Annotated in this window: 54 protein-coding genes, 5 tRNA genes and 1 other RNA gene (2 of these 60 only partly in view); 46 read left to right on the top strand and 14 right to left on the bottom strand. The window is 58.2% G+C overall.

The genetic code is table 11. The features are described 5' to 3' along the window. The 3 genes from C4S72_RS18710 to gloA form a co-directional block, all read left to right on the top strand. On the top strand, nt 1-14 hold the 3' end of the coding sequence (locus C4S72_RS18710; RefSeq protein WP_235009192.1) for a tat (twin-arginine translocation) pathway signal sequence. The gene continues 577 nt to the left of window position 1, outside the view; 14 of the gene's 591 nt are visible here — the last part of the coding sequence; its start codon lies off the left edge, out of view; its stop codon occupies nt 12-14. Nucleotides 15-37: 23 nt separating this feature from the next. Then, on the top strand, nt 38-1,621 hold the full coding sequence (locus tag C4S72_RS18705) for a GMC family oxidoreductase (protein WP_104004693.1): 1,584 nt from the start codon (nt 38-40) through the stop codon (nt 1,619-1,621). 91 nt (nt 1,622-1,712) lie between these two features. Further along, on the top strand, nt 1,713-2,246 hold the full coding sequence (gloA, locus tag C4S72_RS18700) for a lactoylglutathione lyase (protein WP_104004692.1): 534 nt from the start codon (nt 1,713-1,715) through the stop codon (nt 2,244-2,246). A 66-nt stretch (nt 2,247-2,312) separates the two neighbouring features. Here the strand turns inward: gloA and C4S72_RS18695 are convergent, their stop codons facing one another. The 7 genes from C4S72_RS18695 to C4S72_RS18665 all read right to left on the bottom strand — a co-directional run bounded on the left by C4S72_RS18695 (nt 2,313) and on the right by C4S72_RS18665 (nt 9,390). Next, nucleotides 2,313-2,810, bottom strand: a complete 498-nt coding sequence (locus tag C4S72_RS18695; protein ID WP_235009191.1) for a TIGR00645 family protein — start codon at nt 2,808-2,810, stop codon at nt 2,313-2,315. A gap of 113 nt (nt 2,811-2,923) precedes the next feature. Next, nucleotides 2,924-4,201 (bottom strand): heme biosynthesis HemY N-terminal domain-containing protein, encoded by a 1,278-nt coding sequence (locus tag C4S72_RS18690; RefSeq protein ID WP_104004691.1) that lies wholly within the window; start codon nt 4,199-4,201, stop codon nt 2,924-2,926. After that, the gene (locus tag C4S72_RS18685; RefSeq protein ID WP_104004690.1) at nt 4,198-5,481 is read right to left on the bottom strand and encodes a uroporphyrinogen-III C-methyltransferase; all 1,284 of its coding nucleotides are present in this window, start codon (nt 5,479-5,481) and stop codon (nt 4,198-4,200) included. The genes C4S72_RS18690 and C4S72_RS18685 overlap by 4 nt, the downstream gene beginning before the upstream one ends. A gap of 14 nt (nt 5,482-5,495) precedes the next feature. Further along, a complete protein-coding gene (locus C4S72_RS18680; protein WP_104004689.1) occupies nt 5,496-6,281 on the bottom strand; it encodes a uroporphyrinogen-III synthase in 786 nt (261 codons plus the stop codon). After that, nucleotides 6,265-7,203, bottom strand: a complete 939-nt coding sequence (gene hemC / locus C4S72_RS18675) for a hydroxymethylbilane synthase (RefSeq protein ID WP_104004688.1) — start codon at nt 7,201-7,203, stop codon at nt 6,265-6,267. The genes C4S72_RS18680 and hemC overlap by 17 nt, the downstream gene beginning before the upstream one ends. A gap of 105 nt (nt 7,204-7,308) precedes the next feature. Further along, a complete protein-coding gene (locus tag C4S72_RS18670) occupies nt 7,309-8,085 on the bottom strand; it encodes an IclR family transcriptional regulator (protein WP_104004687.1) in 777 nt (258 codons plus the stop codon). A 138-nt stretch (nt 8,086-8,223) separates the two neighbouring features. Then, on the bottom strand, nt 8,224-9,390 hold the full coding sequence (locus C4S72_RS18665; protein ID WP_104004686.1) for an iron-containing alcohol dehydrogenase: 1,167 nt from the start codon (nt 9,388-9,390) through the stop codon (nt 8,224-8,226). Nucleotides 9,391-9,772: 382 nt separating this feature from the next. Here C4S72_RS18665 and argH point away from each other — a divergent pair, with 382 nt between their 5' ends. Further along, nucleotides 9,773-11,170 carry an argininosuccinate lyase gene (gene argH, locus C4S72_RS18660; RefSeq protein ID WP_104004685.1) on the top strand — a complete coding sequence of 466 codons (1,398 nt, stop codon included), beginning with the start codon at nt 9,773-9,775 and terminating at the stop codon, nt 11,168-11,170. Between the two features lie 65 nt (nt 11,171-11,235). Continuing rightward, on the top strand, nt 11,236-12,417 hold the full coding sequence (locus tag C4S72_RS18655; RefSeq protein ID WP_104004684.1) for a YbfB/YjiJ family MFS transporter: 1,182 nt from the start codon (nt 11,236-11,238) through the stop codon (nt 12,415-12,417). Nucleotides 12,418-12,452: 35 nt separating this feature from the next. On the opposite strand, the gene C4S72_RS18650 is transcribed toward C4S72_RS18655, so the two are convergent. After that, nucleotides 12,453-12,965, bottom strand: a complete 513-nt coding sequence (locus tag C4S72_RS18650; protein WP_104004683.1) for a glycine cleavage system protein R — start codon at nt 12,963-12,965, stop codon at nt 12,453-12,455. 161 nt (nt 12,966-13,126) lie between these two features. On the opposite strand from C4S72_RS18650, the gene C4S72_RS18645 reads away from it, so the two are divergent. Beyond that, entirely contained in the window at nt 13,127-14,038 is a 912-nt protein-coding gene (locus tag C4S72_RS18645) for an AEC family transporter (protein ID WP_104004682.1), read from the top strand. 251 nt (nt 14,039-14,289) lie between these two features. Then, complete coding sequence (locus C4S72_RS26135; RefSeq protein ID WP_268807720.1) at nt 14,290-14,415, top strand: hypothetical protein; 126 nt, start codon at nt 14,290-14,292, stop codon at nt 14,413-14,415. Here the strand turns inward: C4S72_RS26135 and C4S72_RS18640 are convergent. The 4 genes from C4S72_RS18640 to C4S72_RS18625 form a co-directional block, all read right to left on the bottom strand. Beyond that, a complete protein-coding gene (locus C4S72_RS18640) occupies nt 14,412-15,023 on the bottom strand; it encodes a 5-formyltetrahydrofolate cyclo-ligase (RefSeq protein WP_268807719.1) in 612 nt (203 codons plus the stop codon). The two genes, C4S72_RS26135 and C4S72_RS18640, sit on opposite strands and share 4 nt — an antisense overlap. Before the next feature lie 4 nt (nt 15,024-15,027). Next, nucleotides 15,028-15,207, bottom strand: a non-coding RNA gene (gene ssrS, locus C4S72_RS18635) — 6S RNA. Nucleotides 15,208-15,320: 113 nt separating this feature from the next. Then, nucleotides 15,321-15,647, bottom strand: a complete 327-nt coding sequence (locus tag C4S72_RS18630; protein WP_104004681.1) for a cell division protein ZapA — start codon at nt 15,645-15,647, stop codon at nt 15,321-15,323. After that, on the bottom strand, nt 15,644-15,853 hold the full coding sequence (locus tag C4S72_RS18625) for a TIGR02449 family protein (RefSeq protein ID WP_104004680.1): 210 nt from the start codon (nt 15,851-15,853) through the stop codon (nt 15,644-15,646). The genes C4S72_RS18630 and C4S72_RS18625 overlap by 4 nt, the downstream gene beginning before the upstream one ends. A gap of 189 nt (nt 15,854-16,042) precedes the next feature. Here C4S72_RS18625 and C4S72_RS18620 point away from each other — a divergent pair, with 189 nt between their 5' ends. The 10 genes from C4S72_RS18620 to C4S72_RS18575 all read left to right on the top strand — a co-directional run bounded on the left by C4S72_RS18620 (nt 16,043) and on the right by C4S72_RS18575 (nt 28,175). Then, the gene (locus C4S72_RS18620; protein ID WP_104004679.1) at nt 16,043-18,964 is read left to right on the top strand and encodes a transporter substrate-binding domain-containing diguanylate cyclase; all 2,922 of its coding nucleotides are present in this window, start codon (nt 16,043-16,045) and stop codon (nt 18,962-18,964) included. A 106-nt stretch (nt 18,965-19,070) separates the two neighbouring features. Beyond that, on the top strand, nt 19,071-19,673 hold the full coding sequence (locus C4S72_RS18615; RefSeq protein WP_104004678.1) for a UPF0149 family protein: 603 nt from the start codon (nt 19,071-19,073) through the stop codon (nt 19,671-19,673). Nucleotides 19,674-19,698: 25 nt separating this feature from the next. After that, the gene (pepP, locus tag C4S72_RS18610) at nt 19,699-21,015 is read left to right on the top strand and encodes a Xaa-Pro aminopeptidase (protein ID WP_104004677.1); all 1,317 of its coding nucleotides are present in this window, start codon (nt 19,699-19,701) and stop codon (nt 21,013-21,015) included. A gap of 8 nt (nt 21,016-21,023) precedes the next feature. Further along, entirely contained in the window at nt 21,024-22,289 is a 1,266-nt protein-coding gene (gene ubiH / locus C4S72_RS18605) for a 2-octaprenyl-6-methoxyphenyl hydroxylase (protein ID WP_235009190.1), read from the top strand. 75 nt (nt 22,290-22,364) lie between these two features. Beyond that, nucleotides 22,365-23,639, top strand: coding sequence for an FAD-dependent monooxygenase (locus C4S72_RS18600; RefSeq protein ID WP_235009189.1), 1,275 nt, complete (start codon nt 22,365-22,367; stop codon nt 23,637-23,639). Nucleotides 23,640-23,791: 152 nt separating this feature from the next. After that, nucleotides 23,792-24,904, top strand: a complete 1,113-nt coding sequence (gene gcvT / locus C4S72_RS18595; protein ID WP_104004676.1) for a glycine cleavage system aminomethyltransferase GcvT — start codon at nt 23,792-23,794, stop codon at nt 24,902-24,904. Nucleotides 24,905-24,928: 24 nt separating this feature from the next. Beyond that, on the top strand, nt 24,929-25,318 hold the full coding sequence (gene gcvH / locus C4S72_RS18590; RefSeq protein WP_104004675.1) for a glycine cleavage system protein GcvH: 390 nt from the start codon (nt 24,929-24,931) through the stop codon (nt 25,316-25,318). 81 nt (nt 25,319-25,399) lie between these two features. Beyond that, nucleotides 25,400-26,596 carry a class I SAM-dependent rRNA methyltransferase gene (locus tag C4S72_RS18585; RefSeq protein WP_200826834.1) on the top strand — a complete coding sequence of 399 codons (1,197 nt, stop codon included), beginning with the start codon at nt 25,400-25,402 and terminating at the stop codon, nt 26,594-26,596. A 38-nt stretch (nt 26,597-26,634) separates the two neighbouring features. Next, entirely contained in the window at nt 26,635-27,672 is a 1,038-nt protein-coding gene (locus tag C4S72_RS18580; protein WP_104004674.1) for an NADP(H)-dependent aldo-keto reductase, read from the top strand. 86 nt (nt 27,673-27,758) lie between these two features. Beyond that, entirely contained in the window at nt 27,759-28,175 is a 417-nt protein-coding gene (locus C4S72_RS18575) for a CBS domain-containing protein (RefSeq protein WP_104004673.1), read from the top strand. Between the two features lie 24 nt (nt 28,176-28,199). Here C4S72_RS18575 and C4S72_RS18570 read toward each other — a convergent pair whose 3' ends face one another. Next, nucleotides 28,200-28,856 carry a histidinol-phosphatase gene (locus C4S72_RS18570; protein WP_104004672.1) on the bottom strand — a complete coding sequence of 219 codons (657 nt, stop codon included), beginning with the start codon at nt 28,854-28,856 and terminating at the stop codon, nt 28,200-28,202. Nucleotides 28,857-29,136: 280 nt separating this feature from the next. Between C4S72_RS18570 and C4S72_RS18565 the strand changes: the two genes are divergently transcribed. After that, nucleotides 29,137-29,631, top strand: coding sequence for an RNA pyrophosphohydrolase (locus C4S72_RS18565; RefSeq protein ID WP_104004671.1), 495 nt, complete (start codon nt 29,137-29,139; stop codon nt 29,629-29,631). Between the two features lie 43 nt (nt 29,632-29,674). Next, nucleotides 29,675-31,972, top strand: a complete 2,298-nt coding sequence (gene ptsP, locus C4S72_RS18560) for a phosphoenolpyruvate--protein phosphotransferase (RefSeq protein ID WP_104004831.1) — start codon at nt 29,675-29,677, stop codon at nt 31,970-31,972. 13 nt (nt 31,973-31,985) lie between these two features. Here ptsP and C4S72_RS18555 read toward each other — a convergent pair whose 3' ends face one another. Continuing rightward, nucleotides 31,986-32,756 carry an NRDE family protein gene (locus C4S72_RS18555; RefSeq protein ID WP_104004670.1) on the bottom strand — a complete coding sequence of 257 codons (771 nt, stop codon included), beginning with the start codon at nt 32,754-32,756 and terminating at the stop codon, nt 31,986-31,988. A gap of 96 nt (nt 32,757-32,852) precedes the next feature. Here C4S72_RS18555 and C4S72_RS18550 point away from each other — a divergent pair, with 96 nt between their 5' ends. From C4S72_RS18550 to rplC, 27 genes are all read left to right on the top strand, one after another. Next, a complete protein-coding gene (locus tag C4S72_RS18550; protein ID WP_104004669.1) occupies nt 32,853-33,653 on the top strand; it encodes a sulfite exporter TauE/SafE family protein in 801 nt (266 codons plus the stop codon). Between the two features lie 10 nt (nt 33,654-33,663). Next, on the top strand, nt 33,664-34,464 hold the full coding sequence (gene lgt / locus C4S72_RS18545) for a prolipoprotein diacylglyceryl transferase (protein WP_104004668.1): 801 nt from the start codon (nt 33,664-33,666) through the stop codon (nt 34,462-34,464). A 44-nt stretch (nt 34,465-34,508) separates the two neighbouring features. Continuing rightward, nucleotides 34,509-35,351 carry a thymidylate synthase gene (locus C4S72_RS18540; RefSeq protein WP_104004667.1) on the top strand — a complete coding sequence of 281 codons (843 nt, stop codon included), beginning with the start codon at nt 34,509-34,511 and terminating at the stop codon, nt 35,349-35,351. 38 nt (nt 35,352-35,389) lie between these two features. Continuing rightward, the gene (locus tag C4S72_RS18535; protein ID WP_104004666.1) at nt 35,390-35,896 is read left to right on the top strand and encodes a dihydrofolate reductase; all 507 of its coding nucleotides are present in this window, start codon (nt 35,390-35,392) and stop codon (nt 35,894-35,896) included. Continuing rightward, on the top strand, nt 35,896-36,867 hold the full coding sequence (gene birA / locus C4S72_RS18530) for a bifunctional biotin--[acetyl-CoA-carboxylase] ligase/biotin operon repressor BirA (RefSeq protein ID WP_104004665.1): 972 nt from the start codon (nt 35,896-35,898) through the stop codon (nt 36,865-36,867). Before C4S72_RS18535 ends, birA begins: the two co-directional genes overlap by 1 nt. Then, entirely contained in the window at nt 36,864-37,598 is a 735-nt protein-coding gene (locus tag C4S72_RS18525; RefSeq protein WP_104004664.1) for a type III pantothenate kinase, read from the top strand. Before birA ends, C4S72_RS18525 begins: the two co-directional genes overlap by 4 nt. After that, complete coding sequence (locus tag C4S72_RS18520; protein ID WP_104004663.1) at nt 37,595-38,242, top strand: hypothetical protein; 648 nt, start codon at nt 37,595-37,597, stop codon at nt 38,240-38,242. The genes C4S72_RS18525 and C4S72_RS18520 overlap by 4 nt, the downstream gene beginning before the upstream one ends. Before the next feature lie 24 nt (nt 38,243-38,266). Then, nucleotides 38,267-38,342: transfer RNA gene (locus tag C4S72_RS18515), tRNA-Thr, on the top strand. 22 nt (nt 38,343-38,364) lie between these two features. Beyond that, nucleotides 38,365-38,448: transfer RNA gene (locus C4S72_RS18510), tRNA-Tyr, on the top strand. A gap of 54 nt (nt 38,449-38,502) precedes the next feature. Beyond that, nucleotides 38,503-38,577 (top strand) — tRNA-Gly (locus C4S72_RS18505). A gap of 11 nt (nt 38,578-38,588) precedes the next feature. Next, a tRNA-Thr gene (locus C4S72_RS18500) sits at nt 38,589-38,663 on the top strand. An 89-nt stretch (nt 38,664-38,752) separates the two neighbouring features. Next, nucleotides 38,753-39,946, top strand: coding sequence for an elongation factor Tu (gene tuf / locus C4S72_RS18495; RefSeq protein ID WP_104004662.1), 1,194 nt, complete (start codon nt 38,753-38,755; stop codon nt 39,944-39,946). A gap of 63 nt (nt 39,947-40,009) precedes the next feature. After that, a tRNA-Trp gene (locus C4S72_RS18490) sits at nt 40,010-40,085 on the top strand. A gap of 60 nt (nt 40,086-40,145) precedes the next feature. Beyond that, nucleotides 40,146-40,514, top strand: a complete 369-nt coding sequence (gene secE, locus C4S72_RS18485) for a preprotein translocase subunit SecE (RefSeq protein ID WP_104004661.1) — start codon at nt 40,146-40,148, stop codon at nt 40,512-40,514. 9 nt (nt 40,515-40,523) lie between these two features. Beyond that, nucleotides 40,524-41,066, top strand: a complete 543-nt coding sequence (gene nusG, locus C4S72_RS18480) for a transcription termination/antitermination protein NusG (RefSeq protein ID WP_104004660.1) — start codon at nt 40,524-40,526, stop codon at nt 41,064-41,066. A 105-nt stretch (nt 41,067-41,171) separates the two neighbouring features. Then, on the top strand, nt 41,172-41,606 hold the full coding sequence (rplK, locus tag C4S72_RS18475) for a 50S ribosomal protein L11 (RefSeq protein WP_104004659.1): 435 nt from the start codon (nt 41,172-41,174) through the stop codon (nt 41,604-41,606). Then, nucleotides 41,606-42,301 (top strand): 50S ribosomal protein L1, encoded by a 696-nt coding sequence (gene rplA / locus C4S72_RS18470; protein WP_104004658.1) that lies wholly within the window; start codon nt 41,606-41,608, stop codon nt 42,299-42,301. Before rplK ends, rplA begins: the two co-directional genes overlap by 1 nt. 245 nt (nt 42,302-42,546) lie before the next feature. After that, the gene (gene rplJ, locus C4S72_RS18465; protein ID WP_104004657.1) at nt 42,547-43,041 is read left to right on the top strand and encodes a 50S ribosomal protein L10; all 495 of its coding nucleotides are present in this window, start codon (nt 42,547-42,549) and stop codon (nt 43,039-43,041) included. A gap of 66 nt (nt 43,042-43,107) precedes the next feature. Further along, nucleotides 43,108-43,476, top strand: coding sequence for a 50S ribosomal protein L7/L12 (rplL, locus tag C4S72_RS18460; RefSeq protein ID WP_104004656.1), 369 nt, complete (start codon nt 43,108-43,110; stop codon nt 43,474-43,476). A 167-nt stretch (nt 43,477-43,643) separates the two neighbouring features. Next, nucleotides 43,644-47,747, top strand: a complete 4,104-nt coding sequence (gene rpoB, locus C4S72_RS18455; protein WP_104004655.1) for a DNA-directed RNA polymerase subunit beta — start codon at nt 43,644-43,646, stop codon at nt 47,745-47,747. A 79-nt stretch (nt 47,748-47,826) separates the two neighbouring features. Then, on the top strand, nt 47,827-52,053 hold the full coding sequence (rpoC, locus tag C4S72_RS18450) for a DNA-directed RNA polymerase subunit beta' (RefSeq protein ID WP_104004654.1): 4,227 nt from the start codon (nt 47,827-47,829) through the stop codon (nt 52,051-52,053). 126 nt (nt 52,054-52,179) lie between these two features. Continuing rightward, the gene (rpsL, locus tag C4S72_RS18445) at nt 52,180-52,554 is read left to right on the top strand and encodes a 30S ribosomal protein S12 (protein WP_027855536.1); all 375 of its coding nucleotides are present in this window, start codon (nt 52,180-52,182) and stop codon (nt 52,552-52,554) included. A 154-nt stretch (nt 52,555-52,708) separates the two neighbouring features. Then, complete coding sequence (gene rpsG, locus C4S72_RS18440; RefSeq protein WP_104004653.1) at nt 52,709-53,179, top strand: 30S ribosomal protein S7; 471 nt, start codon at nt 52,709-52,711, stop codon at nt 53,177-53,179. 18 nt (nt 53,180-53,197) lie between these two features. Beyond that, nucleotides 53,198-55,291 (top strand): elongation factor G, encoded by a 2,094-nt coding sequence (gene fusA, locus C4S72_RS18435; RefSeq protein ID WP_104004652.1) that lies wholly within the window; start codon nt 53,198-53,200, stop codon nt 55,289-55,291. Between the two features lie 36 nt (nt 55,292-55,327). Beyond that, entirely contained in the window at nt 55,328-56,521 is a 1,194-nt protein-coding gene (gene tuf, locus C4S72_RS18430) for an elongation factor Tu (RefSeq protein WP_104004651.1), read from the top strand. 211 nt (nt 56,522-56,732) lie between these two features. Next, entirely contained in the window at nt 56,733-57,044 is a 312-nt protein-coding gene (rpsJ, locus tag C4S72_RS18425; RefSeq protein ID WP_104004650.1) for a 30S ribosomal protein S10, read from the top strand. A gap of 111 nt (nt 57,045-57,155) precedes the next feature. Then, nucleotides 57,156-57,241, top strand: partial view of a 50S ribosomal protein L3 gene (rplC, locus tag C4S72_RS18420; protein WP_104004649.1) — the 5' end (the start) only. It continues 553 nt past the right edge of the window; only the first 86 of its 639 coding nucleotides appear in the window; it begins with the start codon at nt 57,156-57,158; its stop codon lies beyond the right edge, outside the window.

Raw genomic sequence — 57,241 nt, 5'->3', positions numbered from 1 at the left:
ATAACAACGCCTGAGCCAGGATTGAGGAGTAAACCCTATGTCTGTATTCGAAAATTACGCAAGGTTTGACCAGGATGACGCCAGCGTTGTCGTCATCATCGGCTCCGGCGCCGGCGGCGGTACCCTGGCCAATGAGCTGGCCCAGAAGGGGATCGACGTGGTGGTTCTTGAGGCCGGCAGTTTTAACGACCGTCTCGATTTTCACGCCGATGAGTGGCCTGCTTTCAGCCAGCTTTCCTGGCTGGATAACCGCACCACCAGCGGTGACTGGCGTATCGCCAAGGATTTTCCCAACCTGCCCACCTGGATCTGCAAGACCGTGGGTGGCACCACGGTGCACTGGGCCGGCGCCAGTCTGCGCTTTCAGCCTCACGAGTTCAGCGCGAAAAGCCATTACGGCGAGGTGGCAGGCGCCAATCTGCTGGATTGGCCGATCGGTTACGAGGATCTCGAACCTTTTTACATTCAGGCCGAGAAAAAGATGGGCGTAACCCGGACCAACGGCAACAAGGGGTTACCCGGTAACAACAACTTCAAGGTGATGCATGCCGGCGCCGAGAAGATGGGTTATGCCTGCACCACGGGCCATATGGCGATTAACAGTGAAACCCGCGACGGCCGCCCCGGTTGCCAGCAGCGCGGATTCTGTTTCCAGGGCTGCCGCTTTGGCGCCAAGTGGTCGACGCTCTATACCGAGCTGCCCGCCGCGGCGAAGACAGGTCATATGGAACTGCGTACCGATTGCCACGTGGCGCAGATCGAACATGATGCCCAGGGCAAGGCCACCGGTGTCACCTACTTCGATGCCTCGGGTCAGTTGCAGCGACAGAAGGCGCGTCTTGTCGCCGTAGCGGGTAACTCCATCGAGACGCCGCGCCTGCTGTTGAACTCGGCCTCCAGCCTGTTCCCGCAGGGGATGGCCAACAGCTCGGGGCAGGTGGGTCGCAACTATATGCGCCATACCACAGGCTCGGTGTACGCCACCTTCGACAAGCCGGTGCATATGTATCGCGGCACCACCATGGCGGGGCTGATCTCAAACGAGGCTAAGCACGATCCGAGCCGCGGCTTTGTCGGTGGCTACGAGATGGAAACCCTGTCGCTGGGATTACCGTTCATGGCGGCGTTTCTTGATCCCGGTGCCTGGGGCGAGCAGTTCACCCACGCCATGGATCAGTACGAAAACATGGCCGGCATGTGGATCGTTGGTGAGGACATGCCGCAGGAGAGCAACCGCATCACGCTGCATGGCGAACTGAAAGACCAGCACGGTCTGCCGGTACCGAACGTGCATTATGACGATCACCCCAATGACCTGGCGATGCGTGATCATGGCTTCAAGCAGGGGGCTGCGCTCTATCGGTCGGTGGGTGCCCTTGAAACCTATGAGGTTCCGCCCTATCCGTCAACGCACAACCTGGGTACCTGCCGTATGAGCGAAAAAGCGGCCGATGGGGTTTGTAATGCCTTCGGTCGTACCCATGATGTACCCAACCTCTTTATTTCGGACGGCAGCCAGTTCACCAGCTCGGCGGCGGAAAATCCGACGTTGACCATCGTTACGCTGGCGATCCGCCAGGCCGGCCATATCGCCGAGCTGATGAGCCGGGGCGAGGTGTAACTGACGCACAGAGGCGTTCGATTTTCCAAGGCGTTCCTCCTGTAGCTGGGGGGACGCACAGATTCAAAGGCATCCACTAAAGGAGATATGTATGAGTTTTGCAGGTGAACAGGTACCCGGAGTGGAACAGCCCGCCCCAGAGGCGCAGGGCTTCCGCCTTAATCACAGCATGCTGAGGGTGAAGGATCCGGCGGTATCGCTGGCGTTTTATACCCGTGTTTTCGGCATGCGCCTGCTGCGCAAGCTGGACTTCGAGGAGATGAGTTTCTCGCTTTACTTCCTCGGTCGTCTGGATGATGACGAGGTGATCCCGGAGGAGATAGGTGAGCGCACCGCCTGGACCTTCAGCCAGCGTGGCCTGCTGGAGCTGACCCACAACTGGGGTACCGAAACCCAGGAGGGCTTCAGCTACCACAACGGAAATGCCGAGCCGCAGGGCTTTGGTCATATCTGCTTCACCGTGCCGGATCTGGATGCGGCGATCGCCTGGTTCGATGCCAACGAGGTGGAGTATGTGAAGCGCCCGGAGCAGGGCAAAATGAAGGATGTGGCCTTTATTAAGGATCCTGATGGTTACTGGATCGAGATCGTCGAACCCGCGCGAATGAAAAACGTAGGTCGCTGAAGGCGAAACCACGGCATCAAAAAAGGGCTCGTTTGAGCCCTTTTTTGTGGGTACTGATCAAGGTGATCAGTACGACTTCTTGGTCAGCTTGTCGAGCAGGCCCATGGCGAAGGCGGAAACCACAAACGTCAGGTGGATGAGCACGTACCAGAGCAGTTTGTCGTTTTCGATATTCTGCGCATTCATGAAAACCTTCAGCAGGTGGATCGACGAGATCGCCACGATGGAGGCGGCGACCTTGTTTTTCAGGCTGTTGGTATCCAGTGTGCCCAGCCAGCTCAGTTTCTCCGAGCCCTCGTCCAGGTCGATCCGGGAGACGAAGTTCTCGTAGCCGGAGAACATCACCATCACCAGCAGACCGCCCACCAGGGTCAGGTCGATCAGCGACAGGATCACCAGCACCAGCTCGGTTTCAGCGATCTCGCCGATATGCGGCAGCAGATGGGCCAGTTCCATGAAGAACTTGATGCCCAGGGCGATCAACGCCAGGCTCAGTCCCAGATAAATCGGCGCCAGGATCCAGCGCGACAGGTACATCAGACGTTCGAACTGACGTTCCAGCATCTCTTTTACGGTCCTCTAAAAAATTGAAGGCCCCAGTAATCTGGGGCCCGGTGTTCAGGTTTCAATACCCGCAGCGGATACCTGTAACTAATAATCTGCTTGAGTTACAGACATCAGAGCTTGGGCTTGGTTTCGTCCATATCCGGCCGGGCGGTTTCCGTCGGCAGCGGCAGAGCAGGTAGCTTGCCATTGACCAGGTCAAAGCCCAGGGCAGAGATCTCGCCGGCGCGCTCCTTCTCGCCCAGGTGGCTGAGTAGACGGCTGAGCTCGGCGTAGGCTTCGGCGCTGGGCTGCAGCTCGATGCTTTGCTCGAAATGCTTGATCGCTGCGCCCCAGTGCTCGTTCTGCATCGACAGACGGCCCAGGGTCAGCTCCAGCGCAGCGCTCGCGTCGTGCTTCTTAAGCCAGGCGCGGGCGGTATCCAGCTGCTTGTGCGGAGTGCTGCTGGTAATACGGCCGTACAGTGCCACCAGCTCCTCATCCCACTGTTTCTTCAGCTGCTCGCGCAGCATCTTCTCGGCTTCGTCGGCGCTGCCTGCTTCGACCATCAGGCCGATATACTGCTGGATCAGGGCCGGGTCATGGGTGCAGTTGGCCGGGAGTTCCTGCCAGGTGTGAGCCACGGCCTGGAGGCGGGTTTTGCTGTCCGCTTCGGCTGGCTGGCTGCTCAGGCTCTGCGTCAGCAGGTGGCGTGCGGCACGGGTTTCCAGGTCACGCAGTTGCTGCTCCGGCAGCACCTGGTGGCGGCGCAGGTCATGCATCAGATGGGTCAGACCGGACCAGTCATTGAGGCGCACATAGGCTTCTTTCAGCAGTTTGAGCACGTAACTGTGTTTCGGTGCCAGGCGCTTCAGGTGCAGCAGGGTCGCCAGTGCCGGCTCGTTCTGTCCGCGGGAAAGCTGGATCTGTGCCTGCACGATGCCCACCGCCACTTCCGCTTTCGGTGTGGCTTCACGGGCTTTCTGCAGCAGGTTGTCCGCGGCGTTGGTTTCGCCCTGTTCATGGGCGGCCTTGGCAGCGGCCAGGTAGTTGATCAGCGGCTGTTCGCTGCGCTCGGCGGCCTGGGTCAGGAAGCGCTGGGCCTTCCACCAGTTACCTTCGGACAGCGCCATCAGGCCTTTCAGTGTCTTGCTCTGTGCAATCTTCTGGTTACGGCGCCCGCGCCAGTTGCGTACCCGCTGCGCAGGCAGACGGGCGCGGCCGATCAGGTTGATCAGGGTGTGCAGCACCGCGAAGGCGATGATCGCCATCAGCAGCAGTACCCAGAGGCTGGTTTCGACCGTGGTTTCCTTGTAGGCGAGCAGCACGTAGCCCGGATCCTGCACCATCAGCTGACCGAGCCAGGCGCCGGCCAGCAGCAACAGCAGCAGGATGATGAAGAAGCGTTTCATCGGTTCGCCTCCTGTTTCAGACGTGCCATCTCACTCAGGTGCGCCTTGAGGGCCTTGAGCGAGCCTGAGATGTCCGGCAGTTCGGGGGCAACGTTGATCTCCTGCAGCTCGGCGAAAGCGCGCAGCAGTGACTGGGTAGTGGCGTCCTTGTCGTCGAAGTAGGTGCCTACCCAGTCGGCGGCCTTGACCAGGCTGGCGTCGAACGCCTCTTGCTTGCGCTGCAGCAGCGCCAGTTGCGCCTGCTCGAGCATCAGGTGCAGGTTCTGCTGCAGGTAGTAGGTCTGTTCCGGTGACATCAGCGGTTCTACCGGTTCATCCCGGTGCTGAATCACCACCAGCTTCTCAAACTTGTCCACCGCCTTGCCCCAGGCGGCGGCTGCGCCTTCGGTCCAACTCTTCTCCACCGATTCCGGTGTGATCTCTTCGAGCATGGCGGGCAGCTTGCGCTTATCGGTGATCGGTGTGACGCGCAGGTTATCCACCTGGCTGCTCAGGGCCGCCAGCTGCAGGTAGATGCCTTCCGTATCCAGGCTCGGCACCGCTTCCAGCGCGGCGATATCCTGGGCCAGGGCTTCACGCACCGGGTAGAGCGCCACATCGTCGCTTTCACGCAGGATTTGGTCTGTCGACTTCAGCAGCGTCAGCGCGCCGGTGGCGGTCTGCTCCATCAGTACGCGCTGGTTGGCCAGGCGCAGCAGGTATTCCGCTTCCGCCAGCAGGAAGTCCTCGCGGGAAGTTTCCCGGGTGGCGTTGACCTGTTTGATGGCATCGGTCAGGCGCTGCTGCAGTTGGGCGATATTCTGTTTGTCGGATTCGGCCTGGCTTTTCAGTGCGCCGAGGGTCTCGCTGACACCGCTGACGCGATCGGCGATCTGGGCGCGGGTATTGGCCAGTTCGGTTTCGACCTGCTGGGCGATGGCGCCCTGGGAGCTGGTGGTGCTCTGTTTGAGCTCCCAACCCTGCCAACACAGGTAACCGACGCCCCCAAGGGATATCACCGACAGCAGCAACGCCAGTTTGCCGGGCCAGGTGGCCGGCTTTTTCGGCTCACTGGCCGGTGGCTGGGTGCCTGAAGCTCCAGCATCGCCAGCAGACGCAGCGCTGCTGGCAGCGTGGTTATCCGCGGCCTTGCTGCTGTCTGTGGATGATGGAGGTGCTGAATTCGTGGTCTTTTCAGAGGAGGAGTCGCTGGCGCCGGTAGAGTCCACGGCGCTGATCTGTTCTTCGCTTTTTGACTCGGTTGCCGAGGTTTGCTCCTCGGGCTTGCGGGTATCGTTCATACCTTAGATTCCAGTCAGTCGGCAGGTCTTAATGCGCGGATCATGGACGAGTCATCCGGTCCGTCCGCTATCCTGATTCGTGTAAAGCCCCGGGCACTGGCGAGATCGGCAATCCGCCGGCTCGGAACGATCAATGCTGTTTCAAGTAGATCCGACTCTGCTCCTGCAAGTTCCAGCAGGTTATCCAGAGCCATGCCGCTGGTTATCAGAATAACGGATAAACGCTGTGCATAAATAGTACTTTTGATTTGCGCCTGGCTGTAGCTTGGACAGACACGCCTGTACAGGTCAGCGTAGTCTACTGTGGCGCCGCGTGACTTGAGTGTCTCGGCGAGCAGCTCACGACCGCCTTCTCCACGCAGGATCAGAAAGCGTTTTTCGCTCACATCAGCGAGCAGCGGGTCGGCCAGCAGGGCTTCTGAATCGAAGCCGTTGGCCACATGGTAAGCGGGGATACCGAGCTGCGACAGGGTCGCAGCGGTGCCGGCGCCGATCGCCAGCCAGTCTATCCCCAGCGGCAGCTGCGGCCAGTAGGCATCGATCCACTGCTCGCCGATACGGGCTGCGTTGGGGCTGACAAAGATAACCCCGGCGTAAAGATCGAGATCGAGAATGCGCGCCTTGATCAGGTTGAAGGCGCTCCGGTCGCTTTCATCGATCGGTGCGATCTCAAGCAGCGGGAAGGGGACAGGTTCAGCGCCCTGCTTTTGCAGCGTATCGATCAGCCCCTCAGCCTGATGAGCCGGGCGGGTGACCAGCACCCGCAGCCCCGCCAGCGTCTGTTCAGCCACGCTCGGCATACACCTCTTGCAGAATCTGAGCCGCACCGGCGTTGAGCAGTCGCTCCGCCAGGGTGATACCGAGCTGTTCCGCCTGATCCACCGGGCCGCGGATCTCGTCGCGCAGCACCAGGGTACCGTCGGGGCGTCCTACCAGGCCGCGCAGCCAAATTTCGCTGATATCGTCGTTGAGGGTGGCGTAGCAGCCGATCGGCACCTGGCAGCCGCCTTCAAGGCGACGGTTCATGGCGCGCTCAGCGAGCACACGGTAAGCGGTCTCGGTGTGGTGCAGCGGCATGATCAGGTCGATCAGTTCCTGATCGTCGCTGCGGCATTCGATACCGACCGCACCCTGGCCGCCGGCGGGCAGGCTCTCTTCGGCCGGCATTTCGTAGCGGATGCGCTCGTTCAGCTCCAGGCGCATCAGGCCTGCGGTGGCGAGGATGATGGCGTCGTAGTCGCCGTTATCCAGTTTGCCGAGGCGGGTCTGCACGTTGCCGCGCAGGAATTTGACCTGCAGATCCGGACGGCGCTCACGCAGCTGCACTTCACGGCGCAGTGAAGAGGTGCCGACAACGGCGCCTTCCGGCAGCTCGTCCAGGTGGTTGTAGCTGTTGCTGACGAAGGCGTCGGTGGGGTTTTCCCGCGGGCAGATGACCGCCAGGCCGAGTCCCGCCGGAAACTCCATCGGCACATCCTTCATGGAGTGCACGGCGATATCCGCTTCGCCATCGAGCATGGCGTTTTCCAGTTCCTTGACGAACAGCCCCTTGCCGCCGATCTTCGCCAGCGGCGTATCGAGAATCTTGTCACCTTTGGACTCGATCTTCAGCAGCTCCACCTGGATACCGGGGTGGATGCGCTCCAGTTCTGCCTTGACGTATTCGGCCTGCCAGAGGGCAAGCAGGCTGCGGCGGGTGGCGATGCGGATGGTTCTGCTCATGGGTGAATCCTTGTCAGGAGGCTTGGCCTCACCGGGTGGCAATTTAAATGCAATGGAATGGCGGGCAGTGTAACAGAAAGCGCACTGTGGATTGACTGATACGCCTCAGCTCTGCAGCGGCCCGCGGATCACCTGTTCCAGCTGCCGCGCTGCTTCGCGCAGCAGGGGCTCGAACTTCAGCAGGTCTTCCAGGGTACAGCGGATCACCGGAGCATGAGTGAACAGGCAGGCCAGCAGCCGCTCGTTTTCATCCTTGATCGGCACCGCGACCGCGACCATGCCGTCGATGAACTCTTCGTTATCCACAGCCAGTTGCTGTTCGTCGGTATGGGCAAGCTCATCCAGCAGTTCGCCCGGGTCGGTCAGGGTATTGCGCGAGTACTGCTGCACCGGCAGCTTTTCGATCATCAGCTGGCGCTGGCTTTGGGTCAGGCTGGAGAGGTAAAGCTTACCGCTGGCGGTGCACCAGGTTGGCGTATGGCTGCCGATCGGCAGGTTGATCTGCAGGGGCCAGTTGGTCTGGATGCGGTCGAAGTAGAGCATCTCGGTACCGTCGGGGATCGCCAGGCCGCAGGTTTCACCGATCTTACGGGACAGGTCTTCAAGAATGGCGCGGCGCTGCGCCTTGTAGCGGCCGGCATAGATGATCCCCAGGGCGGTCTGATGCAGGCGTGCGCCGGGGATGACAAAGCCGCGCATGTTGGTCTGCAGGAAGCCCTCGGCCTCCAGGGTCTGGATCAGCCGATGGCCGGTAGCCTTGGGGATATCGAGTTCCTTGGCGAGCTCCGTGGGGGTCATGGGTTTGCTGGCGCTGGCGACCGCTTCTACGATTTCGAGCACACGCAGAATCGAGGATCCCTTCTCGCGGCGAGTATTGGTCATGGGGTAGCTGTCTGTCCGTCGTTAGTTATTCGTTATTAGGGATTTGACGCAGAGTATACCTTTGGCGGCTGAGCAGGTCCTGGAACGTCAGTGGCGGATGAGCGGGCCGCCACTGATCGCAGTTAAGAGTGCCTGGTCTTATTGCTGGTTCCAGACAGCGGTGTAAAGCTCGACCAGCTCCGCAACGCTGGGGACGCGCGGATTGTTGCCGGGTGAACCTGAGGCAAGCGCCTGTTCCGCCATGGTTTCGCGCAGTTCGAAATAACGGCTTTCGTCGATACCGAAGTCGGCGGGGCTGGGTACCTGAAGCTCCGCATTCAAGGCGCGCAGTTCGGCGATCAGCTTGCGGTTGGCGGTGGCGGTATCGTCGCTATGCTCGGCGGCGCCGATGGCGCGGGCGCAGTCCGCATAACGCTCAGCGGCGCTATCCAGTGAGAAGGCGGTCACGGTGGGCAGCAGCATGGCGTTGGAGAGGCCGTGCGGGACATGGAAAAAGGCGCCTATCGGCCGGCTCATACCGTGTACCAGCGCGACCGATGCGGCGGAGAAAGCGACGCCGGCCAGGGTCGAGCCCAGCATCATCGCCTCGCGGGCTTCACGGTCATCCGGAGTGTGATAGGCGCGGCGCAGGTTGGGGCCGATCAGGCGCATGGCGGCCAGGGCCTGGCTGTCACTGTAGGGATTGGCCTTGGCGCTGACGTAGGCTTCCATGGCGTGGGTCAGGGCGTCGATACCGGTATCGGCGGTGACGCGCGGCGGTGCCGAAAGGGTCAGCTCAAAATCCACCAGCGCCGCGGCCGGCATAAAACCGAGGCCAACACAGAGCATCTTCTCGTCCTTGTCGCCGTCGGTGATGATGGTGAAACGGGTGACTTCGGAGCCGGTACCGGCGGTGGTGGGAATGGCAATAACCGGCAGCCCCTGTTCGCTGACATCGCGGGGGAATTTGTAATCGCGCATCTGGCCGCCGAACTTGCCGAGAATCGAGATCGCCTTGGCGGAATCGATGGGGCTGCCGCCGCCAAGGGCGATAATGGCGTCGTAGCTGCCCGCTTTGACCTTATCCACGCCGGCGATGATCGATGCCTCGGTGGGCTCCGGCAGGGTATCTGCGAACAGGTCGCTGTCGAGGCCAGCTGCGCTGAGCACCGCCTGGAGTTTATCCACATAGCCCAGCTTCACCATCATCTGATCGGTGACGATCAGCGGTTTGCTGCAGCCCAGCGCGGCGAGGATTTCGGGAGCCTTCTGGCTGGCGCCGGCGCCGACCTCAAGCAGGCGTGGCAGGATAATTCGGTTGCTCATGAGCGTTCTCCGGGAATTCAGTGAAAGCGGGCCGGGCGCAGCAGTCAACGTAGAGCCGCTGGCTCTTTACCCAAACGCTGCCTGTGAGCGGCATCCGCTAAAGGTTAGTCGCTTGACGCAGGCGCTGCCGGCTTTGGCCTCTTCTATCTTAGTGAGACTAAAAGTCTCGTTATCAAGATAGTCTATTCAATCATAATGAGACCAGTGGTTTCAAAATAAGAATAAAATGATGTTCTGGGGAGCGGGGCAGGCGAGAAAGAATCGCTTTCGTTGCTGAGTATCATCGGTCTGCCAAACAGGCGCCAAAGGCCTGTATAATGCCGCCATCGACATTCACAGGTCCGCAGCGCGGGCCGATTCAGCGTCAGTGAGGTAGAGGGGTATGAGCAAAGAGACCAATCAGCAATGGGGCGGTCGTTTCAGTGAGCCGACGGACGCGTTTGTGGCGCGTTTTACCGCTTCTGTGGACTTCGATCAGCGCCTCTACAAGCAGGATATCCAGGGCTCGATCGCACATGCTCGTATGCTGGAAAAGGTTGGCGTACTGACCGAAAAAGAGCGCGATGACATTATCCGCGGCCTCGGTGAGATCCGCATAGAGATCGAACGCGGCGATTTTGAATGGTCCGTAGCGCTGGAAGATGTTCACATGAACATCGAAGCGGCGCTGACCAAGAAGATCGGCATCACCGGCAAGAAGCTGCACACTGGCCGTTCCCGTAACGACCAGGTGGCCACCGATATCCGTCTCTACATGCGTGACGAGATCGACCTGGTACTGGCCGAGATCAGCCGTCTGCAGCAGGGCCTGCTGGAGCTGGCCGAGAAAGAAGCCGACACCATCATGCCGGGCTTCACGCACCTGCAGACCGCGCAGCCGGTCACCTTTGGTCACCACCTGCTGGCCTGGTTCGAGATGCTGAGCCGCGATTACGAGCGTTTCGCCGACTGCCGTAAGCGCGTCAACATCATGCCGCTGGGCGCCGCTGCGCTGGCCGGCACCACCTATCCGATCGACCGTGCCTACACGGCTGAACTGCTGCAGTTCGACGCACCGGCGGGTAACTCCCTGGATGCGGTCTCTGATCGTGACTTCGGGATCGAGTTCTGCGCCGCGTCCAGCCTGCTGCTGATGCACATGACGCGTATGTCCGAAGAACTGGTGCTCTGGACCTCGGCCCAGTTCAACTTCATCAACCTGCCGGACCGCTTCTGCACGGGCTCATCCATCATGCCGCAGAAGAAAAACCCGGACGTGCCGGAACTGGTGCGTGGCAAGAGCGGCCGTGTTTATGGTCATCTGATGGCGCTGCTGACGCTGATGAAGTCCCAGCCGCTGGCCTACAACAAGGACAACCAGGAAGACAAGGAACCGCTGTTCGACACCGTCGATACCGTAAAAGGCTGTCTGCGTGCGTTCGGCGATATGATCCCGGCCATCGAATCCCGTAAGGACGAGATGCGTGAAGCGGCCCGTCGCGGCTTCTCCACCGCTACCGACCTGGCCGATTACCTGGTGCGCAAGGGCGTGGCGTTCCGTGATGCCCACGAGATCGTCGGCCTTTCCGTGGCCTACGGTATCAAAACCAAGAAGGACCTGTCCGACATGAGCCTGGATGAACTCAAGCAGTTCTCCGACACCATCGAGCAGGATGTATTCGACGTTTTGACACTGGAAGGTTCGGTGGCGGCACGTAATCATATCGGCGGTACGGCTCCGGACCAGGTTCGCGCGGCCGTCGACCGGGGGCGTGACCTGATCGCAGCGCGGGGCGAATAAGGGCCAAATAAGGCTCCGCCGATCCCCCGATAACAAGAATAAAAACAGTTCGGGGGAATACAGGGATGGATCAGCGTCTCAAGGTACTGAGCGCAGGCATACTCAGCCTGATAGTGACGGTCGGCGTGGCGCGTTTTGCGTACACGCCGCTGCTGCCGGTGATGCTGCAGCAGACCTTTCTCGACACCTCTGGCGGCGGCTGGCTCGCCAGTTTCAACTATATCGGTTATCTCGCCGGTGCCCTGGCGGCCGCCGCCGTTCCCAATCTTCGCCTCAAGGATCAGCTTTACCGGCTCTGCCTGGTGCTGGCTGTGCTCACCACCCTGGTGATGCCATTGAGCGAAAACTATCTTGTCTGGTCAATTCTGCGCCTGATTGCAGGTTTCAGTGCCGCCGGTGGCCTGCTGCTGGCCAGTGCGCTGATTCTTAATTGGCTGATCCGCCACGGTTATCGCTCCGAACTGGGTGTGCACTTTATCGGCATGGGCGCCGGTATCGCCTTCTGCTCATTGGTGGTGGAGTTGTTCAGCGCCCTGAACCTGGATTGGCGCGGGCAGTGGATTGGCTTTGCGCTGTTAGCGCTGCTGCTGGCGATACCTGCGTGGCGCTGGATGCCAAGGCCCGACCTCAGTGGCAAGACCCGCGCGGGAGAGCAACTGGTGGATCAACCGCCGAGCCGTAGCTTCAACCGGCTGCTGCTGGCGGCCTATTTCTGTGCCGGCTGGGGATATGTGATCAGCGCCACTTTCATTGTGGATATTGTGCAGCGGCAACCGGGGCTGGAGAACAGCGGTAACTGGGTATTCCTGGCGCTGGGACTGGCGGCGGCGCCGGCGGTGATCGTCTGGGACAAGGTAGCGCGCCGGATCGCCTACGTGCCGGCGCTGTTGTTGGCCTACGTGGCGCAACTGCTGGGTATCCTGATGCCGGCGTTATCGCCGAGCCTGTTCGGGGCTCTGTTGGGCGCGGTGCTGTTCGGGGCCAGCTTTATCGGTGCGGTAGGGCTGGTACTGACCCTGGCCGGACGTTTCTATCCCACCAAGCCTGCCAAACTGATGGGGCGGATGACACTTGCCTACGGCCTGGCGCAGATACTGGCCCCGGCGATCACCGGTACGCTGGCAGAGCAGCTGGGCAACTATGACCTCGGGCTTTATATCGCGGCAGGTGTGGTGGCACTGGGGGCGGTGTTGATGGCGCTACTGTGGCGGTTGGAGCAGGAGGAGCCGGCGCTACAGCGACTCTGAGATAGTCTGTGGATAAGCCGCGCCGGCTGAGTCGATCAATCCAGGGTGATATCGACCATCAGATCGGAAGCGATCGCTTCCAGTTTGTCCTGCAGTTCATCCAGGTCCACCGGGCTAGGTACCAGCAGCTCGGCGCTGGCCTTGAATAGCTGCTCGCCGGACATGGAACCGGACACCAGTTCGGTCTGCATCTTGTGTACGTTGATCTGCATGCTCGCCAGCGCGCGGGAGATATCGCGGACGATGCCGGTCTTGTCATGGCCGACCAGATCCAGAGTGACGGCACGGGTCTCAGGCTCGGCGGTGGCGTCTTCGCTGCGTTCGACGCTGACCTTCAGGCCCTGGACTTCCAGGCCCTTCAGTGCCGCGCTCAGCGCTTCCTCCTGCTCAGCGGGTACCTGGATAATCAGTACCCCTGCAAACTGTCCTCCGAGACGGGACATGCCGGACTCCAGCCAGTTACCCTGGTGCTCGGCGATGGTGCTGGAAAGCAGACCGACCAGGCCGGGTTTATCGCGGCCAATAAAACTCATTACCAGAGATGTCATTAGAGGGGGCTCCGTGTAGGCTAGTTGGGCCGCGTGAGCGGCGTCTTCCTGTCGTTTTGTGTGTTTCTGTCGTTATGAATGTATTAAAACCTGTGCATCGGTTCTGCACCAGATTTTGCGTCGGCTTCTGCATCCGATCCTGACCAAGAGTATAAACAACAATGGACGGTATTCTCACGGCCCTCTGGCCGGTCTTTGCCCTGCTGGTGATCGGCTACTTGGCAAGACGGTATGATTTCCCCGGTGCAGCCTTCTGGCCGCCGGCGGAAAAGGCCACCTATTTCGTGCTTTTCCCCTCGCTGCTGGTGAGTCGCCTGAGTCAGGCCGATCTCGCCTCGGTGCAGTCATCGCTGCTGGTGACCGCCGTGCTCTCCATGCTGTTGATTCTGTCTCTGCTGGTGCTGTTGATCAGGCCATTACTGGGCGTGGGCAACGCCCAGTTCACTTCGGTGTACCAGGGCAGTCTTCGTTTTAACACCTATGTGGCGCTGGCGGTCAGCGCCGCGTTGATGCCGGAGCAGGGTGTGGTGCTGGCGGCTGTGATGACCGCGGTGATGATTCCGACGTTGAACCTGCTGTGTGTGCTGGTTTTTGCCTGGTATGGCGAAAGCCGGCCGACGTTCAAGGGGGTGCTGAAAACTCTGGCACGTAACCCGCTGATCCTCGCCTGTCTGCTGGGTATAGCGCTGAATATCTCCGGTATTGGATTGCCGGCGCCGGTTAAACCGGTACTTGGTCTGCTGGGGGGGATGGCGCTGCCGTTGGGCCTGCTGGCGGTGGGGGCAGCGTTGAATCTGCGGGTGCTAAAACACAGCGGACCTGCGGTGATCGCTTCGAGCCTGTTCAAACTGCTGATCTGTCCGCTGATCGCTTTTGCGCTGGCAAGGCTATTTGGTCTAACGGAGGCTGCGTCGCTGGTGATGCTGATTTTCGCATCGGTGCCCACGGCCACCGCGGCTTATATTCTGGCGCGTCAGCTCGGCGGCGATGCCGAGCTGATGGCCAACATCATCACTACTCAGACGCTTCTGTCACTGCTATCTATGCCGTTAGTTCTTATGTTGCTTGCCTGAAACAGGGTAAGCAGGCTGTCAGGCTGAAGTGTTATAGAAGTGATATTAAGTTTATTGAGTAAACGCATGTTTTTGGCAGGAAGCCAACATTTATCCACCGTTCTTTGTCGGATCTGTTGATTTTTTCCCCAGCTGTGGAACACTAGCGCTCGATCACTGTCACAAAGTTGTTAACATTCGTGGAAGGCCCGTCACACCTGAGCTGGCGCCTTTCGTTATATGGCAGCTCTAAATTTGGAACATTCCGTCAAATGAAGAAGAGTCCCGATCTGGTTCTTGTTCTGGTCCTGGTATTTGTTGTTGGCGCACTGATGACCGGCGTATCCCAGACCGACCTGCAGCTTACCGCTCTGGTACAGCAGGCGTTCAATAGCTAAACAGATCGATGGCGAAGATAATTCGCCCTGTTGGTCACTATTCCGAATAGCGGTACATCCCAGGGTTGTACCGGTAGTTCCCCGACTCTCTGAAATTCATGCGCGAGCCCGATCAACCGGGCGCCTTTCATACCCTTTACCTTGAGTTTGTAGCCGAAGGTGCGGTCGTAAAAACCGCCGCCCATGCCCATCCTGTTGCCGTCCGCATCGAATGCCACCAATGGCAGCATCACCAGATCCATCGCCCAGGCGGGGCGTCGCGGATGTTTCTGCAGTGACGGCTCGGGGATGCCGAAGCGGTTGGGGGTCATGCGGGTATCTGGGGTGTAGTGGATAAACCAGAGCCGGTTGTGACGGATCGGATGCAGTACCGGCAGATAAACCTTTTTACCCATTTTCCAGCAGAGCTTGATCAGCGGAGTCGGGTCGATCTCCCCATCGTTGGGCAGGTAGAGCGCAATATGCCGGGCGCGGAGAAACCAGAGCTGGTTGCGGATGCGGTTGCGTACACCGATAGCGGCTTCACGCTGCTGTGTCGGGCTCAGACTGCGACGCTGGTGGCGCATCTGCTGGCGCAGGGCGCGTTTTTCAGCTGGAGTGTTATTCAAGGTAGGGCCTCCCAGGATGCCGACATCGGTTGTGGCCCTGAACCCAAAGGTTCAGGTCGAGGACGTCAGCAGATATATCAGGCTTTCCGGTAACCGGACATGCACACAACACCTGCTTTCCACCCTCTGGGTAGTGCTTATCGGCTCGAGGGACTTAACCGACTAGCGAACACCCCAGGAAGTGGTTCTATTATACCGCGACAGGTATGAATGTCAGCTCTTGAAATTTTAAAAGCTTTTGCTACAAGAGCTCTATTCGGTTGAAATATAACGATAAAAAATGACTATGAGAGTTTTTCAGGCGTCATCTTTTGAAGTGTCACCGACATCCCGCGCTTCGCGCTCCAGAGAGCGGTCGATCTTGCTGCCGAGACGCTTCAACTGCATCTCCAGGCTGCGCTGGCTTTCGGCGCTGTTCTTGATCAATTCGTGGGAGACGTTCAGCGCGGCCATCACGGCGATACGCTCGAGGCCGACGATCTTGCCGCTGGATTTGATCGCCCGCATCTTGCTGTCGAGATAGTCGGCAGATGCCAGCAGTTCGGCTTCAGCGCCATCGGGGCAGCTGATCGTGTATTCCTTGTCGAGAAGCTTTACGGTAACGGTACGTGCGTCCTGACTCATGATTGCTGCTCCAGTGCTTTGAGACGCGAGATCATGCCTTCCACCTTGTTGCGGGTCTGGTCATGCAACTGCAGAAGCTGGGCGCGCTCTTCGCGTAGCTTGCCGGTCTGGTCACGTAGATAGCGGTTTTCCTGCTCCAACTGATCGAGCTTGGCCAGCAGCAGATCGATCTTCTGTTCCAGTGCGTTGAAGTAGTGTTCGGACATGACCCAGCCTTAGTGACATTAGCGGCGCTCTCCGGGGGGAGACTCCCGTCAGGGCGACTATAAACAGCGCTAACCGGGGGGTCAATCGGCGTCCGGCCCGATTGCCGCGCTGTTTAAGCTTGCTCTGATGGATAGGGGGTGGCATGTTTAATCAACGTTCTACTTGATCGTACAGGGAAAGTTTATTCAGTGTCGCGAATACACCTCATCCTTCTGCTGTTCTGGGCTCTGTTGGCGCGTTCGGTGCTGGCGGCTGATCCCCAGGTGGTACTGACCGATAGAGAAGCCGCTTATGTCGCCGCCGGCAAACCGGTCACTATGGCGGCCATGTACGATTTTGTACCCTTCTCCTTTATTGATAAGGGGGAGCTGCACGGCTTCGTACCGGAGCTGGTCGAGCTTATCGAGCAGAAAACCGGCCTGGATATAAAACTCGGCACCGGCGAATGGTCCAACAACCTGCGCATGCTGGAAGAGCGTCAGATCGACGCGATCTCCGATATCTCCTTCAAGCCGGAACGCACCCCGTTCACTCTTTACACGACTCCCTATTTCGAAATTCCCACCGTGGTGTTCACTCGCAAGGAATTTGGTGACTACAACGGTCTGTCCGACCTGTCCGGAAAACGGGTTGGTGTGCTGCGCAACATCTTTTACCTGCGTGAACTGCGCACCCAGGCGGATCTGGATATCCGCGAATATGAAGATTACGCCACGCTGATCAGCGCTCTGGCCTATGGCGAGATCGACGCCGCCATTCAGAACCTGACCTCCGGTTATCACTACGCGTCGACCAATGCCTATACGAACATCAAGGTGGCGGGTGAGTTCCAGCTACGAAACGTGGGACGCGAGGACCTGCGCTTTGGTGTACAGCCGGAACAGCCGCTGCTGCAATCCATTATCCAGAAGGGGATGGATGCGATCACGGCGGATGAGTGGGAGACGCTGATCGACCGCTGGATGGGGCGCGCATCGATGGGCTTTATCCGCAAGGCGCGCACCGTGGCGCTCACGCCAAGCGAGCGTGAGTTCGTCAAGCAGAACCCAGTGATCAGGGTGCACAACGAAAGCAACTTCGAGCCCTACAACTTTTTTGAGAACGGTCGCCCACGCGGTCACTCCGTTGACCTGATCCAGCTGCTGGCCGACAAGGTGGGGCTGGAGGTTAATATGGTGTCCGGCCTGAGCTGGGACGAATACCTGCAGATGATGCGCGATGGCCGCCTCGATGTGATGATGAATATCGTCTACAGCGAAGAGCGTGACACCTATCTCGACTTTACCCGTCCCTATGTGCGCCAGGTGCAGGCGTTGTACCGGCGCGATTCGACGCCTGCAATCGCCAGCTTCGATGAGCTGAAAAAGAAAACGCTGGTGCTGCCGGATGGCTTTTATATGTATGACCGGCTCAGCAGCCAGCCGGGTATGAAGGTCATTCCCTCCACCGACAGTCTCGACTCGCTGCTCAAGGTCAGCACGGGAACGGCGGATGCCACCATCGAATTGATGACGGTGGCGGACCACCTGAGCCAGAAATATGGTGTCCCCGGTCTGATCAGCCAGAGCACGCTCAATATCGATGGCGGCGATCCTTTATCGTTGCGTATCGCGGTGCGTGAGGATCAGCCGCAGCTGCGCGATATTCTGCAGCGGGCGATGGACAGTCTGACCGAAGAGGAGAAAAGGGGGCTGCAGCAGAAGTGGCTTTCCAGTGCCGCTTCCCCGGCCAGTTACGTGCACCTGCGCGGAGAAGAGCTGGAATGGCTGGAGTCTCGCACTGCCGTCAAGGTCTGCGTGCGGCGCGATAACCTGCCGCTGGAGCATATCGGTGAGGACGGCAAGAAGATCGGCGCATTCGCCGATCTGCTGGAGATTCTGCGGAATAACTCCGGTATCAGCTTCCGTATCGAAGCGGCGGACAGTTACAAGCAGGCGTTGGCCGCGCTGGAGAGCCGGCGCTGTGACCTGGTGGCTACCTCGCCCTTGCTGCAAGAGCGCGAGGACCTCTCTTTTACCCAGCCGCTGTTCACCAGTCCGCTGGTGGTCGCTACCGGGCCGGATGAGGTGTTTTTCAGCGATCTCGAGCAGCTCAAGGGCCGCACCCTGGGGTTGGTCGAGGGGGGCGAGGTTCAGCAGTTTTTGCATGACCTGGGATCGGGGGTGGGCCTGCGTGGCTATGAGAGCCTGGAGGCTGCACTGACCGCGCTGAACAAGGGTGAAATTTATGGTGTGGTCGACAGCCTGCCGGTACTGGGGCGGGAGTTGAGCCGCCGTGTCTACGGCGAACTGAAAATCTCCGGTCAGCTGGATTCGCGTTACGCGCTGCGCATGGCGATGCGTGCCGATGACGTGATCCTCAACCGCATCATGAACAAGACACTGGCCTCGGTCAGTGACGAGCAGCGCGAAACCATCGCCACCCGCTGGCTGCAGATAGGATCGCTGAAAGAGAGCACCGATTACCGCCTGCTGGCGCAGACATCCTTCGGTGCGGCGCTGTTGCTGGGAGTGATCCTTGTCTGGAACCGTAAACTGGCGCGTCTGAACAACCGTATCCGCGAGAGCAATGACCAGCTGCAGCAGGCTCATGAAGAGCTCAAGGTGAAAAACCGCATGCTGGAGCAGCTTTCTGTCACCGATCGTCTGACGCGGCTGAAGAACCGGCTGTTTATCGAGCAGCTGTTCGAGCGGCAGGTGGAAGAGAGCAAAAAGGGCGGCCCGGGCTTTGCGGTGCTGCTGCTCGATATCGACCACTTCAAGGAGGTCAATGACCGCTTTGGTCATGACGTTGGCGATCAACTGCTGACCGATTTCGCGGCGGTGCTGACCGGGGGCTGCCGCCACCAGGATTCCATTGCCCGTTGGGGTGGTGAAGAGTTTATGGTTATCTGCCCCGGCACCAGTCTGAGTGATGCGGAGCAGCTGGCGCTGAGGCTGGCGGATGATGTGCGCGCCCATGCCTTCCCTGTAGCGGGCGTCTGCACTGTCAGTATCGGTGTGGCTGCCTGGCGCCCGGGCGATACTCAGAAAAGTATCAGCCTGCGTGCCGACCACGCGCTCTATCGCGCCAAGGACCTGGGTCGCGACCGTGTCTGTGTAGAACACTGATACGCCGTGCGTGGCCCTGTAACCACTGAGGTGCTAGCATTACCTATTACCCGCGGGCCGCGCTGTCGGTCCGCTATCCCTCTGACCGACAGAATGTACCCTTACCATGACCCGCGAAGATGCCGCAGTTGAACTGCCCGATTTCGATATTGTCGCCAACCTGTTGATCGAGGAAGGTGTCCTGGCCGTATCCCCGGCCGAACTGCATGGACTTTTGGCTGGCCAGCTGGCCGCCGGCGCCCGCTTTGATGCCGATACCCTGCTGCGGGTGTTCCTGGAACTGATGGACGTCAGTGCACTGAAACAGGAAACCACTAAGCTGGGCCTCATTGAACTCTACCAGCGCACCCTGGCTCAGTATGAGTCGGATGACTTTGATTTCGCTCTGCTGCTGCCGGACGACGAGCAGATGCTGGCGCAGCGGGCCGAAGCGCTGGGTAGCTGGTGCAGCGGTTTCCTCAGTGGTTTTGGTCTGCATACCCAGAAAGCCCAGAAACTCTCGGCGGAAGCGCAGGAAGGGCTGCAGGACCTGGCGCAGATTGCCCAGATCGCGGCCGATACCGATGTGGATTCCGATGAGGATGAGGCGGACCTGATGGAGGTCCAGGAGTATGTCCGTATGGCGGCGATGCTGATGTTCAACGAGTGCAATCGCGTGCCGGAATCGGAATCCAAGGCTGCGGAAAAGACCCCGCCGACGCTGCACTAAACCGTTTTAAGGATCGCGCTCTACCATGAAAATCAGTCAGCAATGCTTTGCCAACCGCCGTCGCCGCCTGCTGGATGCGCTGCCGAAAGACAGCGTCGCACTGGTGGCCGGTTCCAGCCTGGTCACTCGCAACCGTGACGCCGAGTTTCCGTTTCGCCAGAACAGTGATTTTTACTACCTGACCGGCTTTAACGAGCCTGACGCGCTGCTGTTGCTGCGCCCGGGCCGTGAAGCCGGAGAGGTGGTGCTGTTTTGTCCGCCCCGCGATCCCGCCATGGAGATCTGGACCGGTTATCGCGCTGGCCCCGAAGGCTGTGTTGAGCGCTTTGGCGCCGACGAGGCGTTTGATCACGATGAGCTGGATGAGCGTATCCCGGAGCTGCTCGATGGTGCTCGTCGCCTCTACTACGCCGTGGGTAGCGACGAGGTGCTGGACTCCCAGGTGATGGGCTGGCTCAACGCCGGTCGCGCCAAGTCCCGCCTCGGCGCAGAGCCGCCGGAAGAGCTGGTACTGCTGGATAACCTGATCCACGAGATGCGCCTGTTCAAGGATGAGGAAGAGCTGGCGGTGATGCGCCATGCCGCCGCCATCTCCGCCGAGGCGCATTGCGAGGCGATGCGCCTAGCCGCTCCCGGCCGTTACGAGTATGAGCTGGAAGGCAAAATCATCAGCCACTGCATGAGCGCCGGTGCGCGTTTCCAGGCCTACAGCCCCATCGTCGGCGCCGGCGCCAACGGCTGTATCCTGCACTACATCGAAAATGATGCGCAGATGCAGGATGGCGACCTGATCCTGATCGATGCCGGCTGCGAGGTGGACTGCTACGCCAGCGATATCACCCGCACCTTCCCGGCCAGTGGCCGTTTCAGCGAAGAGCAGCGTGCTCTGTACGACCTGACCCTGAGCATCAATGAAGCCTGTATCGAACTGGTCAAACCCGGCCTGCCCTGGAATGAGGTGCACGACCTGTCGGTGCGTATGCTGACCGAAGGTCTGGTCGAACTCGGCCTGCTGGAAGGCGAGGTGGACGCACTGATCGAAGCGGGTGCCTACCGCGAATTCTACATGCACCGCATCGGCCACTGGCTCGGTATGGATGTGCATGATGTGGGTAACTACAAGGTGGATGGCAAATGGCGCCCGCTCAAGCCGGGTATGGTGATGACCATTGAGCCAGGTATCTATGTCTCGCCGCAGAATGAAAATGTTGAGCCGCGCTGGCGCGGGATCGGCATCCGCATCGAGGATGATGTGGTGGTGACCGAGACCGGCTGTGAAGTGCTGACCGGCGGCGTGCCCAAACGCGCCGACGAGATCGAGGCGCTGATGGCGCAGGGGTAAGACTGACGATGCGTGACGACTCTGATCTGGCAGATCAATATGACCTGGTAATCGTCGGTGGTGGCATGGTGGGCGCGAGCCTGGCCTGCGCCCTGCTGCCGGTCGCCAGTGAGCTGAAGCTGCGCGTGGCCGTGGTTGAGGCCGAACAGATGCCGGCTCCCGGTGAGCCGGTGTTCCAGCCCAGTTACGATGCCCGCTCTACCGCGCTGGCCTATGGTGTGCGCGCGCCGTTCGAGCGCATGGGGATCTGGCAGCAACTGGCGCAGCACCTGACACCGATTGAGCATATTCACGTATCCGACCGCGGTCGCTTCGGCGTGACCCGCCTGGATGCCCAGCGCGAGAATGTCTCCGCGCTGGGCTATGTGGTGGAGAACCACTGGTTGGGCCAGGTGTTGTTGAGCCGTCTGGCACAGCAGGGTGCGCCCTGGATCGACTTTATCGCTCCGGCCCAGGTAGAAGATCTGGATAACCGCGCCGATGGCAGTCAGGTGCGGATCAGCACCGCCGAGGGCGAACGCACCCTGAATGCAGGTCTTGTGGTGATCGCCGATGGTGGTCGCTCATCGCTGCGGGAAAAACTCGGCATAGGTTACAGCCAGAGCAGCTATGAACAGCATGCGCTGGTGGCCAATGTCAGCCTGGATCGCAGTCATGCGGGTGTAGCTTACGAGCGCTTCACCGATAGCGGACCGATTGCGCTGCTGCCCGGTGAAGATCTGGATGGGCAGGCGCGTTGTGGCCTGGTCTGGACCCTGCCGGAAGACGATGTAGACGAAGTGCTGGCGCTGGACGATGCGGCGTTTCTGCGCAAGCTCCAGGAGCGCTTTGGCTACCGCGCCGGCCGTTTTGTGAGGGTCGGCGAGCGTTTTCACTACCCGCTTAAACTGGTGCTGGCGGAAGAGCAGGTCCGCGCAGGACTGGTGGTGCTGGGTAACGCGGCTCACGCGCTGCACCCGATTGCAGGGCAGGGCTTTAACCTGGCGTTCCGCGGTGTTGTCGCCCTGGCCGATATGATTATTGAACGTCGCCGTGAGGGATTGCCGTTGGGCGATCTGCATGCGCTGCAGGCGTTTGAAACTGCCCGCCACTCCGACCAGTTCCGCACTATCCAGTTCAGCGACCGCACCATGAAGCTGTTTACCAGCTCGCAGCCCGGTGTCGGTTTGTTAAGAGACGCGGGGCTGGTGGCGCTGGAGCTCTGTCCGCTGGGTAAAACCCTGCTGGCCCGGGCTGCCATGGGGCTGGATCAGCCGGCGCCCAAGCTTCATTGAGATAGCGTCATTGATATAACGCCAGGGTTGCGATGTAACGTTGGCAACAATATGAATTGAAAGTAGAGGTGCACGGTGTCGACAGCCGAAGCGGTAACCGAATCTGTGGATATCCTTATCGTCGGTGGCGGCATGGTCGGTGTGGCCCTGGCCTGCGCTATTGCGCCTACCGGGCTGAATATCCGCATCCTTGAGAGCCGCGAGGATCGCCCGGAACAGCTGATCGACGCGCTGCCGACGCTGACCGAGGCAGGTTTCGACCCACGTGTCAGTGCGCTTACCTGCGCTTCACAGCAGTTGCTGACTCATCTGGGCGCCTGGCCCCATATTCTCGATACCCGTGCCAGCGCCTATACCGATATGCGCGTCTGGGATGGTACCGGACGCGGTGAAATCCACTTTGGCGCCGATGAGCTGCACGAACCCTGCCTGGGGCATATCGTCGAAAATCGCGTCACCCTGGCGGCGCTGTACCGGGTGATGCAGCAGGCGGATAACGTTCAGTTCGACACCGGCGTGAAGATCGAATCCATATCCTCCCCGGATCCGCTGGGTGCGCGTAAGGTGCGTCTTGGTGATGGCCGCAGTATTGAAACCCGTTTGCTGGTCGCTGCCGATGGCGCCAACTCCCGTGTCAGAGCGTTGACCGGTATGGGCGCTACCGAGTGGGATTACGGTCACCATGCGATTGTGACCACCATCGAAACCGAAGATCCGCACCAGAGCACCTGCTGGCAGCGTTTCACTGAAGATGGGCCTTTGGCGCTGCTTCCGCTGGCCCACCCCAACGGCCGCACCCTGTCTATCGTATGGTCCACCTCGCCGGGCCACGCCCGTGAGCTGATGGCGCTGGATGACGAGTCGTTCTGCCAGGCCCTGGGCAAGGCGTTTGAACATCGCCTGGGTCATATCCTGAGCGTTGATAAACGCCATGTGCATCCGCTGCGTCAGCGTCATGCGCAGCGTTACGTGCAGGCGGGGCTGGCACTGGTGGGCGATGCGGCTCACACCATTCACCCGCTGGCGGGGCAGGGCGTGAACCTGGGCTTTCTCGATGCGGCGGCGCTGGCCGAGGTGATACTCGATGCCCATGAGCGCGGCGAGAACTGGGCCCAGGAAGCGGTACTGCGCCGTTTTCAGCGTATGCGTCGCGCCGACAATATCCAGACCGCGGCGGTGATGGAGGGCTTCAGGCGGCTGTTTGACGATCTGCCGGCGCCCCTGCGGCTGCTGCGTTCCAGCGGCATGAACCTGATGGACCGTATCTCTCCAGTCAAACAGCATCTGGTGCTTATGGCGATGGGGCTGCGTGGCGAGGTGCCCCGTCTGGCGCGGCGACCGCTGGCCTGAGAAGCTGATTCGCAGCGCCGGTTCAAACATTGAACTGGCGCTGAATTGCCGATACATTGTCATCCCTTTTTTTCATGCTGCCGGCCGTGTACTCCCTGCTAAGTATCCCTGTTGTGTACAGCGGCCCGGGGCCTCAACCCATGGGTTGAACGATGACAAAAACAACACCGCTCCATGCTCAGCATCTGGCGCTTGGCGCCAAAATGGTCGATTTCAGCGGCTGGGATATGCCGCTGCATTATGGCTCCCAGGTGGAAGAACACCACCAGGTTCGAGCCGATGTCGGCCTTTTCGATGTCTCTCACATGACTATCGTCGACGTCTCCGGCGGTCAGGCCGCGGCTTACCTGCGTTATCTGCTGGCCAACGATGTGGCTCGTCTCAAACATGCGGGGCAGGCGCTCTATACCACCATGCTCAACGAGCAGGGCGGTGTGATCGATGACCTGATCGTTTACCGCATGACCGAGCCGGGAACCAATGAATGGTTCCGCCTGGTGGTGAACTGCGGTACCCGCGATGTGGATCTGGCCTGGATGGTTGATTGTGCCGTACGCTTTGATGTCAGTCTGAATGAGCAGCCGGATCTGGCAATGGTCGCCGTGCAGGGGCCCAACGCGCTTAAACTGACCGCTTCTGTGCTTAGCGAAAGCCGCGCCCGTTTGATCGATGGTCTGAAACCGTTTCAGGGGCAGGAGTCCGAAGGCTGGTTTATCGCCCGCACCGGTTATACCGGCGAAGATGGACTCGAGCTGATGCTGCCTGATGAAGAGGTGGTTGCTTTCTGGCAGGCGCTGATCGACGCCGGAGCCAAGCCCTGTGGTCTTGGCGCACGTGATACCCTGCGTCTTGAGGCCGGTTTGAACCTCTACGGCGCGGATATGAACCAGCAGGTGACGCCGCTGGAAGCCAATCTGGCCTGGACCCTGGCCTGGGAACCTGAGGAGCGTCGATTTATCGGTCGCGATGCGCTGGAAAAGCAGCGTAACGAGGGTGTGCCGACTAAACTGGTTGGGCTGGTACTCGAGGGGCGCGGTGTGCTGCGCTCGCATCAGAAGGTACTGGTGGGCAAAGTGGGAGAGAGTGTCGGCGAGGGTGAAATCACCAGTGGCGGTTTCTCGCCAACCCTGGGTTGCTCCGTGGCACTGGCGCGTGTTCCTGCGGCTACCGGCGATACGGCCGAGGTTGAGGTGCGCGGCAAGAAGTTGGTGGTTAAAGTGATACAGCCGCCCTTCGTGCGCAGGGGCAAGAAGCAGTTTTCCTGAGATTCAAAGTTAAAGGATCGAACGATGAGCAATATCCCGAGTGAACTGAAATATGTGGCCAGCCACGAATGGATCCGCGAAGAGGGTGATGGCGTTGTCACCATCGGTGTGACCGATCACGCCCAGGAGCTGCTGGGTGACGTGGTATTCGTGGAACTGCCTGATCTGGATGCAGAGCTCGCCAGCGGCGACGAAACCGGCGTGGTTGAGTCGGTCAAGGCGGCATCCGATGTATACGCACCGCTCAGCGGTACGGTGATTGCCATCAACGAGGATCTGGAAGAGTCACCGGAACTGGTGAATTCCGATCCCTATGGTGACGGCTGGTTCTTCAAGATAAAGCTCAGCGATCCCGAAGAGCTGGACGAGCTGCTCGATGCAGACGCCTATGCTGAGCAGTGTGAATCAGAATAACGGCGCCCCATTGGCGGACGCTAGCCTCTCCCCCTGTCCCGGCCTCGTGCCGGGACACTCATTTCAAGCGATACGGCAGTTATGAAGATCAAACCCCTGGTGCTACAGGCCAATGCGGATCGCCGTCTGCGTGGTGGCCATCTCTGGATTTACAGCAACGAAGTCGATACCAAGCGCACGCCTCTGAAAGAGTTTGAGCCGGGCGAACAGGTACTGGTCGAAAACGCCCGCGGCAAGGTGATGGGGCTGGCCTACGTAAACCCGAATACGCTGATCTGCGGGCGTATTATCAGCCGCGGCAGCGACTATATGCTGGATCGTTCGCTGATTGCTCACCGTCTAAAAGTGGCTGCGTCGCTGCGTGACGCCCAGTTCGATCAGCCTTGCTACCGGCTGGTGTTCGGTGATTCTGATGCGCTGCCGGGACTGGTGATCGACCGTTTCTACGATATCTTCGTGGTGCAGATCGCAACGGCCGGTATGGAGCGGGTGCAGGGCGAGGTGATCGATGCCCTTAACCGTGTGTTCAAGCCCGCCGCCATCGTGCTGCGCAACGACAGCAAAATGCGCTCGGTGGAAGGCCTGGAAACCTATGTTGAGGTGGTCCAGGGGCTGGTGCCGGAGCTGGTGCCTTTGAGCGAGAACGGGGTCAGTCTGCTGGCGCCGGTGCTGACCGGGCAGAAGACCGGCTGGTTCTATGACCACCGTGAAAACCGCGCCCGCATGCAGTCCATGGTCAAGGGTAAGCGGGTCCTGGACCTGTTCAGCTACGTGGGTGGCTGGGGTGCCCAGGCGCTGGCGGCCGGTGCCGAGGAGGTGTCCTGCCTGGATGCATCCGCAGGCGCGCTGGAAGTGGCCGCGGAAAACGCCCGCATCAATGATGGCGAGCGACGCTTCCGTGCCCTGCAGGGCGATGCCTTCGACCTGTGCAAGGGAATGGTGGCAGAGAAGGAGCGTTTCGATGTGGTGATCGTCGATCCGCCGGCATTTATCCAGAAGCGCAAAGATATCAAGAATGGCGAGCGTGCCTACGCCCGTATCAACAACTACGCTATGCGCCTGCTGGCCAAGGACGGGATCCTGATCTCCGCTTCCTGCTCCATGCATCTGCAGCGAGAGCGTCTGGTCGATATGCTGCGTTCCAACAGCCGCGAGCTGGATCGTTACGCGCAGATCTTTGCCCAGGGTTACCAGGGGGCCGATCATCCGATCCACCCGGCGATTCCTGAAACCGAATACCTCAAGGCCTATTTCATGCGTGTGCTGCCGGCAAGCTGAGGCAGTTCGCGCCCGAGAGCTAATCAAGGAGAGCATTGATGGAGTACAAACAGCTGGGTCGGTCCGATCTCAGGGTCAGCCGAATTGCCCTGGGTACCATGACGTTCGGACGCACCAATACCGAAGCGGAAGCGTTTGAACAGATGGATTACGCCCTGGATGCGGGTGTGAACCTGATCGATGCTGCAGAGATGTATCCGGTGCCGACTGATCCGGCCTATCAGGGCAATACCGAGCGATACATCGGTAACTGGATGAAAGCCCGCGGCAGTCGTGACAAGGTGGTGCTGGCTACCAAGGTGGCAGGCCCTGGCGAACAGATCAGCTATCTGCGTCCGAATCTGCACCTTGATCGTGCCAACATCCGCAAGGCGCTGGAAGACTCGCTGAGCCGTCTGCAGACCGATTACGTCGATCTGTACCAGCTGCACTGGCCGGATCGGGTCGCTAACTATTTTGGCAAGCTGGCTTATGGTCACCGCCCGGAAAAGGACGGTACGCCGATTCTGGAAACCCTGCAGGTGCTGGGCGAACTGGTGGACGAGGGCAAGATCCGCTATATCGGCCTCTCCAACGAGACCGCCTGGGGCACGATGAAATACCTGCAGTTGGCGGAACTGCATAATCTGCCGCGTCCGATCTCGGTGCAGAACCCTTACAACCTGCTGAACCGCTCGCTGGAAGTGGGGCTCTCCGAGGTGATGCTGCGTGAAGAGGTGGATCTGCTGGCCTACTCGCCAATGGCGTTCGGTGTGCTCAGCGGCAAGTATCTTGGTGGCGCTCGCCCTGAAGGTTCCCGCCTGGTGGAGTTTCCGCAGTTTGCCCGTTATCTGTCTGAGCAGGGGCAGGCCGCGACTGAAGCCTATGTAAATCTGGCCAAAAATGCCGGTCTCGATCCCGCCATGATGGCGCTGGCCTATGTAAACAGCCGAGACTTCCTTGGCAGTAACATCATCGGCGCCACGAAGATGGAGCAGTTGCGCGCGAATATCGCCTCGGTGGATCTACAGCTTAGTGATGAGCTGGTTGAGCAGATCGAAGTGCTGCATAACCGTTACACCTATCCCTGCCCCTGATGAAATAATTGCCCGGCTGCGGGCAAAAGCGCCGATCCTTTGCCACACTTTAGTCGCAATGACTAACGTTTAAAGGAGGGTCGGTCATGCTTCATCAGAAACAGGTGCGTGACCTGATGTTCCCGGTGACGCACCCGCTGTCTGGCCAGATGGCACTATCGGAGGCGGTAGAGCTGATTCTGGTGTCCGGACAGCTGGGTCTGCCGGTGGTGGGCGATCGCAAAGAGGTGGTTGGCTTTCTGTCCGAGCATGATTGCTTGAGATATCTGGTCAGCAGCAGCTATTACTGTGATGCCCGCATTCAGGTGGCCGATATCATGCACCAGGAACCGCTTTGCGTGTCTCCGTCGGATAGCGTCATCGACCTGGCGCAGCAGATGAGCAAGGCCAGGCCAAAGAACTATCCGGTGGTCGAAAACGGCCGTCTGGTGGGCATGATTACCCGGCGTCAGGTGATGATGGAGCTGAATCGGACCCTGCGTGAGTGCAAGGTCGCGATTTGAGTGGCGCAGGTCCTGGCCTGAAAATCAGCTGCGCAGATCCATGATCGGCCAGCCGCGTTCCCGAGCGGTATTGGCGAGCGCGTCATCCGGATTTACGGCCACCGGGTTTTCCACTTTCTCCAGCAGGGGTAGATCGTTGCGGGAGTCGCTGTAGAAGCTGCTCCCCGCCAGTGTGTGTCCGGTTTCCTTCAGCCAGGCGTCTAGTCGTACTACTTTTCCATCCTGAAAGCAGGGCGTGCCCGCCACGCGGCCGGTAAAGCGATCGCCGATCCGCTCCGGTTCCGTAGCCAGCAAGGCGTCAACGCCGAGGCGTTTGGCAATGGGGCCGGTAACAAAGCTGTTGGTCGCGGTGATGATCAGCAGGAAGTCGCCCTGTTCCCTGTGCTTGTCGAGCAGCGCGTGCGCTGCCGGTAACATCATCGGCTCGATGCACTCGGCCATGAATTCGTCGTGCCAGGCATTGAGCTGCTCTTCGCTGTGATTCGCCAGCGGTCGCAGGGCGAAATTCAGGAACTCATGGATATCCATGGTGCCGCTTTGATACTGGTGGAAAAAGTGGTCGTTGGCCTCCCGGTAAGCTTTCTCGTCGACGATGCCGCGTTGGCAGAGGAATTCTCCCCAGGCATGGTCACTGTCACCGTTAAGTAAGGTATTGTCGAGATCGAATATAGCCAGGGGCACGTCTGAACACTCCGTTCCAGCCGCATCTGCGGCACATTTAAGGGTAAGGCGGATAGGATAAGCGCAGGTTATAGGCCATGCAACGAAGCCTGCCCAGGGAATGCAGGTTTGCGGGCCGTGAAGCGACAGGCAGGTAACGTAGAGGGCAGCTATCCCAAGTGAATCACTGCCGCAGCTTAAGCAGGCAAAGGTTACTGGTGCTTAAGTGGCAGGCTATTTGCCTGATTGTAGATCTATGGAACAATAGCTTCATATTAATAAGTTATTTCGGGATTAAACTGTGATCGATTCAGACGGGTTCAGACCGAATGTCGGCATCATTCTGGTCAACGCGCTGGGTCAGGTACTTTGGGCAAGGCGCATAGGGCAGGATGCCTGGCAGTTTCCGCAAGGCGGTATTCAGGGCCGCGAAACCCCGGAACAGGCGATGTTTCGTGAGCTGAAAGAGGAGATCGGGCTATCGCCAAGGGACGTTGAGATTCTTGCGGTCACCCGAGGCTGGTTGCGCTACCGGCTGCCCAAACGCATGATTCGGCGCCACTCACACCCTGTGTGTGTGGGCCAGAAACAGAAGTGGTTCCTGCTGCGCATGCTCAGTCATGACAATGCAGTGAGAATAGACGAGACTGATTCGCCGGAGTTTGATGGCTGGCGCTGGGTCAGTTACTGGTATCCTCTGGGGCAGGTAGTCTCTTTCAAACGAGAGGTTTACCGCAAAGCATTAAGAGAATTATCGCCGAAGCTGGCGCGTCTGCAGCCGGTTTCAGAGCGATAGAGGTTATAGAGCGTTAAGAGAGTAGGGGGCACTTCAAATGGCGATGCTGAGCGTACTGCGCAAAATAGTCCAGGAGGTCAGTGCCGCCCCTGATCTTGAGTCTGTTCTTGACCTTACGGTCAGGCGTATTCAGCGCGCCATGCATACCCAGGTCTGCTCCATCTATCTGCTTGATACCATCACTCAGCGCTATGTGCTCAAGGCCACCCAGGGACTCAACCGGGAAGCGGTGGGTGTGGTCAGCCTGTCGCCCACCGAGGGTGTGGTCGGCCTGGTAGGGCAGCGGGCGGAGCCGATCAACCTGGAGGATGCTTCCCTCCACCCTTCATTTATTTACGTGCAGTCCACCGGTGAAGAACGTTTTCACGCCTTTCTCGGTGTGCCGATCATTCACCAGGGCGAGGTTTTGGGCGTTCTGGTGGTGCAGCAGCATGACCGCCGTCGCTTCGATGAATCCGAAGAGGCGTTCCTGGTAACCGTATCGGCTCAGTTGGCCGGGGTGATCGCCCATGCCGAAGCCACGGGTTCTATTCAGCCAGTAGGCAATAATCTGGGTGGAACGGCCAAGATTGTTCAGGACCGTCGTTTCAGCGGTGTGGCAGGGGCGCCGGGCATCGCCATAGGTCAGGTATTCGTAGCGAGTCTGCCGGCCGATCTTGAAGGCGTGCCGGATAAGCGCGCCAAGGATATCGAGCGTGAGGTGGCGCAGTTTACCGAAGCGCTGGAACAAGTGCGTCATGATATCCGTGAAGTGAGCAAGTCTCTGTCACAGCGGCTGCGCAGTGATGAGCAGGCGCTGTTCGATGTTTATCTGCGTATGCTTGAGGATAACGCCCTGGCCGGCCAGGTGGTGGAGCGGATCCGTGCCGGCAACTGGGCTCAGGGTGCGTTGCGTGAAGTGGTGGCCGACCATGTGCGTCAGTTCTCCTCCATGGAGGATGCCTACCTGCGTGAGCGTGCCACCGATATCCGTGATCTGGGGCGGCGGATTCTCAGTCACCTGCAGGAGGGGGTCGGCAGCAGCGAGGTGGAGTATCCGGACCAGACCGTACTGGTGGCGGATGACCTGTCACCGGCGATGCTGGGGCTGGTGCCTGAAGATAAGCTGGTCGGGCTGGTTTCCGTCAGTGGATCGGGCAACTCCCATGCCGCAATTCTGGCGCGCTCCATGGGTATCCCTACGGCCATGGGGGTGGTGGATCTGCCGTTTACCCGCATGGATGGCCGCGACATCATCCTCGATGGCTATAGTGGCCGGGTCTATGTGAACCCGTCCGATGATCTGAAAAACGCTTTTGGCGAAATTCTGCGTGAAGAGCAGATGATCGCCGCTGGCCTGGAGACCCTGCACGATCTGCCGGCGCAGACCACCGACGGCTATCGCATGCCGCTCTGGGTGAATACCGGCCTGACCAGTGATGTGGAGCGTTCACTGGAGCGCGGTGCTGAGGGGATAGGCCTCTACCGCACCGAGATTCCGTTCATGACGCGGGACTTCTTCCCCAGCGAGCAGGAGCAGATGCATATCTACCGTCGCCAGCTGGAAGCCTTTGCGCCCAGGCCGGTGACCATGCGTACGCTGGATATCGGCGGCGACAAGGCGCTGCCCTATTTCCCGATCAGTGAAGAGAACCCCTTTCTCGGCTGGCGCGGTATTCGCGTGACGCTGGATCACCCCGAGATATTCCTGGTGCAGGTGCGCGCCATGCTGAGGGCGGCGCTGGGCTACGGCAACCTGCGTATCATGCTGCCGATGGTTACCTGCATGCATGAAATCGAGGAAGCGGTCGAGCAGATCGACCGCGCCGTGCGTGAACTGCAGGAAGAGGGGCTGGATGTGGAACGCCCGCCGATCGGCATCATGGTGGAGGTGCCAGCAGCGGTGTACCTGACCCGTCGTTTTGCCCGCAAGGTGGATTTCATCTCCGTGGGTTCCAACGACCTGACCCAGTACCTGCTGGCGGTGGACCGTAACAACCCCCGTGTGGCAGACCTTTACGCGCCCTATCATCCGGCAGTACTGAAAGTGCTGCAGTTTATCGCTCAGGAAGCGCGCAAGGAGCACAAGACCGTTTCGATCTGCGGCGAAATGGCAGCCGATCCGGGCGGTGCGCTGCTGCTGATGGCCATGGGGTACGATGTGCTGTCGATGAACTCCAATAACCTGCCAAAAGTGAAGTCTGCCATCCGCGGCTGCAGTCTCGCCAAGGCCAATTCATTACTGCAGCGGGTAATGCGTATGGATGACGCCGAGGCGATTCATCAATACCTGCGCACGTCGCTGAAAAAGATGGGTCTGGGCAGCCTGACCCGACCGAGCCTGCCTGGACGCGAAGACTAATCGTTCCTGCCGTTTATTGAGGGCTGATGCCAAGCGGTTTTAGCCTCAGGCTCAGATCGGTTTCTCCGCTCTGCTCTCCGTGTCTGTCGTAGCGACGTTCGATGATCCGCGTGTCGCCCGCGCTGTTCTGCATGATTAGCGTGCTGGCCCGGGTGCCGTAATCCTCGCTGTGGATAAAACAGCTCGACAGTAATTGTTCCTTGTCGAAAGGGATGCCGGTGTCGGGCAGTTGGTCGTCGGCAGCGCGGATATCATCGTGCAGCAGCTCAATCAGTTCTGAGGGGGCTGTCTTCCCAGTACCCAGAGCCTGTTCCAGTGCCTGTCTTGCGCGCCTGGTCTTGGGCCAGGGCGTATCCAGCAGGGCATTGCTCAACGAGTGGATGCCTGTGTCCAGCCTTTTCACATTCCCGCCACGGTTACTGCCGTAGAAAAAGCCCCCGTCGTCTGCCCAGAGCAGGTTGTAGCCGGACCTTACCTCTGTCGAGGGTAGGTAGTCGCTGGCGGGCCTGTCGCCGCAAAGAAAGTCTGTGACCAGCTGCCCCCGGGATGCGCCCTGCTGCAGGGGCTCGCGACCATCGCGGTAGTTGGTCAGGGCGGCGAAGCGTCCATCCCTGCTGAGACCCATCCAGCTGCCATTGGCGCGAAGATCGCGTCCGGCGATAACCGGTGCGTCGGGCCAGTAGTGCAGTGAACGTGTAGGCCTTGCGTGGAACTCATCCCGGTTGGCCAGCAGTAAGAATGGCCAGTCAGGGTCGGCATTGAGGGCGAAAACGATCAGGCACAAGGCGGGGGCTCCTGTACAGCGGGGATGTTCATAAACGGGTCTAGTCCCTAATATAGTGCCCTTTTCGTCAGGGTAAACAGAACGGATGTTGACGTAATGCTGGAGATAATCGGGTTATACCTGCTGCTGGGAGCCGGTGCCGGGTTTGTGGCCGGCCTGTTCGGTATAGGTGGCGGGCTGCTGATCGTGCCTGTGCTGATTTTTTCATTTGCCGCCCAGGGAATGGCGCCCGAGGTGCTGACTCATGCGGCGGTAGCCACATCGCTGGGGACGATCGTGTTTACCTCGATCGCTTCAATCCGGGCGCATCACGCCAAGGGTGCTGTGAGCTGGAACCTTTTTCCCTGGATCTCGGTCGGAATCCTCGCGGGTGCCCTGGGCGGCGTCTGGATAGCGGAGATGCTGACCGGGCGTGTGCTGCAGCTGGCATTTGGCTGTTTCACCCTGATCGTGGCGCTGCAGATGGCGTTGAATCTGCTGCCGGCCGCCGGCGATAAAGACCCGGGTAAACCGGAGCTGATCGTTGCCGGTAGTGGCGTAAGCTGCGCCTCTGCGGTGTTTGGTATCGGTGGTGGTACGTTGACCGTGCCCTATCTGCACTGGCGGCAGCTGACCATGCCGCAGGCTGTGGCAACGTCTTCCGCCTGTGGATTGCCTATCGCCCTGGTCGGTGCGATCGGCAACGTGGTGACCGGGTGGGGTGAGGCGCAGATGCCGGAATGGAGTCTGGGTTACATCTATCTGCCAGCTTTGGTGGGTATAGTGCTGACCAGCGCCCTGACCGCACGTTTCGGTGCGCGGCTGGCGCATCGTCTGCCACAACGGCGGCTGAAACTGATTTTTGCAGCGTTTCTCGCCTTTGTGGGCGTACGTTTTCTCGTCACTAATCTTCTCTAGGGGTAAGTTTGTGTGGGTTCATGATATAGATCCGCTGGCGCTGGAGCTGGGGCCGCTCAAGGTACACTGGTACGGACTGATGTATCTGATCGGCTTTGGCGCAGCCTGGGCATTGGGCAGCTGGCGTGCGCGTCAGCCCGGTTCGAGCTGGACTGAGCAGCAGGTCTCCGACCTGGTGTTCTGGGGCGCGCTGGGGGTCGTGCTGGGCGGTCGCTGCGGGTATGTACTGTTCTACCATTTTGATTATTTCCTCGATGACCCGCTCTGGCTGTTCGCTATCTGGGAGGGAGGGATGTCCTTCCATGGTGGTCTGCTGGGTGTGCTGGTCGCCATCGCCTGGTTCTCCCACCGCCACGGTAAACGCTTCTTCGAGCTGGCGGACTTTGTCGCGCCGTTGATTCCGATCGGTCTCGGCGCCGGGCGGGTCGGCAACTTTATCGGCGGCGAGCTCTGGGGGCGTCCCACCTATCAGACCTGGGGGGTTATCTTCCCGCGGGCGGCAGATGGTCTGGGGCGGCATCCCTCACAGCTTTATGAAGCGGTACTGGAAGGCGTAGTGATGTTCGCCATCCTCTGGTGGTATTCCGCAAAGCCGCGGCCTCGGATGGCGGTATCCGGCCTGTTTCTTCTGCTCTACGGCGTGTTCCGCTCCAGTGTGGAGTTCTTCCGTGAGCCCGATGAGCAGCTCGGCTTCCTGGCGTTTGACTGGCTCACCATGGGGCAGTTGCTGTCTGCGCCAATGATTGTCGGCGGTATTTTGCTGCTGGTGATGGCGTACGGCCGTCGTGCGCCCACTGCCGTTAAGCGGTAAAGTATCTAGCCAGTAGAACTACTCGGATTTAAAGAAAAGGCTGTATGCAACAATACCTCGATTTGATGCGCGAAATAGTGGAGCAGGGCGTCGACAAGGGCGACCGTACCGGTACAGGTACGCGTTCGTTGTTTGGGCGTCAGCTGCGTTTTGATCTCCAGCAGGGCTTTCCCCTGCTGACCACCAAGAAAGTGCATCTGCGGTCGATCATCTATGAGCTGCTCTGGTTCCTCGACGGCAACACCGATAACAACTGGCTCAACGAGCACGGCGTTACCATCTGGGATGAGTGGGCATTGGAGGATGGCGACCTGGGGCCTATCTACGGCAAACAGTGGCGCTCCTGGTCCTGCCCGGACGGTTCCACCATCGATCAGATCTCCAGCTTGATTGAACAGATCAGGCGCAACCCGAACTCCCGCCGTTTGATCGTCAGCGGCTGGAATCCGGCTGATCTGCCGGACGAGTCGGTCAGCCCGCAGGAAAACGTGCGTAACGGCAAGGCGGCATTACCTCCCTGTCATACCCTGTTCCAGTTCTATGTGGCCAACGGACGCCTCAGTTGCCAGCTGTATCAGCGCAGTGCGGATTACTTCCTTGGTGTGCCGTTCAATATCGCCAGCTATGCGTTGCTGACCCATATGGTGGCGCAGCAGTGTGATCTGGATGTGGGCGAGTTCGTGCTGACTTTTGGTGACCTGCATCTGTACGCCAATCACCTGAACGATGAGAGTATCGTGCAGGAGCAGCTCTCCCGTGAGCCTCGCCCGCTGCCGAAGCTGCGCATCAAGCGTCGTCCCGCGACGATTTTTGACTATGAATTCGATGATTTTGAGGTGCTGGATTACGATCCCGCTCCGGTCATCCGTGCCCCGATTTCGATCTGAGGCTTGTTCATGAAAGGCGTGTTCATCAAGGAGATCGCATGAAACTGGCTATGATCGTCGCCCAGGCCGAGAATCGCGTTATCGGCAATGACAACAAACTGCCCTGGTACCTGCCGGAAGACCTGAAATACTTCAAGCGCGTGACCCTGGGCAAGCCGATCATCATGGGGCGTAAGACCTATGAATCGATCGGCCGGCCGCTGCCGGGGCGCTGCAATATCGTCGTTACCCGGGATGCCGATTGGCAGGTGTCGGGCGTGGTAGTGACTGCCTCCCTGGATCAGGCGCTGGAACATGCTGCGGCCCAGGCAGAGATCGATGGTGTTGATGAGGCGGTGGTGATGGGCGGTGCCGAGATCTACCGGCAGATGCTGCCGCAGACTCAGCGCCTGTATCTGACCCAGGTGCACGCGTCGGTTGAGGGTGATGCCTACTTCCCGGAGCTCACAACTGATGAGTGGCGTGAAGTGGGGCGTGAAGACTTTTCCGCCAGTGACACTAACCCCTATGACTACAGCTTTATCGTGCTGGAGCGTAACAACTGATGTCGTTAACCAAACTGTTGAACCTGATGGCCGATGGCGCTTTTCACTCCGGGCGTGAACTGGGGGAGGCGCTGGGTGTAAGCCGCTCAGCGGTGTGGAAGCAGATTCAGCGTATTGAGATGCTCGGTATAGAGGTGTATAGCGTTAAGGGACGGGGTTACCGTATACCTGCAGGCCTTGATCTTCTCGATCTGGAACGTTTTAGCGATCAGCTCTCCTCGCCCGCCAGTGATCGACTCGAAGAGGTGGTGTTTGAGGGTGAAGTGGCCTCGACCAACGTGCTGGCGCTGCAGGCGCTGAACCGTGGTTGTCGCTCAGGCCTGTTTGCGGCGGAGTATCAGGCCAAGGGGCGTGGCCGGCGTGGACGTGACTGGGTCAGTCCCTATGCTGCCAATCTTTGTTTCTCCCTGGCCTGGCGCTTTTCCGCCGGTGTTGCGGCGCTGGAGGGATTGAGTCTCGCTGTAGGGGTGGCGCTGCGGCGCGGCCTTGCCAGGGTTGGCGTTAACGGCGTGCAGCTGAAGTGGCCCAATGATCTGCTCAGCGATGGACGCAAGCTCGCGGGCATTCTGATTGAGATCAGCGGCGATGCGGCCGGCGAATGCCAGGTGGTGATCGGGGTCGGGGTGAATGTATCGATGCCGGCTGCGCAGGCAGACAAGGTCACTCAGCCGTTTGTTGATGTCGCTTCCCTGACCGATAACCATCCGGGGCGCAATGCGCTGCTGGCGGTGCTGGTCGAGGAATTGCTCGAAACCCTGGATAGCTTTGAGCGGGATGGCTTTGGCGCCCTGCGCGAGGAGTGGCAGGAGGCCAATGCGCACCGTGATAGTCGTATCCGTCTGATCAGCGGCCAGGATGAGGTCGATGGTATCTGCCGGGGAGTCGATGAAAGTGGCGCGCTGCTGCTTGAAAGTGGCGGGCAGATACGCAGTTATTACGGTGGCGAGGTCAGCCTCAGGGCAATGGAATGATTCTAGAGATCGACGTCGGCAACAGCTTTCTGAAGTGGCGCCTGCGAGAGCCGGGTCAGTTGCCGGATCAGTTGCCAAGTGCATCGGCCCGTATTGCGGTGGACACTCTTTCAGCACTCAGCTTTAAAGTTCTCGAATCGGTCGAATCCGTCCATGTCGCCTCGGTGGCCGATGAATCTTTTAATCTCGAACTTGCCGGTTATATCGTTGAGGCCGGCCTGCCATCGCCCCTGTTTGCACGTACCGTCGCTGCCTGTGCCGGGGTTAAGAACAGTTACGCCCAGCCCTCTCTGATGGGGGTGGATCGCTGGTTGGTGATGCTTGCGGCCTGGGATAAGGCGGGTAGTGCCTGCTGTATCGTGGACTGCGGCAGTGCGATCACCGTGGATTATCTTGATGACTCAGGTGAACATCGTGGCGGCTATATCCTGCCCGGAATGCGCCTGTTGAGTTCCGCTCTGCTGGAAAACACGGCCAGGGTGTTTGTGGATCGTCCTGCCGAGGGTTTTGACCCATCCCCCGGCAAGTGCACCAGCGATGCGGTAACAAGGGGTTCTGACTTTATGTTCGATGCGCTGGTGCAGCGGGTGCTTAAAAGCCTGGCGCCCGGGGAGAGGCTTTTTGTCACCGGTGGCGATGGTGCCCTGTTTCATCGTCTTGCCGATAGGGGGGAGTGGCATCCCGACCTGGTGCTGGATGGTTTGGCCCATTCGCTGGGGGGCTCGGTATGATCGTACGCTGGTTTTTTCTGCTGCTTTTGCTGGCCAATGCGCTGCTGTTTTTCTGGTATGCCCAGCGCCAGGCGGCGGCGCCGGTGGCCGCGGATAATGCCGATGTGGCGGTTGGGGATCTACGCTTGCTTAACGAGCTGGATGCCGGCGACAGGCTGCCGGCCCGTGAGCGCGTCTGTTTCGACTATACGTCGTTAAGCTCCGAGTCGGAGGCGCAACGTCTGCTGCGTATGCTGGAGCCCGAACCAGTGACGGCACAGGCGTCGCCTCTGCCAGCGGAAGTGGTTGGCTGGCGGCTGGTGCTACCCTTGCCGGCGGATTCGGCAAGACGCATCGCCTTGCTGGATGAGCTGGCCCAGCAGGGCTGGGTGCCGGAAAGTCGCGGAGCGAATCTGTCGTTCGGCAGTTTCGATAACCGGGCGGCGCTGGATGCTGTGCGTCAGCAGCTTCCGGCTGATATCGGCGCGCGTACCCGGGTGCTGGAACAGACCGCTGAGCGAGGTCGCTGGGAGGTTCGTGTGAGTCATTTGGCTGGTTACGAAATATCCAGTGAAATCAAACAACTTGTGCTTAGAACCTGGCCTGGAATAAAAGTTGAAAAAAATGGTTGCGAAGGGGTTGCATCACCCCGGAGCGATAAGTAAGATACGCCCCACTTCGCTGCCAAGGCCGGTATAGCTCAGTTGGTAGAGCAACTGACTTGTAATCAGTAGGTCCGGGGTTCGACTCCTCGTGCCGGCACCAGTTGAGACAGCGAAGTGGTAGTGGTGGGGTTCCCGAGTGGCCAAAGGGATCAGACTGTAAATCTGACGCGCGAGCTTCGGTGGTTCGAATCCACCCCTCACCACCATCTACTGCAACATGCGCATACCCCGTGCAAGTTGTGGTAAATCAGCTGGCTTCGGCGGGTATGGTATAGTGGCTATTACCTCAGCCTTCCAAGCTGAAGAGGCGGGTTCGATTCCCGCTACCCGCTCCACACGTTGTTGTGCTCATGTAGCTCAGGGGTAGAGCACACCCTTGGTAAGGGTGAGGTCGGCGGTTCAAATCCGCCCATGAGCTCCAGTTTTAAGAAGGGTAGATATAGTGATATGTCTACCCTTTTTCGTATTTGGCGACCCAGGTATTCATTCCGAACAGGTTGGGAACTTCAGATGGCTAAAGAAGCTTTTTCTCGTAGCAAGCCGCACGTAAACGTCGGCACCATCGGTCACGTTGACCATGGTAAAACCACTCTGACTGCTGCGCTGACTCGCGTATGTTCAGAAGTTTGGGGCGGCGCTGCCGTTGCGTTTGACGGTATCGATAAGGCACCGGAAGAGCGTGATCGTGGTATCACCATCAACACTTCTCACGTTGAGTACGAGTCCCCGACTCGCCACTACGCGCACGTTGACTGCCCGGGACACGCTGACTACGTCAAGAACATGATCACCGGTGCTGCTCAGATGGACGGCGCTATCCTGGTATGTTCCGCTGCTGACGGCCCCATGCCGCAGACTCGTGAGCACATCCTGTTGTCTCGTCAGGTTGGCGTGCCGTACATCGTAGTCTTCCTGAACAAAGCCGACATGGTCGACGACGAAGAGCTGCTCGAGCTGGTCGAAATGGAAGTCCGCGAACTGCTGGACAACTACGACTTCCCGGGTGACGACACTCCGATCATCGTTGGTTCTGCGCTGATGGCTCTGAACGGCGAAGACGACAACGAAATGGGTACTACCGCTGTTAAGAAGCTGGTTGAAACCCTGGACGAATACATCCCGGAACCGGAGCGTGCGATCGATCAGCCGTTCCTGATGCCGATCGAGGACGTATTCTCTATCTCTGGTCGTGGTACCGTTGTTACCGGTCGTATCGAGCGTGGCATCCTGAAAACTGGCGACACCATCGAGATCGTCGGTATTCGTGATACCCAGACTACTACCTGTACTGGTGTTGAAATGTTCCGCAAGCTGCTTGACGAAGGTCGTGCAGGCGAGAACGTTGGTGCGCTGCTGCGTGGTACCAAGCGTGACGAAGTTGAGCGTGGTCAGGTCCTGTCTAAGCCGGGCTCTATCACTCCGCACACTGGCTTCGAAGGCGAAGTATACGTACTGAGCAAAGAAGAAGGCGGTCGTCACACTCCGTTCTTCAAAGGCTACCGTCCGCAGTTCTACTTCCGTACTACCGATATCACCGGTGCGGTTGAGCTGCCGGAAGGCGTTGAGATGGTAATGCCGGGCGACAACGTCCAGATGAACGTTACCCTGATCAACCCGATCGCGATGGAAGAAGGTCTGCGCTTCGCTATCCGTGAAGGTGGTCGTACTGTTGGTGCCGGCGTAGTTTCAAAAATTACTGCTTAATCTGACATTTAGTGTTGCCAAGCACTAGGGAGGTGCCTATAATGTGCCTCCCTATTATGCAGTAGGCCAGTAGCTCAATTGGCAGAGCAGCGGTCTCCAAAACCGCAGGTTGGGGGTTCGATTCCCTCCTGGCCTGCCATTCCTTATCTGGGATGGCGTCACGTAAAGCGCAAGCTTTCACCTTTTTGAGGCTCCTAGCGTGAATTCCAAAGTGACTTCCGAAGGTTCAAAACTAGACGCCCTGAAGTGGCTTGTCGTCATTGCAATCGTGGCGGTAGGTGTAGTCGGTAATTCCGTATTTTCCGGCGAGTCGCTACTTTATCGCGTGCTTGCTCTGCTGGCTCTGGCGCTGGTGGCGGGTTTTGTTGCCTTTCAGACGGCCAAGGGTCGTGCGTTCTTTCAGCTTTTTAAAGAAGCCAAGAACGAAATTCGCAAAGTAGTCTGGCCGACACGCCAGGAAACTCTGCAGACCACAGCTATCGTTGTTGTGGCGGTGCTGATCGTAGGGCTTCTGCTCTGGGGTCTGGATTCGCTGCTGGGTTGGCTGGTGTCTGGCGTCATAGGCTAAGGAGATAGCATGGAGACCGAAAAGAAGCGCTGGTACGTTGTGCATGCCTACTCCAACTATGAGAAGAAGGTAAAAGAGGCGCTGATCGAAAGCGTTAATCGTCACGAAATGCAGGATCTCTTTGGGGATATCCTGGTGCCGACCGAAGAAGTGGTCGAGATTCGTGATGGTAAAAAACGTAAGTCCGAGCGGAAGTTTTACCCCGGCTACGTACTTGTGAACATGGTCATGAATGACCAAACCTGGCACCTGGTGAAAGATACGCCTCGCGTGCTGGGCTTTATCGGTGGTACTGCTGACAAGCCGGCCCCGATTACCGAAAAAGAGGCTAACGAAATTCTGCAGCGCGTAGAAAGCGGTGTGGATAAGCCGAGGCCAAAGACTGTCTTCGAACCTGGCGAAATGGTGCGCGTTATCGATGGCCCGTTCGCAGATTTCAACGGTGTGGTCGAAGAAGTCAATTACGAGAAAAACCGTCTTCAGGTGGCAGTGCTTATTTTCGGGCGCTCTACACCTGTCGAGTTGGAGTTTGGTCAGGTCGAGAAGGCTTGATCACTAGTTGATTTAATGGGGAGGGTGATCGCGTTTGCGCGGTCGCCCTCTTGTTGTGAGAGAAAGGGGAGCCGCAAGGCGTTTGCACCCTCAGGAGTAGCTTAAATGGCTAAGAAAATTAATGCTTACATCAAGCTGCAGGTAAAAGCTGGTCAGGCTAACCCGAGTCCTCCAGTAGGTCCGGCTCTGGGTCAGCACGGTGTTAACATCATGGAGTTCTGTAAAGCGTTCAACGCCCAGACTCAGAGCATGGAAGCGGGTCTGCCGATTCCTGTCGTTATCACTGTATACAGCGACCGCAGCTTTACATTTATCACCAAGACTCCGCCGGCGTCTATCCTGCTGAAAAAAGCAGTAGGCCTGAAAAGCGGTTCTGCACGTCCGAACACTGAGAAAGTGGGTCACGTTACCCGTGCTCAGCTGGAAGAAGTTGCGACCGTTAAAATGCCGGATCTGACCGCTGCTGACATGGATGCTGCTGTTCGCACCATCGCAGGTAGCGCGCGTGCTATGGGTCTGACTGTAGAAGGTGATGAGTAATGGCTAAGCTGACTAAGCGCCAGAAGGCGATCCGCGAAAAAGTTGAAGCGGGCAAGCTGTATTCAATCGACGAAGCCGTAGCAGTTCTGGCTGACGTCTCTGCAGTTAAGTTCACCGAATCCCTGGATGTTGCGGTTAACCTGGGTGTCGACCCGCGTAAATCCGACCAGGTCGTTCGTGGTTCTACCGTACTGCCGCACGGCACCGGTAAAGACGTTCGTGTTGCTGTATTTGCTCAGGGTGAAAACGCTGAGAAAGCCAAAGCTGCTGGTGCTGATATCGTCGGTTTCGACGACCTGGCTGAGCAGGTTAAGGCTGGCAACCTGGACTTCGACGTAGTTATCGCGACTCCGGACGCGATGCGCGTTGTCGGTCAGCTGGGCCAGATCCTGGGTCCCCGCGGCCTGATGCCGAACCCGAAAGTTGGTACCGTTACTCCTGACGTTGTTACTGCAGTTAACAACGCCAAGGCTGGTCAGGTACGTTTCCGTACTGACAAGAACGGTATCATCCACTGCTCCGTTGGTAAGCTTGGCTTCAGCGAAGTAGCAGTTAAAGAGAACATCGAAGCCCTGATCGCTGACCTGAAAAAGCTCAAGCCGTCCAGCGCTAAAGGTGTTTATCTGAAGAAGGTTACCCTGTCTACCACTATGGGACCGGGCCTTCTCGTCGATCAGGGCTCACTGTCCGTTTGATCGATGTTTGGGCCTGCCGCGCGGCGGGCTCTATAAAGGTTTTTTGAGGGTCTTCGTGACCTCTGTGACAGAGACGAAGGCCGTCAAAGACCGCAGGTGGCAGAGCTGCTTGCAGTATCTGCCTTAATGGGCCAACCAGCCTGCGCAGACGGTGTGATTCACGCGTGAATCGAGACCACCGTACTCAACCTCGCGTAAGCGGGGTGGTTGGTAATAAGTCGAAAGACTCAATCCAGGAGTAAATTGTGGCATTAGGACTCGAAGACAAAAAAGCGATCGTCGCTGAAGTCCAGGAAGCTGCCAAGAATGCGCTCTCTGCTGTCGTTGCGGATTCCCGTGGCGTTGAAGTGGGCGATATGACTGCTCTGCGTAAGCAGGCGCGTGACAACGGTGTATGGCTGAAAGTCGTTCGTAACACCCTGGCACGTCGTGCAGTTGAAGGCACCGATTACGAGTGTCTGTCTGGCACTTTCGTCGGTCCGACTATCATTGCTTTCTCTCAGGAGCACCCGGGCGCTGGCGCTCGCATCCTGAAAGACTTTGCTAAAGGCAATGAGAAGCTCGAGCTGAAAGCTGCTGCCTTCGAAGGCGCAGTTGTGGACATCAACGTACTGGCTAGCCTGCCGACTTACGACGAGGCACTGGCGAAGCTGATGAGCTGCATGAAAGAAGCAGCTGCCGGCAAGCTTGTACGTACTTTGGCTGCTGTTCGCGATCAAAAAGAAGGAGCGGCCGCGTAATCGGTACTTATATAAGTACGAGGCGCGTCCCTTCACGATTTAACGCACGTTTATAGGATTTAAGAAATGTCTCTGTCTAAAGAAGATATCATCAACGCTATCGCTGAAATGTCTGTCATGGACGTTGTAGAACTGGTTTCTGCAATGGAAGAAAAATTCGGTGTTTCTGCTGCAGCTGCAGTAGTTGCTGGCCCGGCTGAAGCTGGTGCGGCTGCTGAAGAGCAGACTGAATTCGACGTAATCCTGGCTGCTGCCGGCGACAAGAAAGTCAACGTCATCAAGGCTGTCCGTGGCGCTACCGGCCTGGGCCTGAAAGAAGCGAAAGAGATGGTTGACGGCGCTCCGGCCACCATCAAAGAAGGCGCTTCTAAAGAAGAAGCTGAAGAACTCAAGAAAGCACTGGAAGAAGCCGGCGCTACTGTTGAGCTCAAGTAATCGCTTTGATGCGTTGCAAGCAGCGTAATACTGCTTAACGACGTATGGCTGGTGGCGAAATGCCACCGGCCTTTTTCCGTTATTTGTAGACAACAAATTTAACGGTATAACAGCCCGCCATTCGGCGGCTGGCTTCTCAACCTAGGTGCACATGCTGGGGAACACTGATGGCTTATTCATACACTGAGAAGAAACGCATACGTAAGAATTTCGGTAAGCTGCCGCAGGTCATGGATGTGCCATATCTGCTTGCGATTCAGCTCGATTCTTACCGCAAGTTTCTGCAAGCGGGCTCCGACCAGGCGCAGGGGCGCAAGGACGAAGGGCTGCACGCTGCATTCAATTCTGTATTCCCGATCGTTTCCTATTCCGGAAACGCAGCGCTGGAATACGCCGGTTACCGCCTCGGTGAACCCGTTTTTGACGTCAATGAATGTCAACAGCGTGGTGTGACCTATGCTGCTCCGCTGCGCGTAAAAGTACGCCTGATTATCTACGATCGTGATTCCTCCACCAAGGCGATCAAAGATATCAAAGAGCAGGAAGTCTACATGGGCGAAATGCCCCTGATGACTGAAAACGGTACCTTCGTTGTAAACGGTACCGAGCGAGTTATCGTATCGCAGCTGCACCGTTCACCGGGTGTATTCTTTGACCATGACAAGGGTAAGACCCACTCGTCTGGCAAGCTGCTTTACTCCGCACGAATTATTCCGTATCGCGGTTCCTGGCTGGACTTCGAGTTCGATCCGAAGGACGCTCTGTTCGTTCGTATCGACCGTCGCCGTAAGCTGCCGGCAACTATCCTGCTGCGCGCACTCGGCTACCAGGCTGAAGAGATCCTCGAGACGTTCTTTGAGAACACCGGCTGGACCCTGGAAGGCGATCAGATCTGGATGGATCTGATCCCTGAGCGTCTGCGCGGTGAGACCATGACCTTCGAGATCAAGGATCCTGAAGGCAAGACCATTGTGGAAGCGGGTCGTCGTATCACTCCGCGCCACATCCGCCAGATGCAGCAGGCGGGTATGCAGCAGCTGAATACTCCGGCTGAATACCTGATCGGCAAAGCCCTGGCTAAAGATCTGATCGATCCGTCTACCGGTGAAGTGTTCGCTCCGTGCAACACCGAAGTGACCGAAGACCTGATCGCCAAGATCCAGGCCGCTGGCATCGATCGCCTCGAGACTCTGTACACCAACGATCTCGACTGTGGTCCATTTATCTCCGATACCCTGCGTATCGACCCGACCCGCAACCAGCTGGAAGCGTTGGTCGAAATCTATCGCATGATGCGTCCGGGCGAGCCGCCGACTAAAGAGTCCGCGGAAGGTCTGTTCGAGAACCTGTTCTTCTCTGAAGAGCGTTACGATCTGTCTGCGGTAGGTCGCATGAAGTTCAACCGCCGTCTGGGCCGTGCTGAAGAGACCGGTTCCGGCATCCTGGACAAGGATGACATCCTGGCGGTCATGAAGACGTTGATCGAGATCCGTAACGGTCAGGGCGTTGTCGATGATATCGACCACCTGGGTAACCGTCGTATCCGTTCCGTCGGTGAAATGGCTGAGAACCAGTTCCGTGTCGGTCTGGTCCGTGTTGAGCGTGCGGTTCGCGAGCGTCTGTCCATGGCAGAAGCCGACAACCTGATGCCCCAGGATCTGATCAACGCCAAGCCGGTCGCTGCGGCAATCAAAGAGTTCTTTGGTTCCTCCCAGCTGTCCCAGTTCATGGACCAGAACAACCCGCTGTCCGAGATCACGCACAAGCGTCGTGTCTCTGCACTGGGCCCGGGTGGTTTGACCCGTGAGCGTGCGGGCTTCGAGGTTCGAGACGTACACCCGACTCACTACGGTCGCGTATGTCCTATCGAGACGCCTGAAGGTCCGAACATCGGTCTGATCAACTCGCTGGCAGTGTTTGCGCGTACCAACGACTACGGCTTCCTTGAGACTCCGTACCGTCGCGTTATCGATGGCAAGGTTACCGACGAAATCGACTACCTGTCTGCGATCGAAGAGAGCAAGTACGTTATCGCTCAGGCTTCCGCTGCAATGAACGAGCAGATGGAACTGACCGACGAGCTGGTAGCGGTCCGTCACATGAACGAATTCACCGTGACGCCGAAAGAGAAGGTCCAGTACATGGACGTATCTCCGCGTCAGGTGGTATCTGTTGCGGCCTCTCTGATCCCGTTCCTGGAACACGATGACGCGAACCGTGCATTGATGGGTTCCAACATGCAGCGTCAGGCTGTACCGACACTGCGCGCCGAGAAGCCGCTGGTAGGTACTGGCCTTGAGCGTAACGTGGCTCAGGACTCCGGTGTCTGTGTCGTTGCCCGTCGTGGTGGTGTGATCGAGTCTGTCGACGCCAGCCGTGTGGTTGTGCGTGTGCACGATGAAGAAGTTGAAGCTGGCGACGCTGGTGTCGACATCTACAACCTGACCAAGTACACCCGCTCCAACCAGAACACCTGCATCAACCAGCGCGCCATCGTGCGTCCTGGTGAAACCGTGCAGCGTGGCGACGTGATGGCTGACGGCCCGTCCGTTGATATGGGTGAGCTGGCCCTGGGTCAGAACATGCGTATCGCGTTCATGCCGTGGAACGGTTACAACTTCGAGGACTCCATCCTCATCTCTGAGCGTGTGGTTCAGGAAGACCGTTTCACCACGATCCACATTCAGGAACTGACCTGTGTGGCGCGTGACACCAAGCTGGGGCCTGAGGAGATCACCTCCGATATCCCGAACGTCGGTGAAGCGGCGCTGGCTAAACTCGACGAGTCCGGCATTGTTCACATCGGTGCTGAAGTAGGCCCGGGCGACATCCTGGTTGGTAAGGTAACGCCGAAGGGTGAAACCCAGCTGACTCCGGAAGAGAAACTGCTGCGTGCGATCTTCGGTGAGAAGGCGTCCGACGTTAAGGACACCTCCCTGCGCGTCAAGACCGGTACCCTGGGTAAGGTTATCGACGTTCAGGTCTTCACCCGTGACGGTGTTGCCAAGGACGAGCGTGCGCTCTCCATCGAGAAGTCCGAGCTGGATGCTATCCGCAAGGACCTCAACGAAGAGCTGCGTATCGTTGAGCAGGCAGTATTCGAGCGTCTCGAACGCACCCTGGTTGGCCTGAAGGCTGACGGTGGCGCGGGTCTGAAGAAGGGTGACGAGATCACCTCCGAGTTCCTGCACACTCTGAAGAAGTCTGACTGGTTCAAGATCCGTGTAGCGGACGAGTCCGCTCAGGAGATGCTGGAACTGGCTCAGAAGCAGCTGGAAGAGCGTAGCGAGAACCTGGACAAGCGTTTCGAAGACAAGAAGCGCAAGCTGCAGACTGGCGACGACCTGGCGCCGGGCGTACTGAAAATCGTCAAGGTTTACGTGGCTACCAAGCGTCGCGTACAGCCGGGTGATAAGATGGCCGGTCGTCACGGTAACAAGGGTGTTATCTCCGTTATCATGCCGGTTGAAGACATGCCGTACGACGAGCATGGCGAGCCTGTGGATATCGTGCTGAACCCGCTGGGTGTACCGTCCCGTATGAACGTCGGTCAGATCCTGGAAACCCACCTGGGTATGGCTGCTACCGGTCTGGGTCGCAAGATCAACGTGATGCTGGACAAAGAGCGCGCCAAGGCTGAAACCGTGCAGGAAGTGCGTGGTTTCCTCGGCGAGATCTACAACGGCGTTCACGGTGAACTGGAGTGCTCCCGCAAGGAAGCGCTGGACAGCTTCTCCGATGAAGAGGTTCTGGATCTTGCGAAGAACCTCAAGCGTGGTGTACCGCTGGCAACTCCGGTATTTGACGGTGCCAAAGAGGCTGAAATCAAGGCGCTGCTGCGTCTGGCTGATCTGGATGATTCCGGTCAGTTCCAGCTTTACGACGGCCGCACGGGCGATCAGTTCGACCGTAAGACCACCGTTGGCTACATGTACATGCTGAAGCTGAACCACCTGGTCGACGACAAGATGCACGCGCGTTCTACCGGTTCCTACAGCCTGGTTACCCAGCAGCCGCTGGGTGGTAAGGCGCAGTTCGGTGGCCAGCGCTTCGGTGAGATGGAGGTCTGGGCGCTGGAAGCATACGGCGCGGCCTACACTCTGCAGGAGATGCTGACCGTGAAGTCGGACGATGTGAACGGCCGTACGAAGATGTACAAGAACATCGTCGATGGCGATCACAGAATGGAACCGGGTATGCCGGAATCGTTCAACGTGTTGATCAAGGAGATCCGCTCTCTCGGTATCGATATCGAGCTTGAGAGCGAGTAAGTCCCTAACGATCACCAGCCGGTGTTCCCCAGTCGCGGGGAATACCGGCGCTGAGAACTCCGCGTAGGAGCTATAGACAATGAAAGATCTGCTGAATCTGCTGAAGTCCCAGGGCCCGTCCGACGAGTTCGATTCCATTCGAATCTCGCTGGCCTCGCCGGAGATGATCCGTTCCTGGTCTTACGGTGAAGTTAAAAAGCCGGAGACCATCAACTACCGTACGTTCAAGCCTGAGCGCGATGGTCTGTTCTGTGCCAAGATCTTTGGCCCGATCAAGGACTACGAGTGCCTGTGCGGTAAGTACAAGCGCATGAAGCACCGCGGTGTTATCTGTGAGAAGTGTGGCGTCGAAGTGACCATGACCAAAGTGCGTCGTGAGCGCATGGGTCATATCGAGCTGGCTTCTCCTGTTGCGCACATCTGGTTCCTGAAGTCACTGCCGTCCCGTATCGGTCTGATGCTGGATATGACGCTGCGTGATATCGAGCGTGTGCTGTACTTCGAATCCTTCGTCGTAATTGACCCGGGCATGACTACGCTTGAGCGTGGCCAGATGCTCAACGACGAACAGTACTTTGAATCCCTGGAAGAGTTCGGTGACGAATTTGACGCCCGTATGGGTGCCGAGGCGATCAAGGAGCTGCTGGTTTCCATCGATCTGGAAGAAGAGATCCAGCGTATGCGGGAAGAGATTCCGCAGACCAACTCTGAAACCAAGATCAAGAAGCTGTCCAAGCGTCTGAAGCTGATCGAGGCTTTCCACAAGTCCGGCAACGATCCGCAGTGGATGATCATGGAAGTGCTGCCGGTACTGCCGCCTGATCTGCGTCCGCTGGTACCGCTGGATGGCGGTCGTTTTGCGACCTCTGACCTGAACGATCTGTATCGTCGCGTTATCAACCGTAACAACCGTCTGAAGCGTCTGCTCGACCTCAATGCGCCGGATATCATCGTGCGTAACGAGAAGCGTATGCTGCAGGAATCTGTTGATGCGCTGCTGGATAACGGCCGTCGCGGTCGTGCTATTACCGGTTCCAACAAGCGCCCGCTGAAATCCCTGGCTGACATGATCAAGGGTAAGCAGGGTCGTTTCCGTCAGAACCTGCTCGGTAAGCGTGTTGACTACTCCGGTCGTTCCGTCATCGTGGTCGGTCCGTACCTGCGTCTGCACCAGTGCGGTCTGCCGAAGAAAATGGCGCTCGAGCTGTTCAAGCCGTTCATCTTCTCCAAGCTTGAACTGCGTGGCTACGCCACCACCATCAAAGCTGCCAAGAAGATGGTTGAGCGCGAAGAACCGCTGGTATGGGATATCCTCGACGAAGTTATCCGCGAGCACCCGGTTCTGCTGAACCGTGCACCGACCCTGCACCGTCTCGGTATCCAGGCGTTTGAGCCGGTACTGATCGAAGGTAAGGCGATCCAGCTGCACCCGCTGGTGTGTGCTGCGTACAACGCCGACTTCGACGGTGACCAGATGGCCGTTCACGTGCCGCTGACCATCGAAGCTCAGCTTGAAGCGCGTGCACTGATGATGTCTACCAACAACATCCTGTCGCCTGCGAACGGTGAGCCGATCATCGTACCGTCCCAGGACGTGGTACTGGGTCTGTACTACATGACCCGTGAGCGCGTTGCTGCTCAGGGCGAAGGTATGGTGTTCTCCGACATCAAGGAAATTCAGCGTGCCTACGGCGCCGGCCAGGTTCACCTGCAGGCGCGTGTCAAAGTACGTATCCACGAAACCATTCGCGATATCGAAGGTAACGTCGAGAAGCGTTACGGCCTGCAGGAGACCACCGTTGGTCGTGCCATGCTGTTCGATATCGTTCCGGCTGGCCTGCCGTTCGAGCTGGTCAACCAGGCGATGAAGAAGAAGGCGATCTCCCGCCTGCTGAACGAGGCGTACCGTCGCTGCGGTCTGAAAGATACTGTTATCTTTGCTGACCAGCTGATGTACATGGGCTTCCGTCAGGCAACCGTGTCTGGTGCTTCCATCGGTGTTAACGACTTCGTTATCCCTGACGAGAAGGTTGGCATCATCGCTGAAGCCGATGCTGAAGTTAAAGAGATCGAGCGTCAGTTCGGTGACGGCCTGGTAACCCAGGGCGAGAAGTACAACAAGGTTGTGGATATCTGGTCCCGCGCGAACGAAGTGCTGGCCAAGAAGATGATGGACAACCTGAAGGTCGATCTGGTCACCAACTCTGAAGGCGTCGCCGTAGAGCAGGAGTCTTTCAACTCCGTCTACATGATGGCCGACTCCGGTGCCCGTGGTAGCGCCGCCCAGATCCGTCAGCTGGCGGGTATGCGTGGTCTGATGGCGAAGCCGGACGGCTCCATCATCGAAACGCCGATCGTGGCGAACTTCCGTGAAGGTCTGAACGTACTCCAGTACTTCATCTCGACCCACGGTGCTCGTAAGGGTCTGGCGGATACCGCACTGAAGACAGCGAACTCCGGTTACCTGACCCGTCGTCTCGTTGACGTGGCACAGGACGTAGTTATCACCGAAGTCGATTGCGGCACCGACGAAGGCATGGTCGTGCAGCCGATGATCGAGGGCGGCGATATCGTTATACCGCTGGGTGAGCGAGTGCTGGGTCGAGTCGTTGCTGACGATGTGCTGACACCTGCCGGTGACGACACGCTGATTCCGGCCGGAACACTGATCGACGAAGCCTGGGTTGCGCGTCTCGAAAACGAAGAAGCGTACAGCAGTATCGATGAGATCAAAGTACGTTCTCCGATTACCTGTCAGTCCCGTCACGGTATCTGTTCCGCCTGTTACGGTCGTGACCTCGGTCGCGGTCACCAGGTGAACATCGGTGAATCTGTCGGTGTTATCGCTGCACAGTCCATCGGTGAGCCGGGTACACAGCTGACCATGCGTACGTTCCACATCGGTGGTGCGGCGTCACGAGCTGCAGCCGTTGACAGCATCCAGGTCAAGAACGGCGGTACCGTACGTCTGCATAACCTGAAGTACGTAGAACGTACCGACAGCACCATCGTGGCGACTTCCCGCTCCGGTGAGCTGGGTGTGACCGACGAGCACGGCCGTGAGCGTGAGCGCTACAGGCTGCCGTACGGTGCGATCATCAAGGTGCGCGACGGTAACTTCGTTGAGCCTGGCGCCATCGTGGCGAACTGGGACCCGCACACCCACCCGATCATCACCGAGGTGGCTGGTCGCCTGCAGTTCGTGGGTATGGAAGACGGTATCACCATCAAGCGTCAGACAGATGAGCTGACCGGCCTGTCCACCATCGAGGTTCTCGATGCGAAGGATCGTCCGCAGGCGGGTAAAGATATCCGTCCGATGATCAAGCTGGTCGACGCGAACGGCAATGATGTGTTCCTGGCGGGTACCGAAATGCCTGCGCAGTATCTGCTGCCGGCCAAGTCCATCGTTACCCTGAACGACAACGCTGAAGTACAGATCGGTGACATCCTGGCGCGTCTGCCTCAGGAAGGCACGGTCAACAAGGACATCACCGGTGGTCTGCCGCGAGTTGCTGACCTGTTTGAAGCGCGTAAGCCGAAAGAGTCTGCCGTACTGGCGGAAGTCTCCGGTACCGTTACCTTCGGCAAGGAAACTAAAGGCAAGCGCCGCATCGTGATCACGCCGACTGACGGATCTGATCCGCATGAAACGATGATCCAGAAATGGCGTAACCTGAACGTATTCGAAGGTGAAACCGTTGAGAAGGGTGAGGTTATCTCTGATGGCCCGTCCAACGCTCACGATATCCTGCGTGTACTGGGTGTGCCGGCTCTGGCCAACTACATCGTCAGCGAGATCCAGGACGTTTACCGTCTGCAGGGCGTAGGCATCAACGACAAGCACATCGAAACGATCGTTCGTCAGATGCTGCGCAAGGTTGAGATCACCGAAACCGGCGATTCCAGCCTGATCCAGGGTGAGCAGGTTGAGTACGCAGCGGTACTGGAAGAGAACGAAAGGCTGGAAGCCGACGGCAAAATGCCGGCCAAGTTCGACCGTGTCCTGCTGGGTATCACCAAGGCATCTCTGGCGACCGAGTCCTTCATCTCCGCGGCCTCCTTCCAGGAGACAACCCGCGTACTGACCGAAGGTGCGGTAACCGGTAAGAAAGACTACCTGCGTGGTCTGAAAGAAAACGTGGTCGTGGGTCGTCTGATCCCGGCCGGTACTGGTCTGGCGTATCACAACGAGCGTAAGCGCAAGCGTGCTACCCAGAGCGGTGAAGGCGTTACTGTCAGCGCAGAAGAAGTTCAGCAGGCTCTGACCGAGGCTCTGAACGCTTCTATCAACGACACTGAGTAAAAACTGCTCAAAATTTGACGTCTTGGGTCGGAATTGATTAAAATTCCGGCCCTTTCGCGACTGGGCTCAGAAACGGGCCCGGTCTTTTTAGTATGGTGCTAATAAACCAAACGTGGAGTTTGCTTAATGGCAACAATTAACCAGCTGGTGCGCAAGCCGCGCAAGCGTGCTGTACAGAAGAGCGACGTTCCGGCGCTCCAGGCATGCCCCCAGCGTCGTGGCGTATGTACCCGTGTGTACACCACTACCCCGAAGAAACCGAACTCGGCACTGCGTAAAGTCTGCCGTGTGCGTCTGACTAACGGTTACGAAGTATCTTCCTACATCGGTGGTGAAGGTCATAACCTGCAGGAGCACTCTGTAGTTCTGATCCGCGGCGGTCGTGTAAAGGACCTCCCGGGTGTGCGTTACCACACTGTTCGCGGTTCTCTGGACTGCTCCGGTGTTAACGGCCGTAAACAGGGTCGTTCCAAGTACGGTGCTAAACGTCCGAAGTCTTAATCCCTCGTTAGACGGAGAGGCTTTGCCAGTCAGGTGTCCGAATAAACCGGCCCTAAGCTGTTTGGCTAACCCGAAAGACGATAAGAGTAAGGTCAGGTGTCATAAGACATCCTGATTAACCTGAAGACCTTTTACAATTTTAGAGGGCTTATCAATGCCTAGAAGACGCGTTGCTGCGAAGCGTGAAATCCTGCCGGATCCTAAATTCGGTAACATTACCCTGGCAAAATTTATCAACCATCTGATGGTCAGCGGCAAAAAGTCCGTCGCTGAACGCATCGTGTATGGCGCACTGAGCAAGGTCGAAGAGCGCACCAAAGGTGACGCACTCGAGCTGTTTGACAAGGCGCTCGAAACTGTCCAGCCGGCCGTGGAAGTTAAATCCCGCCGCGTTGGTGGTGCTACCTACCAGGTCCCCGTTGAAGTTCGCCCGTCCCGCCGCACAGCTCTGGCTATGCGCTGGCTGGTTGACGCTGCACGCAAGCGTGGTGAGAAATCCATGGCTCTGCGTCTGGCCGGTGAACTGATCGACGCGGCTGAAGGCCGTGGTGCTGCTGTCAAGAAACGCGAAGACGTGCATCGTATGGCTGAAGCCAACAAGGCTTTCGCCCACTATCGCTTCTAAACATCAGAGGAATCTGTCGTGGCTCGTAAAACTCCTATCGAGCGCTACCGTAATATCGGTATTTGCGCTCACGTAGACGCCGGCAAGACCACCACCACTGAGCGTGTCCTGTTCTACACAGGTCTGTCTCATAAGATCGGTGAAGTGCATGAAGGTGCGGCTACCATGGACTGGATGGAGCAGGAGCAGGAGCGTGGTATCACTATCACCTCCGCTGCTACTACCTGTTTCTGGCAGGGCATGAACCAGCAGTTCGACCAGCACCGCGTCAACATCATCGACACCCCGGGACACGTTGACTTCACTATCGAAGTAGAACGTTCCCTGCGTGTACTTGATGGCGCTGTTGTCGTTCTGTGTGCTTCCTCTGGTGTGCAGCCGCAGACCGAGACTGTTTGGCGTCAGGCTAACAAGTACGAAGTTCCCCGCATGGTATTCGTCAACAAGATGGACCGTGCCGGCGCTGACTTCTACATGGTTGAAAGCCAGCTGAAAGATCGTCTGGGTGCTGTTGCTGTGCCGATCAACCTGCCGATCGGTGCTGAAGACGAGTTCAAAGGCGTCGTCGACCTGGTTGTCATGAAGGCGATCTGGTGGAACGAAGACGATCAGGGTATGACCTACGAACTGGGTGATATCCCGGCTGATCTCCAGGCCAAGGCAGAAGAATACCGTGAGCACATGGTAGAAGCTGCTGCCGAAGCCAACGAAGAGCTGATGGAAAAATACCTCGAAGAGGGTGATCTCAGCGTCGAAGATATCAAGGCTGGCCTGCGTGCCCGTACCCTGGCGAACGAAGTTGTTCTGATGCTGGCAGGTTCTGCCTTCAAGAACAAAGGCGTTCAGGCGGTACTGGATGCGGTTGTTGAATACCTGCCTTCTCCGAAAGAAGTTAAGGCGATCGAAGGTACACTGGACGACGCGGCTGAAACCGTTGCGACTCGTGAAGCTGACGATAGCGCTCCGTTTGCTGCGCTGGCATTCAAGATCGCTACCGACCCGTTCGTTGGTACTTTGACCTTCATCCGCGTCTACTCAGGTATGCTGAACTCCGGCGACAGCGTCTACAATTCTGTGAAGCAGAAGAAAGAGCGCGTTGGTCGTATGGTGCAGATGCACGCCAACAGCCGTGAAGAGATCAAAGAAGTACTGGCAGGCGACATCGCTGCACTGATCGGTCTGAAAGATGTCACCACTGGTGACACCCTGTGCGACCTGGACAACAAGATTGTCCTCGAGCGCATGGAATTCCCGGATCCGGTTATCTCCGTAGCGGTAGAGCCGAAATCCAAAGCGGACCAGGAAAAAATGGGTATCGCTCTGGGTAAACTGGCTCAGGAAGACCCGTCTTTCCGCGTCGAAACCGACGAGGAAACCGGTCAGACCATCATCTCCGGTATGGGTGAGCTGCACCTGGACATCATCGTTGACCGTATGCGTCGCGAGTTCAAGGTGGAAGCAAACATCGGTAAGCCGCAGGTTGCATACCGTGAGAAGATCCGTAAGCCGGTTGTGGCTAACCACAAGTTCGCCCGTCAGTCCGGTGGTCGTGGTCAGTATGGTCACGTTATCGTTGAATTCAGCCCGAGCGATGAAGAAGGGCTGGAGTTTGTCAACGAAGTGGTAGGTGGTGCTATTCCTAAGGAATACATCCCGGCCGTACAGAAAGGTATCGAAGAGCAGATGCGTAACGGCGTCATCGCGGGCTACCCGCTGATCGGCCTGAAAGCACGTCTGTACGACGGTTCTTTCCATGAAGTTGACTCCAACGAGATGGCGTTTAAAATCGCGGCATCACAGGCGCTCAAAAAGTACGCAATGGATGCAAGTCCTTGCCTGCTTGAGCCGATGATGAAAGTGGAAGTCGTGACTCCTGAAGAGTACATGGGTGACGTGATGGGTGACCTGAACCGTCGTCGTGGTCTGGTTCAGGGCATGGAAGATAGCAGCTCTGGCAAGGTTATTCGTGCCCAGGTGCCGCTGGGCGAGATGTTCGGTTACGCGACTGACCTGCGCTCCGCGTCTCAGGGTCGTGCGACCTACTCAATGGAGTTCGAGTGCTATGCCGAAGCTCCGCAGAACATTGCCGAAGCTGTAACTAAGCTGAACTAATTTAAGCCTAATTGCTTGATTTAAGAGGATATACTCGTGGCTAAAGAAGCATTTTCCCGTAGCAAGCCGCACGTAAACGTCGGCACTATCGGTCACGTTGACCATGGTAAAACCACTCTGACTGCTGCGCTGACTCGCGTATGTTCAGAAGTTTGGGGCGGCGCTGCCGTTGCGTTTGACGGTATCGATAAGGCACCGGAAGAGCGTGATCGTGGTATCACCATCAACACTTCTCACGTTGAGTACGAGTCCCCGACTCGCCACTACGCGCACGTTGACTGCCCGGGGCACGCTGACTACGTCAAGAACATGATCACCGGTGCTGCTCAGATGGACGGCGCTATCCTGGTATGTTCCGCTGCTGACGGCCCCATGCCGCAGACTCGTGAGCACATCCTGCTGTCTCGTCAGGTTGGCGTACCGTACATCGTAGTCTTCCTGAACAAAGCCGACATGGTCGACGACGAAGAGCTGCTCGAGCTGGTCGAAATGGAAGTCCGCGAACTGCTGGACAACTACGACTTCCCGGGTGACGACACTCCGATCATCGTTGGTTCTGCGCTGATGGCTCTGAACGGCGAAGACGACAACGAAATGGGTACTACCGCTGTTAAGAAGCTGGTTGAAACCCTGGACGAATACATCCCGGAACCGGAGCGTGCGATCGATCAGCCGTTCCTGATGCCGATCGAGGACGTATTCTCTATCTCTGGTCGTGGTACCGTTGTTACCGGTCGTATCGAGCGTGGCATCCTGAAAACTGGCGACACCATCGAGATCTTCGGTATTCGTGATACCCAGACTACTACCTGTACTGGTGTTGAAATGTTCCGCAAACTGCTTGACGAAGGTCGTGCAGGCGAGAACGTTGGTGCGCTGCTGCGTGGTACCAAGCGTGACGAAGTTGAGCGTGGTCAGGTCCTGTCTAAGCCGGGCTCTATCACTCCGCACACTGGCTTCGAAGGCGAAGTATACGTACTGAGCAAAGAAGAAGGTGGTCGTCACACTCCGTTCTTCAAAGGCTACCGTCCGCAGTTCTACTTCCGTACTACCGATATCACTGGTGCGGTTGAGCTGCCGGAAGGCGTTGAGATGGTAATGCCGGGCGACAACGTCCAGATGAACGTTACCCTGATCAACCCGATCGCGATGGAAGAAGGTCTGCGCTTCGCTATCCGTGAAGGCGGCCGTACTGTTGGTGCTGGCGTGGTTTCTAAAATCACTGCTTAATCCAACAAGCTGAACGCTTAAAAAAGGCCCTCATTCGAGGGCCTTTTTTGTATACCTCTCCGAAAGCGCAGAGCCCCTTACTGCGTATTGGTTAAAATTTGTACCTTTTCTGTTGACGCTGGCTCGGCCCCTGAGTAAAATTTGCGTCCCCTTTAACCGAGGGGAGGTCGGCTATTGCCGTAATGAAACTTACAGGAAATGCGTGATCAGAATGCAGAACCAAAAAATCAGAATTCGTCTGAAGGCTTTTGATCATCGCCTGATCGACTCATCCGCTCTGGAGATCGTTGAGACTGCAAAGCGGACCGGTGCTCAGGTGTGTGGTCCGATCCCACTTCCTACCCGCAAAGAGCGTTACACCGTCCTGGTTTCTCCGCACGTCAACAAAGACGCGCGTGATCAGTACGAAATCCGTACGCACAAGCGAGTCCTCGACATCGTTGAGCCGACAGAAAAAACTGTCGACGCACTGATGAAGCTGGATCTGGCTGCGGGTGTCGAAGTGCAGATCAGCCTCGGCTAATCAGCACTGCGCAGAATTATTAACTTAATGAAGCGCTATTTGTGGAATGCTCCTGAAAAGGGCAGCCATAGCGGGTGACAGCCCCGTACACAACTGGCAAGAGGTAAAAAAATGTCTGTAGGACTTATCGGACGTAAAGCGGGTATGACTCGCATCTTCACAGATGAGGGCGTGTCCGTGCCAGTCACCGTCATCGA

It is taken from the genome of Marinobacterium lutimaris, assembly GCF_900108065.1.
In the GTDB taxonomy this organism is placed as follows: domain Bacteria; phylum Pseudomonadota; class Gammaproteobacteria; order Pseudomonadales; family Balneatricaceae; genus Marinobacterium_D; species Marinobacterium_D lutimaris.
The sequence above is the reverse complement of the archived record's forward strand: the minus strand, read 5'-3'. Positions and strand labels throughout refer to the sequence as shown.

Bases quoted from the DNA above. Each gene is read 5' to 3' on its own strand.
- C4S72_RS18705 (WP_104004693.1), top strand. From the start codon at position 38: ATGTCTGTATTCGAAAATTACGCAAGGTTTGACCAGGATGACGCCAGC.
- gloA (WP_104004692.1), top strand. From the start codon at position 1,713: ATGAGTTTTGCAGGTGAACAGGTACCCGGAGTGGAACAGCCCGCCCCA.
- C4S72_RS18695 (WP_235009191.1), bottom strand. From the start codon at position 2,810: ATGCTGGAACGTCAGTTCGAACGTCTGATGTACCTGTCGCGCTGGATC.
- C4S72_RS18690 (WP_104004691.1), bottom strand. From the start codon at position 4,201: ATGAAACGCTTCTTCATCATCCTGCTGCTGTTGCTGCTGGCCGGCGCC.
- C4S72_RS18685 (WP_104004690.1), bottom strand. From the start codon at position 5,481: ATGAACGATACCCGCAAGCCCGAGGAGCAAACCTCGGCAACCGAGTCA.
- C4S72_RS18680 (WP_104004689.1), bottom strand. From the start codon at position 6,281: ATGCCGAGCGTGGCTGAACAGACGCTGGCGGGGCTGCGGGTGCTGGTC.
- hemC (WP_104004688.1), bottom strand. From the start codon at position 7,203: ATGAGCAGAACCATCCGCATCGCCACCCGCCGCAGCCTGCTTGCCCTC.
- C4S72_RS18670 (WP_104004687.1), bottom strand. From the start codon at position 8,085: ATGACCAATACTCGCCGCGAGAAGGGATCCTCGATTCTGCGTGTGCTC.
- C4S72_RS18665 (WP_104004686.1), bottom strand. From the start codon at position 9,390: ATGAGCAACCGAATTATCCTGCCACGCCTGCTTGAGGTCGGCGCCGGC.
- argH (WP_104004685.1), top strand. From the start codon at position 9,773: ATGAGCAAAGAGACCAATCAGCAATGGGGCGGTCGTTTCAGTGAGCCG.
- C4S72_RS18655 (WP_104004684.1), top strand. From the start codon at position 11,236: ATGGATCAGCGTCTCAAGGTACTGAGCGCAGGCATACTCAGCCTGATA.
- C4S72_RS18650 (WP_104004683.1), bottom strand. From the start codon at position 12,965: ATGACATCTCTGGTAATGAGTTTTATTGGCCGCGATAAACCCGGCCTG.
- C4S72_RS18645 (WP_104004682.1), top strand. From the start codon at position 13,127: ATGGACGGTATTCTCACGGCCCTCTGGCCGGTCTTTGCCCTGCTGGTG.
- C4S72_RS26135 (WP_268807720.1), top strand. From the start codon at position 14,290: ATGAAGAAGAGTCCCGATCTGGTTCTTGTTCTGGTCCTGGTATTTGTT.
- C4S72_RS18630 (WP_104004681.1), bottom strand. From the start codon at position 15,647: ATGAGTCAGGACGCACGTACCGTTACCGTAAAGCTTCTCGACAAGGAA.
- C4S72_RS18625 (WP_104004680.1), bottom strand. From the start codon at position 15,853: ATGTCCGAACACTACTTCAACGCACTGGAACAGAAGATCGATCTGCTG.
- C4S72_RS18615 (WP_104004678.1), top strand. From the start codon at position 19,071: ATGACCCGCGAAGATGCCGCAGTTGAACTGCCCGATTTCGATATTGTC.
- pepP (WP_104004677.1), top strand. From the start codon at position 19,699: ATGAAAATCAGTCAGCAATGCTTTGCCAACCGCCGTCGCCGCCTGCTG.
- ubiH (WP_235009190.1), top strand. From the start codon at position 21,024: ATGCGTGACGACTCTGATCTGGCAGATCAATATGACCTGGTAATCGTC.
- gcvT (WP_104004676.1), top strand. From the start codon at position 23,792: ATGACAAAAACAACACCGCTCCATGCTCAGCATCTGGCGCTTGGCGCC.
- gcvH (WP_104004675.1), top strand. From the start codon at position 24,929: ATGAGCAATATCCCGAGTGAACTGAAATATGTGGCCAGCCACGAATGG.
- C4S72_RS18585 (WP_200826834.1), top strand. From the start codon at position 25,400: ATGAAGATCAAACCCCTGGTGCTACAGGCCAATGCGGATCGCCGTCTG.
- C4S72_RS18580 (WP_104004674.1), top strand. From the start codon at position 26,635: ATGGAGTACAAACAGCTGGGTCGGTCCGATCTCAGGGTCAGCCGAATT.
- C4S72_RS18575 (WP_104004673.1), top strand. From the start codon at position 27,759: ATGCTTCATCAGAAACAGGTGCGTGACCTGATGTTCCCGGTGACGCAC.
- ptsP (WP_104004831.1), top strand. From the start codon at position 29,675: ATGCTGAGCGTACTGCGCAAAATAGTCCAGGAGGTCAGTGCCGCCCCT.
- C4S72_RS18550 (WP_104004669.1), top strand. From the start codon at position 32,853: ATGCTGGAGATAATCGGGTTATACCTGCTGCTGGGAGCCGGTGCCGGG.
- C4S72_RS18540 (WP_104004667.1), top strand. From the start codon at position 34,509: ATGCAACAATACCTCGATTTGATGCGCGAAATAGTGGAGCAGGGCGTC.
- C4S72_RS18535 (WP_104004666.1), top strand. From the start codon at position 35,390: ATGAAACTGGCTATGATCGTCGCCCAGGCCGAGAATCGCGTTATCGGC.
- birA (WP_104004665.1), top strand. From the start codon at position 35,896: ATGTCGTTAACCAAACTGTTGAACCTGATGGCCGATGGCGCTTTTCAC.
- C4S72_RS18525 (WP_104004664.1), top strand. From the start codon at position 36,864: ATGATTCTAGAGATCGACGTCGGCAACAGCTTTCTGAAGTGGCGCCTG.
- C4S72_RS18520 (WP_104004663.1), top strand. From the start codon at position 37,595: ATGATCGTACGCTGGTTTTTTCTGCTGCTTTTGCTGGCCAATGCGCTG.
- tuf (WP_104004662.1), top strand. From the start codon at position 38,753: ATGGCTAAAGAAGCTTTTTCTCGTAGCAAGCCGCACGTAAACGTCGGC.
- nusG (WP_104004660.1), top strand. From the start codon at position 40,524: ATGGAGACCGAAAAGAAGCGCTGGTACGTTGTGCATGCCTACTCCAAC.
- rplK (WP_104004659.1), top strand. From the start codon at position 41,172: ATGGCTAAGAAAATTAATGCTTACATCAAGCTGCAGGTAAAAGCTGGT.
- rplA (WP_104004658.1), top strand. From the start codon at position 41,606: ATGGCTAAGCTGACTAAGCGCCAGAAGGCGATCCGCGAAAAAGTTGAA.
- rplL (WP_104004656.1), top strand. From the start codon at position 43,108: ATGTCTCTGTCTAAAGAAGATATCATCAACGCTATCGCTGAAATGTCT.
- rpoB (WP_104004655.1), top strand. From the start codon at position 43,644: ATGGCTTATTCATACACTGAGAAGAAACGCATACGTAAGAATTTCGGT.
- rpoC (WP_104004654.1), top strand. From the start codon at position 47,827: ATGAAAGATCTGCTGAATCTGCTGAAGTCCCAGGGCCCGTCCGACGAG.
- rpsL (WP_027855536.1), top strand. From the start codon at position 52,180: ATGGCAACAATTAACCAGCTGGTGCGCAAGCCGCGCAAGCGTGCTGTA.
- rpsG (WP_104004653.1), top strand. From the start codon at position 52,709: ATGCCTAGAAGACGCGTTGCTGCGAAGCGTGAAATCCTGCCGGATCCT.
- rpsJ (WP_104004650.1), top strand. From the start codon at position 56,733: ATGCAGAACCAAAAAATCAGAATTCGTCTGAAGGCTTTTGATCATCGC.